We start from the raw sequence: 57,671 nt of genomic DNA on the forward strand, positions 1-57,671 counted from the left end.
CGCGTCGCCGGATCGATCTTGTCCTTGGGCGAGCGACCGACGACGCGGCCGATCACCTCGGCGAGGTCCAGCGTGCGCTCGAACGGCCGCTCGGCGCGCCGCCTGACGATCGCGCCGGCGATGCGCCCGGCCTGGCGCTCCTCGCCGTAGAAGCCGAGGACCCGCGCCAGATCGCCGTGCTTCAGGGTGTTGACCACGTCGGCGGCGCTGGCGCCGGCCCCGGGCCCTGCCCCCGCCATGCGCATGTCGAGCGGACCGTCCTTCTGGAAGGAGAAGCCGCGCTCGGCCGCGTCGATCTGCATGGAGGAGACGCCGATGTCGAGGACGACGCCGTCGACGCCGTCCGGATGGCGCGCCGCGGCGATGGCATCGAGCTCGGAGAAGCGGCCCGCCACGAGGGTCAGACGACCTGCCGCGGCCTCCACCATCGCCTGCCCGGCGGCGATCGCCGTCGGGTCGCGATCGATCGCCAGCACGTCCGCCCCCTGCCCCAGCAGCGCCGCCGTGTAGCCGCCGGCCCCGAAGGTGCCGTCGACGATCAGATCGGCTGTGGTCGGCGCCAGGGCGCCGACCACTTCACGCAGCAGCACCGGAACATGACGAACTGGTCCGCCAACGCCGGGATCCTCGGTCCCTTCGTCGCCCGCCATTATTCCGGTGTTTCGACGGAGGCCGAACCCCCTCGATCGCGCGTCAGCCTGTCCCTCAGCTTCTCCCGCAGCGCCCCGCGGAAAGCCTCGAAAGTGTCCGGCTCCCAGAGCTGGAACGAATTCTTCACGCCGACGAAGGTGACGCGGTCCGTGATCCCCGTATGGGACCGAATGAAATCGGTCATCAGGATACGCCCCTCCGTATCGAACTTCAGATAGGCGCCATCGCCATAGGCGTAGATCGCCAGCTCCTGATAGAGGTCGCTGAATGGATCCACGGCCTCCATCTGCTTCTCGTAGTGCTCCATCAGCTCCGGCCCGCCGACGTCGACCGCCGGTTGCGACAGCGAGCGCATCGCGAAGAGTTCGCGAATGCCGCGACTGGCGATGACCTGGCGAAACGACGAGGGAACCGAAACCCGCCCCTTGGCATCGACGTTGTGGACGAAGCTCGAAAGGAAGCGGTCCATCAACGGCTACTCGTTCCACCCTGCCACACACCGCAGCCCTCGCACCGCCCGGATCGACCCCCGCAACCAACCGACAGCAGGCACGACAAGAGACCCCGGCCAAAGCTTGCGTCGAAGCCGAGGCCGCCTCTTCCGCCCTGCGGAAGCACGTTATGCACTGCTTGATTTCGGGTCTGACACGACCCTCTCGATGTGGGTTTTGGGATATCATGGGCATCCGTGGGCGTCAATGGGAACAGGCCCTAACAGCCCTCCCGCAGCGCTTTCGCCCAGTCTATGACGGACGCCGTTAACGCCCGACTAACATTAAGAAAATCCTATCCGCTTATCGACAAATTCCGGTTTGGTCATGGAAGGGTGAGGAGAGCCGCGAGGCCTTGCGCGGGCGAGGCTGGGGCAAGGATTTGCCGGCTCCAGAAAAATAATGGTGCAATGCGAAAGCGGCCGGGAGATAGCGTCGACGCGGCGCCGCTCGCGACCGCCGGGACCGGCGCACCGCCCGCCGGGAGAACCGTCGGCGACGGCTGCGACTGCCCGCGACGGCAGAGCGCGCGAGCCCGGTCGCCAGCCGAGTCGCCGGCCCGGTCGGCCACCCCAGTCGCCGGCCCAGTCGCCGGCCCAGTCGCGAGCACCGGCCCGGTGCAGCGACGGCGTCGGTGCCCCGCGCGACGGGCCCGCCGCGCCACAGCCTGTGGTGCCAAGAGTGTCAGCCGGCCTGTAAGCCGGGTTCTGTAAGCGGCAGAGCCGCCTGGCGACCATTCCTCTGGGACGGCCCTTGCGGACCGCCTCTAGCAACCTACCCGAACGACTGGCCCGGAGAGAGGCTGGCGGTGGGACGAAATCCCACGCCGCGTCGTCCCTATTCGGTCTTGCTCCCGGTGGGGTTTACCATGCCGCCGCCGTTGCCGGCGCCGCGGTGGGCTCTTACCCCACCCTTTCACCCTTACCCCGCCGACACTGCGGCTCGCTGCCTCGTGACCCTCGTCACGACGAGCCGAACTGTAGGCGGGGCGGTCTGCTTTCTGTGGCACTTTCCCTAGGGTCGCCCCCGCCGGACGTTATCCGGCACCGTCTCTCCGTGGAGCCCGGACTTTCCTCCCCCGCCGTCTTTCGACGTCTGACGGGAGCGGTCGCCCGGCCGGCTGACGGTGCCTCAGTCGGACAGGCCGGCGCGCTTGTCAATCGCCGCGGCACGGCTGTGCACCGCTCATCGTGCGCCGAGGGCCGCCGTACCCGTCCGAGCGAGCCCAGACGCCGTCGTGCGCCGCCGCCCCGCAGCGCCCCTCACGCCGTCGCGGCCACGCGCCCCGAACCAGGCGCCGCCAGCCCTGCCAGCAGCGCGGTGAGCGTTTCGATGGTCGAGACGTCGGCGACGCCGTCGACGCGGCCGGGCCGGAAGTGACGCTGGAACGCGGCGGTGGCGAGCCGCGTCGCGGCGTCGAAGCCCCCCGTCGGCGCGACCTCGTAGCCGTAGGCGGCCAGGCTGCGCTGGAATGCCGCGACAGCGGCCCCCTCGTCACCCTCTCTCAGGCACGGCCCGTCTCGGATTGGGGCAGGCGGGAGGAAGTGGCCGATCCCCGCGGCGTGGAGCCGAGACCATGGGAACTTCTCCCCCGGGTCCTTCTTGCGCGCCGGCGCGACGTCGGAATGGCCGAGCACCCGCTCGGGCCGGATGCGATGGCGCGCGACGACGTCGGCGGCGAGCCGGATCACCGCCTCGACCTGCGGCTCGCAGAAGTCCGGGCAGCCGCCGGCATGGCCCGGATTGACGATCTCGATGCCGATAGACTGGGAGTTGAGGTCGCTGACGCCCTGCCAGCTGCCCTGCCCCGCATGCCAGGCGCGCTCCGCCTCCCGCACCATCTGGACGATGCGGCCGTCCTCATGGACGACGTAGTGGCAGGACACCTCGCTCGCCGGGTCCGCCAGCCAGCGCACCGCCGCCTCGCCGCTGCCCATGCCGGTATAGTGCAGGATCAGCATGGTCGGCACGGCCGGATCGCGGCGGGCGTTGAAGTTCGGCGACGGCCGGATCTCGCCCACCAGCCCGCAGTCCGGCGTCAAGCGGCATGCCTCTTGGCGATCTTCGAATAGGCGTCGTTGATCGCCTTCATGCGCTCCGAGGCGATGAACATGAATTCGTCGGGAACCCCCCTCGCCGCCAGCCGGTCGGGATGGTTCTCCTTGACCAGCGTGAGATACTGGCTGCGCGCCTCGGCCGCCGTCGCATCCGCATCGATGCCGAGCACGGCATAGGGGTTGTTCGGCCCGGCGATGTGGCGCTCGCGCAGCCGCTCGAAGGCGGCCGCGTCGAGGCCGAAGATCGTGGCGATCCCCTCGAGGAACTCGATCTCCCGCTCATGCACGATCCCGTCCGCCTTGGCGATGTGGAACAGCCCGTCGAGCACGTCGCCGAGCAGCTGGCAGTTGCCGGCCTCGTCCTCGCACAGCCCGCGCAGCCGGCCGGCATAGGCCTCGAAGCCGGCGATGTCCTCCTTGGCGATGTCGTAGAGCCGGAAGACGTTGCGCATCTCCTCGGGCGGGATCTCCAGGATCTGCCGGAAGGCGGCGACCTCGGCCGCGGAAACGATGCCGTCGGCCTTCGCCATCTTGGCCGACAGGGCGATGATCGCCACCGAGAACGCCACCTTGCGCCGCGTCTCCCGGTCGCCGGAGAACAGCGAGCGCACCGCCTCCAGAACCGCGTCGAGCGTCGCCCGGCCGCTTCCCTGGATCGACTGGAGCAGCGTATTGAGGGTTTGGAAGATCGCCATCGGCATTCACCGGTCCGCTTCGTAAAGACCCGCCGCTGGTCCGGGAGCCCCTGATCCGGCCACGGCGGTTGGCGCTGACAATACGCCTTTCTCGGCTTCAAAGAAGCGGGAATGGAGGTGGCGCACCTCTCAGCGAAATCCACCGCAGCGCAGAACAAGCTTTCGCTATCGCCCCTCCTCAAGCCCCGGTCAAGTTGCCCGTGTCAGGGTCCGGCGAATGCGGAAGGGGTGGTGCGGCCGGCGAACGAGACGCGCCTGTGGCCATTGAGCAATTGCGCGCGCGCCGACGCCGCACGAGAATCCCCTCCGCTCGAAAGCTTCAAATCGCGAAAGGTTCAATCGCCGATGACGGGTCGAAACGACGGACGCAGCGAGAAAAGCGCGGGCAGGACCCCGCACCGGATCGCCTCGCGTCGCGCCTTCCTCGCCGGTCTCGCGGCATCCGCGGCGCTCGCCGGATGCCGCTCGACGGGGCTCAGCGTCGAGGAACTCGGCCTGTCCGACTATGCGGCGGCGGAGGCTCGCCACTATCCCGTCCACGGCATCGACGTCGCGAAGTACCAGGGCGACATCGACTGGGCGGCCGCCCGCAATGGCGGCGTCGCCTTCGCCTGGCTGAAGGCGACCGAGGGCGGCGATCGGGTCGACGACCGCTTCGCCGACAACTGGCGGGGTGCCGCCGCCGCGCGCATTCCCCGCGGCGCCTATCATTTCTGGTATCACTGCCGGCCCGGCCATGAGCAGGCCGAGTGGTTCATCCGGAACGTGCCGAAGGAGCGCGGCGCCCTGCCGCCGGTGATCGACGTCGAGTGGACGCCGTTCTCGCCCACCTGCACCATCCGCCCGCCGCGCGAGACGATCGTGCGCGAGGTGATGGCGATGTCCGACCTTCTGGAGCGCCACTACGGCCAGCGCCCGCTTCTCTACATTCCGATCGACGTCCACCGCGAAAGGCTGGTCGGCGCGTTCCCCAACCACGAATTCTGGCTGCGCGCAGTCGCCGATCATCCCGACAACGTCTACGAGAACCGCAAATTCCGCTTCTGGCAGTACACAGCCACCGGAACCGTCCCGGGCATCAAGGGCGACGTCGACCGCAACGCCTTCGCCGGAACGCGCGACGACTGGGTGAAGTGGCTGAAGGCCAATCTTGCGCGATGAGGCTTCAAACGGCCGCCAAGACGCTATAACCGAAGACCTCACGTCCCCATCCGTTCGGAGTGCGAGTTCGATGCCCGTTGCGCCACGCTTTGCCGTCACCCTTGCCCTGCTCGCCGCCACCACCGCCGGCGCCTCCGCCCAGGAATGCGGCGGCGACTTCCAGACCTTCCTGCAGGGCGTCCGGCAGCAGGCGCTGGCCGAGGGTCGCTCGCAGTCGGCCGTCGACGCGGCCGTCGCCGACATGCGCATCAACCCGAAGGTGCTCGCCGCCGACCGGGCGCAGGGCGTCTTCGCCCAGGACTGGCGCCAGTTCGCCACCCGCATGGTCAGCGGCTACCGGCTGAAGTTCGGCCGCCAGAACATACAGAAATACGCCGGGGTCTTCGACCACGTCGAGGCCGAGACCGGCGTGCCGGCGGCGGTCATCGCCAGCTTCTGGGGCCTCGAGACCGACTACGGCGCCGTGCTCGGCGACTTCGAGACGCTGCCGGCGCTCGCCACCCTCGCCCATGACTGCCGCCGGCCGGAGCTGTTCCGCCCGCATCTGATGGCGGCGATCGAGATCGTCGACAAGGGCTACCTGACGCCGCAGGAGATGCGCGGCGCCTGGGCGGGCGAGATCGGCCAGACCCAGCTCCTGCCGGAGGAATACGTCAAGTTCGGCACCGACGAGGACGGCAACGGCCGCGTCGACCTGCGCAAGGACACGGCCGACGTCCTGATGACCACCGGCAAGTACATCGCCTCCCTCGGCTGGCGCCGCGGCGAGCCGTGGCTCGAGGCGGTCGACGTGCCGGCCGACTTCCCCTGGGACCGCGCCGCGCTGGTCAACAAGGAGCCGCGGTCGAACTTCGCAGAGCTCGGCGTCACCAAGGCCGACGGCTCGCCGCTCGAGACGGACGACGTGCCCTCGGCCCTGATCCTGCCGATGGGCCGCAACGGACCGGCCTTCCTGGCCTTCCCGAATTTCGAGATCTATCTCGCCTGGAACAAGTCGCTGGTCTATTCGCTGACGGCCGCCTATTTCGCCACCCGGCTCGCCGGGGCGGAGCCGGTCGACATGGGCGACCCCGCCCCCAGCCTCACCCTCGACGAGACCAAGGCGCTGCAGCAGAAGCTGGTGGACCGCGGCCACGACGTCGGCGGGATCGACGGCATCATCGGCGAGAACACCCGCGCCGCGGTCCGCCGGGAGCAGCTGCGGCTCGGCATGCCGGCCGACGGCTGGCCGACGGCCCAGCTCCTCTCGGCGCTCTGAGGCTTCCCGCCGGGCGTCACTTCGTTGAAGGGGTACCGGCGGAAACACGGGGGTCCGCGGCTGGCGCCGGCGCGCCCGAATCGCCCGGCGGCGGCCAGAAGCGGCGGTGCCGCAGGCCGCCCGCGGATCTGCGCCGCACGGGGTCCGCACCCCGCCCATGCTTCCCGGCCTCCGCCTCCCGCTCAGGGCTCGTCGCCGGTCATGACGGCCGGAGCGTGTCCCGGCGACGGCGCTGCTCAGCTGCCGGATCCGACCGCCCCCGCCGGCCCGGGCGGGACACCCGCAACACCTGTGTATCCACCCCATATGGGGGCATTCTCCGGCGAATCCGACGCTCGGAATCGGTATCGCACATCAACGATACCGTTGCGATTTCGACCACTTCCGCGAAAGCCGTGCCAGGCCCGCTGCGCACGTTGACGCACCAACGGATTCGTTGTTGTGATGGATTTCAAGACTTCGGAAAACAGCGGGCTATCATGGGCCACTCCATCACCGACGACATGTTCAGGTTCGTCGATTGCGTACGGCACCTGGAAGACCACGACGCGATCGCCAACGAGCTGTTCAAGACCGTCCGGAGCTTCGGCTTCTCCAGCTTCGGGATCTCGGGCCTGCCGCAACCGGGTGAATCCCTCGAGCCCTACTTCCTCCTGTCCGGCTGGCAGTCGGAATGGTTCGACCGCTATGTCGGCAACGACTACGTCCATCTGGATCCGGTCGTCGCCCACACCACCCGCACCGACACGCCGTTCACCTGGGACGAGGCCTGCAGCGCGCGCCGGCTCGGCGCGAAGGCCCGCCGGATCATGGACGAGGCGACCGAATTCGGCATGCGCCAGGGCTTCACCGTGCCGATCTACTCGCTCAACGGCCTGTCCGCCGTCGTCACCTTCGGCGGCGAGCGGATCGAGCTGTCGCCGCGCGAGCGGGGCGCCCTGCACATGATCGCGATCTACGCGCACAGTCAGATCAAGCGACTTCTGACCCGGCGCGACGACGAGGGGGATTCGGCGACGCCCTTCTCCCTGCGCGAGCGGGAATGCGTCCTGTGGTGCGCCGCCGGCAAGACCAACTGGGAGATCGGCCGCATCACCGGCCTCTCGGAGAAGACCGTCGAGGCCTATCTGCGCAATGCCAGCGCCAAGGTCGGCGCGATCAATCGGGCCCAGCTCGTCGCCGAAAGCCTCCGGCAACGGCGGATCAGCTGAGCGATTGACAGGGTTGCCCTGGCGGCGGCAGCGACTCATGGCCCTCTTCACGAAGATTTGACGACATCAGATGAGACCGACCGGGCGTCAAGATGAACGCCCCGGGACGCAAGGCTTGTGACAATTCTTCCCCAGAGATAGTCCGGAGATTTTCTTTTCCCGAAGGAACTCGTTTCCGCACAAGCACCTTTCGCTGCGACATATCATATATTTTCTCCCCGAACACCGCAAGCATCGAGATCTTTCGGGGCGACGCGCTTTCGGTTTGCTTGTCAATACGGGGAAACCCCTGAATGTAAAAATCTCCTTCCGGAGCGCAAAACCGCGCTGAACCGGAAGGAGACATCCGATGATGCGAATGGTGACAGCGGCCAATATGTCCGACCATGCAGAAATCATGGACGACGTGTGGGAGTTTCGGCATCGACATTTCGTCGAGCGGTTCGAATGGACCGCCCTGCGCAAGCCCGACGGTCGCGAGATCGATCAGTTCGACGGGGAGAACGCGGTCCACCTGCCCCTCGTCCTCGACGGCCGTGTCGCCGGCTATACGAGGCTCTTGCGCACCGACCAGCCGCACCTCCTGTCGGACGTCTATCCCGAGCTGATGAACGGCGGCCCCTGGCCACGCGGCGACGACATCTTCGAATGGACACGCTGCGTCGCCGAACCGGGGGTTGCGGACGCGCAAGGCGTCAGCGCCAACAACATGGTCTTTGCCGGCGTCGCCGAGGCCTTCGTCGCGCTCGGCCTGCGGGGCGTCATCGTCCAGACCCATCCGAAGCTGGTCACCCGGCTCCTCGAAACCGGCTGGGACGTTCAGCCCTTGAACATCCCGCAGCTCTACGACGGCAAGCCGCTCGCGGTGATCTTCGCCTCCGCGACGCCCGAGACGGTCAGGATCAGCCATTCGCTGTTCCGGCTGGAGGCCCCGGTTCTCGCGATCGACGCCCATCTCCCCCATCCGGCGCTGCCCGGCGTCACGCTGCCGGCGACGCCCGGCAGGGCTGCGGCAAATTCGCGCACGAGCGACACGGGCGGCGCGCGGCGTCAAGGGGAACGACGTGCAAATCCGGGGAGGAAATCATGATCTTTGAGGACGCCATGCCCTTGGCGCAAGCCAGAGAAGCTGCACATTTTCTCATCTCCAGCCTGTCGGCCGTAAGAGGTTTGTCCCCCGATGCGGCGCAAGCAATAGAGTTTGCCATCTCTAAGTGTGACGATAGGTTAATTATACCCAGGCGCGCCCTTCCCGTCGAAGTCATCAACCGAAATGCGCTGCTGCATGCTTTGAATTATGCAATTCCTGAGCTAGAGCATGGCCGTCCAGAAGCTGCCGCAGCGGTGAGTTTGGCCGTCAAGATCTTGGTCGACCATCCCTAGCGGCAAAACCAGTAAGATAGTCGAACTATGCGTAATTCAAAAGCAGCATCCGACATCGACCGGCAGATCGCCGCCCGGATCAGGCTCGCACGCCTGGAAACCGGGATGTCGCAAGAAAAGCTTGCCGAGGCCCTGGGTATTACCTTTCAGCAGGTCCAGAAGTACGAGAAGGGCTTGAACCGGATCTCGGCGGGTCGTCTGCGCGAGATCTCCGATACCCTTGGCAGGGAAGTAACGTGGTTCTTCGAGGAGATGCCCACCTTCGAGGCCTATCCGACGCTGTCCAAGGCCGACCTGCGCATGCTGAAGAATCTCAAGGCGCTTTCCCCCGACACCCGCCGGGCTCTCGACGCCCTGCTCGTGTCGCTCAACCCGGATGTTGCGACCGCCGAGTGACGCAGGCTGCCGGGTGCCGTCCGGATTTGATCCGGCGGACAGCGGCGCGGAAGCGTTGGTGCGACATCAAGCGATGCTGGACGGGCTTCGCCACCGCACGAGCGCCGACTGCCGGGGTTCCTCTCAGACGAAGGTCGCGACCGCAGCGTCGCTGATCCGGAAGCTGACCTCCTGCTCGCCGCGAAAGTGATCGGCCGAGACGCTGCCGGCGACATGCAGCGGCCTGCCCTGGCTGGACTGGAGAAGCTCTCCCAGTTCGCTCCCCGCGGCCTTGAAGGCGATCGCCCGCATGGTCGCGCCGTCTTCCCCCTTCAGCCGCGCGGCGACGTGACCGTTGCCGACGATGCGCGCGTCGAGGACCGTGTGCCGCGCGATGGCGAGCACCGGCGTCTCATGCGCCGAGCCGAACGGGCCGGCCCGCTCCAGCATCTCGTAGAGCGGCAGGGTCAGGCCGGCGGCACTGACGGCGCCATCGATCCTGAGGGCGTCGGACGCCCGCGCGGCGGCGAAATCCGCCCTCGCCGCGGCTTCGAGATGGGCTCGCAGATCGCCGAGCCTCTCGCGCCGCACCGTCAGCCCCGCCGCCATGGCGTGGCCGCCGCCCTTCTCGATCACCCCGTCTTCCACCGCCGCCCGCACGATCCGGCCGAGGTCGATGCCGCTCACCGAGCGCCCCGAGCCGGAGCCCTTGCCGCTCGCATCGAAGGCGATGGCGAAGGCCGGTCGGCGATAGCGCTCCTTCAGCCGTGCCGCGATCAGCCCGACGATGCCCGGATGCCAGTCCGAAGACGCCGCGACCAGAACCGGCGGCCCGTCGCCCGAGCCGATCTCGGCGCCGACCGCGGCGTCCGCCTCGGCCAGCATGCGGACCTCCATCGCCTGGCGCTCGGCGTTCAGCGCATCGAGCTGCACGGCGATGGCGTCGGCCGAAACGTCGTCGTCGAGGCATAGCAGCCGGCTGCCGAGGGCGGCGTCGCCGATCCGGCCGCCGGCATTGATCCGCGGACCCAAAAGGAAGCCCAGATGGCCGGAGCGTACCGGGCCGGAGAGCCGCGCCACGCGGCAGAGCGCCCGCAGCCCGGCATTGTCCTGGCGACGCATCACCGCCAGCCCCTGCACCACCAGGGCCCGGTTCAGCCCCTTCAGCGGAACCACGTCGCAGATCGTCGCCAGCGCCACGAGGTCGAGCAGCCGCATCAGGTCGAGCGGCGGCTGGCTCACCCCGGGCCGGCCACGCAGCACCCGCTGCGTGGCCACCAGCGTCATGAAGACGACCCCTGCGGCGGCCAGATAGCCGAGCCCGGAGAGATCGTCCTGGCGGTTCGGATTGACCAGCGCCGCGACCTCGGGAAGTTCGGTCCCCGACTGGTGATGGTCGAGCACGACGACGTCGAGGCCGAGGCGCCGCGCATGCTCGGCCGTATCGATGCTCGAGGTGCCGCAGTCGACGGTCACCAGCAGCCGCGCACCGCCGGCGGCCAGATCGTCGATCGCCTGGATGTTGGGCCCGTACCCCTCGGTGATACGATCCGGTATGTGAACCACCGGATCGAGCCCGTAATGGGCGAGGAAGCGCCACAGCAGCGCCGAGGAGGCCGCCCCGTCGACATCGTAGTCGCCGAAGATCGCCACCGTCTCGCGCCGTGTGACAGCATCGGCGAGACGCTGCGCGGCGGCGTCCATGTCGGTCAGGACGCTCGGGTCGGGCATCTCGTGGCGCAGCTTCGGATCGAGGAAGCGCTCGGCCGCCTGCGCCTCGACGCCGCGGGCCGCAAGCACGCGCGCCACGATGTCCGGCAGGCCGAGCTTCTGGGACATGGCGAGCGCCTGCCCCTCGCCGCGCAGGTCCAGCGCGCTCGTCCAGCGCCGGCCGGTGACGGATGTCTCGACGCCCAGGAATGTGGTGTTGCCGGCTGGTGGCATTCTGCTTCTCTGGCGGGATCGGCTTGGTTCACCGCTCGGTGGAACCGAACCCGCCTTATGTCAAACTGGCGGCGCTTCGCAAACCTTCCCGCCGGGCTCCGGTCAGGCCGATAGCCGGTCCGGCGGAGCCGTGCGATCAGACGGCCGGCGTGGCGGCGGGATGATCTGCCGGACCAGGCGGCCGACGCCTGCCGCCTGCGGGCCGTTCGTCGAGGCTCTCGCCCGGTCTCGCCGCCCGTCCCGCAGCGCCCTCAGGCGAAGTCGCCGACATGGTGGTGCGCCCGCACCTCGCGGATGGTGCGCGAGAAGGAGCGCATCAGGAGCGTGTGGGTGGTCACCCGGTCGCGGTAGAAGCGCACGCCGTCGAGGAGATTGCCGTCGGTGACGCCGGTCGCCGCGAAGATGACGTTGCCCGACGCCATCTCCTCGGCGGTGTAGATCTTGTTCGGATCGCCGACGCCCATGCGCTCGGCCCTGACCCGCTTGTCGATGGTGTTGAGCTGCAGGCGGCCCTGCATCTGGCCGCCGGTGCAGCGCAGCGCCGCCGCCGCCAGCACGCCCTCCGGCGCGCCGCCGATGCCCATGTAGATGTCGATGCCGGTCTCTTCGGGATCGGTGGTGTGGATGACGCCCGCCACGTCGCCGTCGCCGATGAGGCGGATCGCCGCGCCCGCCTCGCGCACAGCGGCGATCAGCTGGGCGTGGCGCGGCCGGTCGAGGATGCAGGCGGTCAGGTCCGCCACCTTGACGCCCTTGGCTTCCGCCAGCGCCTGCAGATTGGCCGCCGGCGAGCGGGACAGGTCGACGATGCCCTTCGGGTAGCCCGGGCCGACCGCGATCTTCTCCATGTAGACGTCGGGGGCGTTGAGGAGGCTGCCGCTGTCGGCCATGGCGACGACGGCGAGCGAGTTCGGCAGGTTCTTGGCACAGACCGTCGTGCCTTCCAGCGGGTCGAGGGCGATGTCCACCATGACGCCGCCGAGGCCGACCTTCTCGCCGATGAACAGCATCGGCGCCTCGTCGCGCTCGCCCTCGCCGATGACGACGGTGCCGTCCACCTCGATCTGGTTCAGCGCCTTGCGCATGGCGTCGACCGCCGCCTGGTCGGCGGCCTTCTCGTCGCCGCGGCCGCGCAGCCGCGCCGCCGCGATCGCCGCCTGCTCGGTGACGCGGGCCAGTTCCAGCGAGAGGACGCGGTTAAGGTTGTCACCCAGCTTTGCCATGGTCCCGATCATCTCAAATGCTCCCCCGCCACTCTGGTCCGTCCGCCGCTCGGCGGCGGGTGCCGACACCCCGTCGCCCCGTCCTTGTTTCGAACCATCCGTCGTGGCGGCGAGAGGATAGCCCGAAAATCGTCTCCACCGCCACGCGGCGGGTCTGCCGCGGGAGGCTATGCACCGGTCCCATGTCGCCCCGATGTCGCCCCGATGCCGGCGCCGCCCGGCGCCAAGTGCCCCATCGCCGCCGGCAGGACGACCCGCCCTGGCCGGCAGCCGCGCCCGGAGCCCTCGGGAGGCCCCGATACGAGAACCGCCGCGAACCATTCCTGGTTGCGGCGGGCGCCCGGATTTTTGCGCCGGGTCCCCGACGCCTGATCCCCCTGACGGGAATCAGTCGAGATCCTCGATCCGGATCATCTGCGGCTCGCCCGAAAGATGCCCGTCGTTGCGCAGCGCCTCAAGCGCGCTCCGGATCGCGGCCTCGGTCGTCTCGTGGGTGACGAGGATGACCGGAGCCGTCCCCTCGCCCTTGCGGTCGGCCTTGCGCTGGACGATCGATTCCAGCGAGATCGCGTTCTCCGCCATGCGGTTGGCGATCGAGGCGAAGGCCCCGACACGGTCGAGGACGGAGAGGCGGATGTAGTAGCCGCCCTCATGGGCGCGCATCCGCGCCCGGTGATAGGGCTGCAGCCGTGCTGCCGGCAGTCCGAGCGTCGGCGGCACGAAGCCGCCGGCGACGTCCATGATGTCGGAGAGGACCGCGGAGGCGGTCGCGGCGCCGCCGGCACCGGGCCCGGCGAGGAGGATCGAGCCGAGCAGATCGCTGTCCACCGCCACCGCATTGGTGACGCCGTCCACCTGGGCGAGAGAGGACCGCGCCGGAATCATCGCCGGATGCACCCGCTGCTCGATGCCGCTGTCGGTCTTCAGCGCGACTGCCAGCAGCTTGATCCGGTAGCCGAGTTCGGCGGCGGCGGCGATGTCCTCGATGGTGATCTTGGAGATGCCCTCGATGAAGATGCTCTCCAGCGAGATCTGCGAGCCGAAGGCCAGCGAGGTGAGGATCGCCAGCTTGTGCGCGGCGTCGAAGCCGCCGATGTCGAAGGTCGGATCGGCCTCCGCATAGCCGAGCATCTGGGCATCGGCGAGGCAGGCGTCGAAGGTCAGCCCCTCCTTCTCCATACGTGTCAGTATGTAATTGCAGGTGCCGTTCAGGATGCCGTAGACGCGGCTGACCTCGTTGCCGGACAGCGCCTCGCGCATCGTCTTGATGATCGGGATGCCGCCGGCGACCGCCGCCTCGAACAGGATCTCGATGCCGTTGTCCGCCGCCAGCGTCGCGAGTTCCAGCCCGTGATGGGCCAGCAGCGCCTTGTTGGCGGTGACGACCGGGATGCCGCGCTTCAGCGCCGCCTCGACCGCCTCGCGGGCGATCCCGTCCGAGCCGCCGATCAATTCGACGAAGGCGTCTATCTCGGCTTCCCGGGCCAGCGCCACGGGGTCGTCGAACCAGCGCATGCCGTCGGTGTCGAAACCGCGGTTGCGGCTGCGGTCGCGTGCCGAGATGGCGGTGATCCGGATCGAGCGGCCGACGCGCTCGGCGAGGAGATCGCTCTTGCGCTCGATCAGCTGCGCCACGTTGGCGCCGACGGTGCCGAGCCCGGCAATGCCCAGCCGCAATTCGGTTTTCATGACAAATCCGTCTCAGGGCACGATGCCGGAGGCCGAGGTCTCCGGTCCATCATGCGGCAATGAACAAATGACCGGCCTGCGCCGGGAGCCCTTCAGGCGAGGGCCGCCGGCGCTGCCGGTTTCGAAGCGCGTGCGCCCTCAGGAGCGCGCGCGCAGGGAGACGACGTTCTGCCCGTCTTCGGCGCCCGACGCAAGGAAGCGGCGGATGTTGCGGGCGGCCTGGCGGATCCGGTGCTCGTTCTCGACGAGCGCGATGCGGACGAAGTCGTCGCCATGCTCGCCGAAGCCGATGCCCGGCGCGACGGCGACCTGCGCCTCCTCGATCAGCAGCTTGGAAAACTCCAGCGAGCCGAGATGGCGATAGGCCGGCGGGATCGGCGCCCAGGCGAACATCGTCGAGGACGGCGGCGGCACGTCCCATCCGGCCCGGCCGAAGGATTCGACCAGCACGTCGCGGCGCTTGCGATAGACCCCGCGGACCTCCTCGATCGCCGCATCGCCGGCATTGAGGGCGGCGGTGGCTGCGACCTGGATCGGCGTGAAGGCGCCGTAGTCGAGATAGGACTTCACCCGCGCCAGCGCCGACAGCAGCCGCTCGTTGCCGACGGCGAAGCCGATCCGCCAGCCCGGCATCGAGAAGGTCTTCGACATCGAGGTGAATTCGACCGCGACATCCATCGCCCCGTCGACCTGAAGGATCGAGGGCGGCGGCACGTCGTCGAAATAGATCTCCGCATAGGCGAGATCGGACAGGACGATGATCTCGTTCTTCTTCGCGAAGGCGACGATCTCGCGATAGAAGTCGAGGTCGGCGACGTAGGCCGTCGGGTTCGACGGATAGTTCAGGATGATCGCGATCGGCTTGGGGATCGAGTGGCGCACGGCGCGGTCGATGGCGGTGAAGAAGTCCCGGTCGGGCTTGGCGGGAATCGCGCGGATGGTGCCGCCCGCCATCAGGAAGCCGAAGGCGTGGATCGGATAGGTCGGGTTCGGGCACAGCACCACGTCGCCGGGCGCGGTGATCGCCTGCGCCATGTTGGCGAAGCCCTCCTTCGAGCCGAGCGTCGCCACGACTTGCTTCGCCGGATCGAGCGTCACGCCGAAGCGCCGCTTGTAGTAGCCCGCCTGGGCGCGCCGCAGCCCGGCGATGCCCTTGGAGGCGGAGTAGCGGTGGGTGCGCTGGTCCTGGATGACCTCGCACAACTTGTCGACGATGAACTGCGGCGTCGGCAGGTCCGGATTGCCCATGCCGAGATCGATGATGTCGGCACCGCGCGCTCGGGCGGCCGCCTTCAGCCGGTTCACTTCCTCGAAGACGTAGGGCGGCAGGCGCCGGACCTTATGAAATTCTTCCATGTTTCTCGTCCTCCGGCCCCATGCCGGCAATTGCGTCTACGCCGTTAACGTGGCGCGAGCCTATTGGCCCGATTGGATCTGGCGAAGCACCTCTTCGGGCGTCCGGCTCGGCGCGGCGCCGGTGCCGGTGCCAGTGCTGGTGCCGGTGCGTGCGTCGACGCTGACGGCACTCCTGTCGGGCTTGGCGGCCAGCGCGGCCTCGACCTCTTCGGCCTGCTGGCGTCTCACGCGCTGCATCCGGGCGATGTCCGCCTCGTAGCCGCGGGCCGAGCCTGCGCCCCTGCCGCGGGTGGCGACGGCGGCGGTGCGGCGCTCCTGGGCACTGACGGTCGCATCGTCCACCTGCGGCGCGGCCACGTTCGGAAAGGCGCCGAGCAGCGGATAGCCGTCCGGCCCGAGACGCTGGCCGGACCGGCCGTCGGGTGCCACCCGCTGATAGCTGACGGCCTGCGGCATCGCCGGGTCGTCATAGGCGGACTGGCAACCGGCCAGAAGACCGCCCAAGACGACTGCCGCCAGCGCGCGCGGCGCGATCCCACCCATCATCCGAGTTGCCCTTCCCGTGCATGCGCGGCCGCAAGACCGCTTCTCATCCGCGATGCCTGTGTCATATCCTACGGATAAGCCAATTACAAAGAAGCGGGCGTGCGTTTCATGTCGCCATTGCAATAAAAACGCTTAAGACGGACACGCATTCGGCCAGCAGGAGAGCGGGCATAGAACACCGCCCCGCTGCCCGAAGCCTCGAGGGAGGACAGAAGCCATGGCCACCAAAGCCGGAAAGCCGGAAACCGAGCCGTTCAAAGCGGCGCAGGACGATTTTGTGGTCAAGGATCCGGAGGCCTTCGGCCTCAACATGGCGCGCATGCTCGAGCAGATCGGCAAGGCCGCCGCCGCCTGGGTCGCCCCGCGGGAAAAGGGCGAGATGGTCGACGACGGCCCGATGCGGATGTCGGAGGTGGTGCAGACCCTGTCGCGGGTTTCCGAATACTGGATGACCGATCCGGCCCGGGCGATGGAGGCCCAGACCAACCTCTTCGCCAGCTACATGGGCATCTGGAACAACTCGATCCGCCGGATGGCGGGCGAGGTGCCGGAGAGCCCGGTTGAGGCGCAGAAGGGCGACAAGCGCTTCGCGGCCGCCGACTGGAACGAGAACCTGTTCTTCGACTTCGTCAAGCAGACCTATCTGCTCACCACCCGCTGGGCCGACGACCTCGTCGAACGCGCCGAGGGGGTCGATCCGCATACGCGCCAGAAGGCCGCCTTCTACGTTCGGCAGATCTCCAATGCCCTGGCGCCCTCGAACTTCGTCATGACCAATCCCGAGCTGTACCGGGAGACCATCGCCTCGAATGGCGAAAACCTCGTCAAGGGCATGAAGATGTTCGCCGAGGACATGGTCGCCGGCCATGGCAATCTGAAGCTGCGCCAGGCCGACTACACGAAATACGAGGTCGGCCGCGACATGGCGGTGACCCCCGGCAAAGTCGTCGCCGAGAACGATCTCTGCCAGATCATCCAGTATGCGCCGAAGACCGAGACGGTGTTCAAGCGGCCGCTGATGATCGTCCCGCCCTGGATCAACAAGTTCTACATCCTCGACCTCAATCCGGAGAAGTCCTTCATCGGCTGGGCGGTGGAACAGGGGCTGACGGTGTTCGTCGTCTCCTGGGTCAATCCCGACGAGCGCCAGGCCGAGAAGGACTGGCAGGCCTATATCGAGGAGGGCATCGCCTTCGGCCTCGACACGGTGGAGAAGGCCACCGGCGAGACCGAGGTCAACGCCGTCGGCTATTGCGTCGGCGGCACGCTGCTCGGCGCCTCGCTCGCCTATCTCAAGGCGAAGGGCGACGAGCGCATCACCTCCACCACCTTCCTCACCACCCAGATCGACTTCACCCATGCCGGCGACCTGAAGGTCTTCGTCGACGAGGCGCAGCTGAAGCTGCTCGAACAGGCGATGTCGCAGAAGGGCTATCTCGAGGGCTCGCAGATGGCGACGGCCTTCAACCTCCTGCGCTCCGGCGACCTGATCTGGCCCTATTTCGTCAACAACTACCTGCGGGGCAAGGAGCCGCTGCCCTTCGACCTCCTCTACTGGAACGCCGATTCCACCCGCATGCCGAAGGCCAACCACCTGTTCTACCTGCGCAACTGCTATCACGAGAACCGGCTGTCGCGCGGCCGCATGGAGATCGGCGGGGTGCGGCTCGACCTCTCGAAAGTGACGATGCCGATCTACAACCTCGCCACCAAGGAAGACCACATCGCCCCGGCCCGCTCGGTCTTCACCGGCTGCCGCGCCTTCGGCTCGAAGGTGGAGTTCGTCCTCACCGGCTCCGGCCACATCGCCGGCGTCGTCAACCCGCCGGCCAAGAAGAAGTACCAGTTCTGGACCGGCCCGGCCCCGAAGGACGTCGGCGCCTACGAGGACTGGCTGCTGGCGGCGAAGGAGACACCCGGCTCCTGGTGGGGCCACTGGCTGGAGTGGCTGAAGCCGCTCGCCGGCGAACAGGTCAAGGCGAGAAAGCCCGGCGGCCGCAAGCTGAAGCCGATCGAGGACGCCCCGGGGCGCTATGTGAAGACGAAGGCGTGAGGGGGCGAGCGTTGCTCGCGGCACTCGCCGGCGCGGCTGCGCCACGTCTTCGGCTGGCGGCGCTGAACCCGCACCAACTCGGCCAGCGCCGCCTGCGTGAGACCGCGCGGCTGCATGAATTCTTCGGTCAGGAGCTCGCCGACAGTCGCCGGCTTGCGGTTCGTCATGACCATCGAAAACCTCATCGGTCAGGGTGATCGCCGGATTGTCGTCACCCTTCGATCGCGTTATAGCTCGCCGCAGGGTCCGGGCACCCGCCGTCCGCAGGCCGACGAGGCCTTGGTGAAGCTCCCGGGATCACACCACCGATCGCTCACTCAGGGCATCGCTGGCCGGTGGCAATGCGGACACCCACCTCTTGGCCGTCATGCGATGCCGGAAAGAGTGTTCGCCATGACAATCCCTTATACGCCTCTGCCATCGTTTCCCGTGCTGAAGGATCAGGCCCGGCGCCTGCGCGCGTCGCTGCAGGCCGAAGGACAGCCTGTCTCCCACTGCCGGGCGCTGGAGCTGATCGCGCACCAGCACGGCTTTCGCGACTGGAACACCCTGCATGCGCGGCTCGGCAACCGCCCGAGGCTGTCGCCCTATACGATCGGCGCGAGGGTCGCCGGCTGCTATCTCGGCCAGCGCTTTTCCGGCGAGGTGCTCTCGGCGGGCGTCTTCGAGAGCGACCCGACCCGCATCCGGCTGACGCTGAAATTCGACACGCCGGTCGACGTCGTCACCTTCGACAGCTTCTCGGCCTTCCGGCACCGGGTGAACTGCGTCGTCGACGACACCGGCCGCAGCCGGGAGAAAACCTCGAACGGGCGGCCGCAGGTGGAACTCGCCTGGTAGGCGTCCGACTGCCACGTTGACCCGGCGGGGGGGAGCCGCTACCCGCCGAGACCATCATGGTCCCGTTCCCCTCGCCCCTCATTCCCGGCCGCCTGATCCAGCGCTACAAGCGCTTCCTCGCAGACGTGGCGATCGACGGCGAGGACGCGCCCGTCACCGTCCACTGTCCCAATCCCGGCGCGATGCTGGGGCTGAAGGCGCCGGGCTCGCGGGTCTGGCTGTCGCGTTCAGTCAACCCCAAGCGCAAGCTGGCCCTGACGCTGGAGCTGATCGAGGCGGACGGCACCCTCGTCGGCCTCAACACCGGCCTTCCCAACCGCCTCGCCGAAGCGGCGGTCGCCGCCGGCCTCGTCCCCGCCCTCGCAGGGCTCGGGCCGGCGCGCCGGGAAGTCCGCTATCAGGAAAAGTCCCGCGTCGACCTTCTCTACGAGGATCGGGACGGCCGGCCGGTCTATGTCGAGGTCAAGAACGTCCATCTGATGCGCCAGCCCGGCCTTGCCGAATTTCCCGACTGCGTGACGACGAGGGGCGCCCGCCACCTCCTCGATCTCGCCGCCGAGGTCGAGGCGGGCGCCAGGGCCGTGATGCTCTACGTCGTGCAACGCGCCGACTGCGCCCGCCTCGCTTTCGCGGCCGATCTCGACCCCGCTTATGCGGCAGGCTTTGCCGAGGCGCGTCGCCGAGGGGTTGAAGCCTGCGCCGTTCGGTGCGACATCACGCTGTCCGGGATCGTGCCATCGATCCTTCTTCCGATCGTCGAAACCGAGCGACCATGACCACCTATCTCGAGGCCGAGGCGAACCCGATCCGCAACACCGGCGCCATCCGGATCTACGGACCGGAGGGTTTTGCCGGCATGCGCCGAGCCTGCCGGCTGACGGCCCAGTGCCTGGACGAACTGGCGGCCATCGTCGTTCCCGGCGTCACCACCCAGGCGATCGACGACTTCGTCGCAAAATTCGCCCGCGACCACGACACCGTCTCGGCGACGCTGAACTATCGCGGCTATCCGAAGAGCGTCTGCACCTCGATCAACCACGTCGTCTGCCACGGGATCCCCAACGACAAGCCGCTGAAGGAAGGCGACATCGTCAATATCGACGTCACCTTCGTCGTCGACGGCTGGCATGGCGATTCCTCGCGCATGTATCCGGTCGGCAAGCTGAAGCGGGCCGCCGAGCGGCTCTGCGAGGTGACCTATCGCTCGCTCCTGATCGGCATCGAGGCGGTGAAGCCGGGCGGCCATGTCGGCGACATCGGCGAGGCGATCCAGGCCTATGCGGAGAGCGAGCGCTGCTCGGTGGTGCGCGACTTCTGCGGCCATGGCGTCGGCAAGCTGTTCCACGATGCGCCGAACGTCCTGCATTACGGCCGGCGCGGCGACGGGCCGGAGCTGAAGCCCGGCATGATCTTCACCATCGAGCCGATGATCAATCTCGGCCGGCCGCATGTGAAGATCCTCAACGACGGCTGGACCGCCGTGACCCGGGACCGCACCCTGTCGGCCCAGTACGAGCACTCGCTCGGCGTGACCGAGACCGGCTGCGAGGTCTTCACCTTCTCGCCGGGCGGCCTCGATACGCCCGGCATCGCCTTCCAGCGCGATCCGGCCGCGGCCGAATAAGCGGGCCATGGCGTCTTCCGGAGGCCGAGACGAGGACGACAGCGAGGCGGACGCCGAGGACGGCCTCTTCGCCCCCGACCGACGCGCACAGACTCCCGGCCTCGAAGAGCGCTCCGAGCGCCCGCGGGCGGAGGCCGGCGCGAAGCTTCAGGCATCCGACGACGGCAAGGCGCCGCGCCATCACGACGGCCACCGCGACCGGCTGCGCGAGCGCTTCTCCACCGCCGGCGCCGACGCCCTTGCCGATTACGAGCTGCTCGAGCTGATCCTCTTCCGCACCATCCCGCGCCGCGACGTCAAGCCCGTCGCCAAGGATCTGATCGCAAGGTTCGGCTCCCTCGGCGAGGTGCTCGGCGCGCCGCAGCGGCGGCTGATGGAGGTGCCGGGGGTCAAGGAGGCGGTCGCCCTCGACCTGCAGGTGGTCGCGGCGATCAACCGGCGGGCGATGCGCTCGGCGGTCCGCCAGCGCGAGGTGCTGTCCTCCTGGACGGCGGTCATCGACTACTGCACCGCCCAGATGGCCCACGAGGCGCGCGAGCAGTTCCGCATCCTCTTCCTCGACAAGAAGAACGCCCTGATCTCCGACGAGGTGCAGGGCACCGGCACCGTCGACCACACCCCGGTCTATCCGCGCGAGGTGATGCGCCGGGCGCTGGAGCTGAACGCCACGGCGATCATCCTCGTCCACAACCATCCCTCGGGCGACCCGACGCCGTCCCGCGCCGACATCGACATGACGAAGACCATCGTCGAGACGGCAAAGCCCCTCGGCATCTCGGTCCACGACCACATCATCATCGGCAAGAACGGCCATGCCAGCCTCAAGGGCCTGCGGCTGATCTGAGCCGCTGCCATCGCAGTGCGCTCGCGACAGCCGGCAAAGGCACGCCTGCGGCAAGAAGCGCGCCGATGTGGCGCCGTCTCCGCCGGCCGACTGTCGGCCTATGCCGAGGCGGCGGCAGGGCAAGCCGCGACAAGGCAGCAGGCTGCCGCACCCAAAGCGGCCGGGCGTCCGCCGGCGGCTGCAGCTCTCAATGCAGCTGGCCGCCATCCTTCACGATGCGGATTTCCTTCGGGCTGATCAGCCCCTGATGCATGACGCGGACGGAGTGGATGATCGCCTCGATCTCGCGCTCCCAATGGTCGAGAAAGCGCTTCAGCCGCGGGTAGTCGGGCGCGAGGTCCTCGAACTGCCAGAAGAACGTCTGCAGCAATGTCGGATGATCCGGCATGCGGTAGAGAACTTCGGCAGACGTCAAGCTGTAACCCTGAAGCATCCGTTGGAAGGACGCGTCGACTTGTCTCGCAGTCATCGGCACACCTCTTCGAGCGGCGCCGGACTGTTGTTCACCGGCCCCGTGTTACGTCTCCAGTCACTTCCCGAAAGCCGGTTGAGCTGGAGCTTCGACAGGTTCGATGCTGCGCCGCTTTCCTTAACGAGCCATTAACTCCCGGCGTGGCAAAGACGCCGGTTCGATCATTAAAGGGCGAGCGGCCGGCCCTCGCAAGCGGCGAGTCGATGAATTCCTCGCCAGCCGTTGCCGGCGCACAACGAAAGTGCAGCCCTGCCTGACGATCCGCCTCGCACAGCAACAGCGTGCAGGGCGGGCGGGCCGGCTCGATGCGCCTGCCGGCCAGCCTGCCTCAGGATCGCCCCGAGCATGGCCGACTTCCGCTCCGTCTCGCCGCTCTCCATCGGCGTCGCATCCCTGGCGCGCGGCGCTTCGGGCGCCCCGGGTGCGGGACCGGCGGGATCGGCCGGAGGCGCTGCCACGCCGTCCTCCCCTGCCGCGCCCGGCCCTTCCGCCGCACCGCTGCCCGCGTCATTGCCCGCATCACCGGCGCCCGCATCCCCGGCCGCTTCGTCCCCGGCCGCGTTGTCTGTCGGCTCGCCAGCCGACGGGGGAGCCGCCGGCGGGGCGCTCGGCGCGGAGGCGGCGGCGCCTTCCCCTGTGCCTGAGCCTGTGCCAGGGCCGGAATCGCCACCGGCCGCGCCGGCCGGCCCGTTTTCGCCTGCGGCGGCGGCCCCTTCGTCACCGAGGATCCGCGCCCACAAATCGTCGGTCGCCTGGCGAGCCCTCTCGAGCGGCAGCACCAGCTTGCCGCTGCCGGCGGCCCGGGTCAGCTCGTCGCGCAGCTTCGCCGCGACCCGGTCGCCGCCCGCCGCCGCGATCGCCGCCCAGCCATAGGCGCGCATGATGTTGCGCGGCGTCTGCGAGCCCTCGTAATAGGCATAGGCGAGCCGGCGGATCGTCGCCCAGTCGCGGCTGCGGAACGCCTCGATCTCGGCGGCGCGCTGGCGCTGGCCGACGGGCGTCTCGCGCCAGGTGGCGACGGCCTCGTCCTCGGCCCCCACGATCTCCGCCGGGCTGAGCCGGCGGCCGATGGCCGCAAGGCTCTCGCCGGCACCGGGCAGCCCCTCGGCCAGCGCCAGATCGAGCGCGACATAGGTCGGAGCGAGCCTTTCCTGGGCGATCGGAACATAGGGGTCGATGGCGATGGCCCGGGCGAGCAGCGCCACCGCCGCGCGGTTTCCCTCCATCGCCGCCGGCATGATCAGCCCCAGCGCCCGGCCGGCGTCCTGCGGCGTGCCGCGGCCCTTTAGCAGCACGTCGGCAAGGGCGAGGACGTCCTCCAGCGGCGCGTCCGGGGCAAGCTCCAGCTGCTGCGAGGTCAAAAGCGGCTGGCGCGTCGCCGGCCCGTTGACGATCTCCGGCGCCAGATCCTCGACGTCCCGCGCGTCGACGGCGCCGTCGGTCAGCCGGGCGAGATCGAAGGGCTCGGCCGGCCGCAGGGCGACGAACAGCCGGTCCGGTGCCCTGAGGAAGGCCTGCACCGCTGCCGACCAGCCTTGCGCCCGCTGCCGCAGCTGCGGTGTCGCACCGCCGGGAAGCTTGTCGACGAGCCCCGCCGTCCCGGCGCCGGCGATCAGCGCCGCGGCCGCCGCCGCGGCATCCGGGCTCAGGCCCTGCTCCCGGCCGAGGACGTCGTAGAGCGCCGGGACGAGGCCCATGTCGACGAAGGCGAGGTCGCCCGAGGCCAGCCGGCCGCGGATCTCGGGCCTGTCGCCACCTGCCGCGGGTCCGCCGCCGATGTCGTCCAGCGGAGCGAGCAGGTGGAAGCCTCTCAGATCGGCGTCGAGATCGAAGGCGCCGATCCCGTCGAGACGGGCGCTCGCCTGGACCTGGTAGTCGGCGCGCGGGGCATCGAGGACGAGGCCGACGGTGACGTTGCCGGTCACGGTCTGCCGGTCGAGTGTGGTCAGGACCTCGCGGACCGTCGGATCGAGCGGCAGCGGCCGCGTGTCGACGGCGACGTCGTCGAGGATCAGCTGGTCGGCGCCGACGCGCATCTGCCCGATCCGGAAGTTGACCTTGTCCCGGCCGACCTCCAGCCCCGTCACCACCAGCGAGCGGGTGATCGGATCGTAGCGCCGGCCGTCATAGGTGATTGCGGCGAGGCTGCGCAGCGAGGTTACCGCGAAATCGAAGAGATAGGGCGTGTAGGGCAGGATCAGTCCGGAGAGCCCGCCCGCATCCTCGGCTGCCGGGCCCGCGGGCTGCGAGGTCTGGGCGGTCCCCGGGACCACCGCAGCGCAAGTCAGCACCGCCGCAACCAGCACGGCGAACCTTCGCGACATCGTCATCCTCCCCTTCGGCCGGCGGCGGCGGAGCCGCCCGGGCCGAACTCACGCCGGGCACCGGCCGGGCTCGATACCGGCGGCGCTTGAGCGGCAACCCCTTGGCGCCGGTCGAAGACCGGGGCCGGCGGCATGATAGCCCGCGTGACGAAAGAATCCCAATGCCGAAAATACCGATCAAGACATAAACAAATGTTTATATCCTCTTGTGGCACTGCGTTCTGCCTGCTAAAGCCAGCGCCAACGATCGGGTGCGGTTCGCGCCCCGGATCGACCAACCGCCTTCAGGAAGGGAATTCCCACGCCATGAGCGAACAGACCGACTACATCGTCAAGGACATCGCCCTCGCCGACTACGGCCGCAAGGAGCTCGACATCGCCGAGACCGAGATGCCCGGTCTGATGGCCTGCCGCGAGGAATTCGGCGCCGACAAGCCGCTGAAGGGCGCCCGGATCACCGGTTCGCTGCACATGACGATCCAGACCGGCGTCCTGATCGAGACGCTCGTGGCGCTCGGCGCCGAGGTCCGCTGGGCTTCCTGCAACATCTTCTCGACCCAGGACCATGCCGCTGCCGCGATCGCCGCCGCCGGCATCCCGGTCTTCGCCATCAAGGGCGAGACCCTCGAGGAATACTGGACCTACACCGACAAGATCTTCCAGTGGCCGGACGGCCAGCCGTCGAACATGATCCTCGACGACGGCGGCGACGCCACGATGTACATCCTGACCGGCGCCCGCGCCGAGGCCGGCGAGGACGTCCTGTCCAACCCCGGCAATGAGGAGGAGACCATCCTCTTCGCGCAGATCAAGAAGCGCATGGCCGAGACGCCGGGCTTCTTCACCAAGCAGCGCGAGGCCATCCGCGGCGTCACCGAAGAGACGACCACCGGCGTCAACCGTCTCTACCAGCTGCAGAAGAAGGGCCTCCTGCCCTTCCCGGCGATCAACGTCAACGACTCGGTCACCAAGTCGAAGTTCGACAACAAGTACGGCTGCAAGGAGTCGCTGGTCGACGGCATCCGCCGCGGCACCGACGTGATGATGGCCGGCAAGGTCGCGGTCGTCTGCGGCTATGGCGACGTCGGCAAGGGCTCGGCCGCTTCGCTCCAGGGCGCCGGCGCCCGCGTCAAGGTCACCGAGGTCGACCCGATCTGCGCCCTGCAGGCGGCGATGGACGGCTTCGAGGTGGTCCAGCTCGAGGACGTCGTCTCGACCGCCGACATCTTCATCACCACCACCGGCAACAAGGACGTCATCCGCATCGAGCACATGCGCGAGATGAAGGACATGGCGATCGTCGGCAACATCGGCCACTTCGACAACGAGATTCAGGTCGACGCCCTGAAGAACCTCAAGTGGACGAACATCAAGCCCCAGGTCGACATGATCGAGTTCGCCAAGGGCAACCGCATGCTGCTCCTCTCCGAGGGCCGCCTGCTCAACCTCGGCAACGCCACCGGTCACCCGAGCTTCGTGATGTCGGCGTCCTTCACCAACCAGACGCTGGCGCAGATCGAGCTGTTCACCAAGGGCGAGCAGTACGAGAACCAGGTCTACGTCCTGCCGAAGCACCTCGACGAGAAGGTCGCCCGCCTGCATCTCGGCAAGCTCGGCGCAAGGTTGTCGGAGCTCACCGAAGAACAGGCAGCCTATATCGGCGTCACCCAGCAGGGCCCTTACAAGCCCGAGCACTACCGCTACTGATTTGCGGCCGGCCCTTCGGCCGACTCACAGGGCCCGGCGAAGCGCAAGCCTCGCCGGGCAATTTCATTTCAGCTTTAGTTAAATATTACGGATTGCGCCCGACTCACCAGCCGCTAATATGTCCGAATCAAGGCTTTCCGATGCGGAAAAGAGAGCTTTGAACGAGATGCGTTGAGTTCAGTCTCGACAGCGGCGGCAAAGACGAGGGCAAACTCATATGTCGAGAGACATCGAACCCGGGCGCGGCGGCGCAGGCGGGTCGCGCATGGATTCCAAGCAAAATCTGGCGGCAACGGTCATCCTCCACGGGGCGTGGTGGGCGACGACGACAGCGACAGTTCTGGCGGCCTCCCTGGCGGCCTCGACCGGCCCGGCCGCGGCCCAGGGCGGCGGGCCGGATCTCGCCGTCAATGTCGACCGGATGCTGACCGACATCGATATCCTCTATCTCTCCGCCATCGCTTTCCTGATCGGCGCGGCGATGGTCGCGGCGACCTTTCTGGTCAGGCAGCGGGCCGCCCTCAGCGGCGAGAACGAGGCCTTGCGGAGCGATCTCCATCAGGCCCGGCTCGAGGCCGACGCCCGCACCGCGCTGCTCCTCTCCGGCGACGAGCGCATTCTGGTCTTTTCCGGCTCGCCGACCCCGGAAGTGGTGGGGCAGATCGCGGCGATCCGCCAGATCCCCACCGATCCGGGCCGCTTCCTGATCTTCGCCGACTGGATGCCCGCCGAGCAGGTGGCGCTTCTGGAGGCCGCCATCGCGGAGCTCCTGGAGACCGCCAAACCCTTCCGCATGGCCATCGATCTCGATGCCGAATGCGTCGTCGAGGCGACCGGCCGCACCTCGGGCGGCCTGGCGATGGTCCGGTTCAGCGTTCTCGAGGGGCTGCGCAAGCGCCTCGACGAGCTGTCGTCGTCCCAGTCCCGCACCAAGGCGACGGTGGAGGCGATGCAGCATCTCTTCGATCAGGCGCCGCTGGCGATCTGGCTGCGCGACCGGCACAACCGGCTCACCTGGGTCAACCGCGCCTATGCGACCGCCGTCGACGCCCCCTCCGTCGCCGACGCGCTCGAACGGCAGATCGAGTTCTTCAGCGCCCAGGACCGGCTGCGCATCGCCCGGGACCTCGAAAAGGCCCGCATCTTTACCGGCAAGCTGTCGACCGTCGTCGAGGCCGACCGGCGCAACTTCAACGTCGTCGAGACCATCGGCCCGGACGGATCGGCCGGCCTTGCCATCGACGTCTCCGAGACCGAGCAGGTGCGCATGGAGCTGCACCAGACGATCGTCAGCCAGTCCGAAACCCTCGACCAGCTCGCCACCGCCGTCGCCAGGTTCGACGAGCGCACGCGGCTCTGCTACTACAACGCCGCCTTCCAGCGCCTGTTCGACCTCTCCAACGCCTATCTGGAGACCGAGCCGGATCACGTGGCGCTGCTCGATCACCTGCGCACCCGCGGCACCCTGCCGATCGAGAAGTTGATGCGCTCGGAAATGCGCGAGCAGGATCTGGCCGCCTATCGCGCCACCGAGCCGACCGACACGATGTGGCACCTGGCCGACGGCCGCACGCTGCGGGTGATCGCCACGCCGCAGCCGCGCGGCGGCGCCACCTGGGTGTTCGAGGACATCACCGAGAAGCTGGAACTCGAAAGCCAGCTGAAGTCGACCTCCCAGCTGCAGCGCGAGACCATCGACTTCCTGAACGAGGCCGTTGCCGTGTTCGGCAGCGACGGCAGGCTGCGGCTGTCCAATCCCGCCTTCGCCGACATGTGGGGCTTTGCCGCCGAGATGCTGGAGGCGACGCCGCGCATCCAGACCCTCTCCGACATCGCCATGGCGAAGGTCGAGCCCGCGCAGGGCGGGTCCGAGCAGGATCTGTCCGAAGTCTCGCGCGGCTGGCAGCTCTTCTGCGAGCAGGTCACCTCCTTCGACGAGCATGGCCGCGACACCCTGCGCGGCGAGATGAGCCTCACCGACGGCCGCATCTTCAACTACGCCATCGTCCCCCTGCCCAACGGCCTGACGATGCTGACCTTCTCCAACATCTCCGAGGCGCGGGCCGCCGAGCTCGTGCTGCGCGAGCGCAACGACGCGCTGGAACAGGCCAACCGCATCAAGACCGACTTCGTCCAGCACGTGAACTACGAGCTGCGCTCGCCGCTCACCAACATCATCGGCTTCTCCGCGCTGCTGCGCTCGCCGGAGACCGGTCCGCTCAACGAGCGCCAGAGCGAATATCTCGACTACATCTCCTCCTCGACCTCGACGCTGCTCACCATCGTCAACGACATCCTCGACCTCGCCACCGTCGATGCCGGCATCATGGAGCTCGAACTGTCCGAGGTCGACATCGCCCGCACCGTCGAGCAGGCGGTCGACGGCGTCCGCGACCGCTTCGAGGCGGCCGACCTGCGGCTTTCGATCGACCTCGGCGACGCCGGCACGACGTTCCTCGCCGATGGCCACCGGCTGATCCAGATCCTCTTCAACCTCCTCTCCAACGCGGCGAACTTCGCCCCCGCCGGCTCGACCGTCGGCGTACGGGCCTGGCGCCACCAGGGGATGCTCTCCTTCGAGGTGTCCGACCGGGGGCCCGGCATCGCCAGCGAACAGGTCGAGAAGGTCTTCGAGCGCTTCGAAGCCAATCCGAGCGGCGGCCGCCAGTCCGGCGCCGGGCTCGGCCTCTCCATCGTCAAGAGCTTCGTCGAGCTGCATCAGGGCCATGTCGAGGTCCGCTCGACGCGCGGCTCCGGCACGGCGGTCACCTGCCATTTCCCCCTCGACGGCCTCCTGCCCGACGAGGAGGACGGTTCGTCGTCGCGGTTCCGGAGCGCCGCCGAATGAGCCAGGATGGCGATGCCCTCGCGCCGGTCGCGAGCCTGGCTCTGGCCGATGCCGCGGCCACGGAGCGGCTCGGTGCAGACCTCGCCATGGTGCTGCGGCCGGGCGACGTGGTCGCGCTCTCCGGCGATCTCGGGGCCGGCAAGTCGACGCTCGCGCGGGCGCTGATCCGGGCGCTCGCCGCCGATGACGGTCTCGAGGTCCCCTCGCCGACCTATACGCTCGTCCAGTCTTACGAGAGCGACCCGCCGGTCGCCCATTTCGATCTCTACCGGCTGTCCTCCGGCGAGGAACTCGACGAACTCGGCTTCACTGAGGCGATCGAGGCCGGCATCGTTCTCGTCGAATGGCCGGAGCGCGCCCCGGAGGTCGCACGCGCCGCGACCATCGCCATCGAGCTCTCGCTGCCCTCGGGCGGCGGACGCCTCGCAGCCATTGCCGCAACAGGGAGCGCCGCCGAACGCCTGCGCCGCACCCTCGCCGTGCGCGACTTCCTGGCCGCCGCCGGCCTGCCGGAGGCGCCGCGCCGGCGCTTCTTCGGCGACGCCTCGTCCCGGCGCTACGAGACCGTCCCCGGCGGCGATGCGACCCTCGTCCTGATGGACGCGCCGCGCCAGCCGGACGGCCCGCCGATCCGCGACGGCCTGCCCTACAGCCGGATCGCCCATCTCGCCGAGGACGTTTCGCCCTTCGTCGCCGTCGCGACGGCGCTGCGCACCGCCGGCTTTGCCGCGCCGGCGATCCTGAAGGCCGATCTCGATGCCGGCCTCCTCCTGATCGAACATCTCGGCGACGGCCAGATCATCGACGCCGAGCGCCGGCCGATCCCCGGGCGCTACCGCGAATGCGCCCTCTGCCTCGCCGATCTCCATGGTGTCGCCTGGCCCTCGCAGCTGCCGATCCCCGGCGGCCCGGTCCACCAGGTCCCGTCCTACGACCGCCGCGCGATGACCGCCGAGGTCGAGCTGCTGGTCGACTGGTACCTGCCCGATTTCTTGGGGCGGCCGGCCTCAGTCGACGAACGGGCGCTGTTTGCCGAATGCTGGAGCGCGCTGTTCGACGAACTGGAGGCCGCCGAGCGCAGCCTCGTCCTGCGCGACTTCCATTCGCCCAACGTCATCTGGCGGCCGGATGCCGTGGGCGTCCTCAGGATCGGCCTCATCGACTTCCAGGACGCGATGATGGGGCCTTCGGCCTACGACGTCGCCTCGCTCGCCCAGGATGCCCGCGTCGACGTCTCCGGCGAGCTGGAAGCGGCCCTCACATCCGCCTATGTCGCCCGCCGCCGAAGCGACGATCCGGGCTTCGACCCCTTCGGCTTCGAGCGCGACTACGCCATCATGGCGACCCAGCGCGCCACCAAGATCCTGGGAATTTTCGTCCGGCTTCTCAAAAGAGACGGCAAGCCGCAATATCTACGTCACATACCCCGGCTTAAGGGCTATCTCGCCCGTACGCTCGGCCACCCGTCGCTGTCGGCCCTTCGCCATCTCTATGGCGAGTGGGGCATCCTCGACGAAAAGGCCGCCGAGCGGCATCGCTCAAACGACTGAAGACACCATGACCATTCGCAGCCTCAATGCCCGTTTCAAGCCGAAGACCGCGATGATCCTCGCCGCCGGCCTCGGCAAGCGCATGCGCCCGATCACCTCGACCATGCCCAAGCCGCTGATCGAGATCCGCGGCCACGCGCTGATCGACTACGGCCTCGATGCGCTGGCCCGCAACGGCGTCGAGAAGGTGGTGGTGAACGTCCACTACATGGCCGACCTGATGCGCGCGCATCTGAGGAAGCGCAAGGACATGGAGATCGTCGTCTCCGACGAGACCGACGCGCTCCTCGATTCCGGCGGCGGCGTGGTGAAGGCGCTTCCCGAACTCGGCGCCGATCCCTTCTACCTGCTGAACGCCGACACCTTCTGGATCGACGGCTACCGGGACAATCTCGACCTTCTCGCCGAACTCTGGGCTCCCGAGAAGATGGACGTCTCCCTGCTGATCGCCGAGATGCGCCATGCCACCGGCTATGACGGCGACGGCGACTTCGTGATGGATCCGTCCGGCCGCCTCGCCCGCGTGCCGGAGCGGGTCGTCTCGCCCTACATCTATGCCGGCGGCGCGATCCTGAAGCCGGAGCTCTTCGCCGGCATGAAGCCGGAGAAGTTCTCGCTGAACCGGATCTTCGACCAGGCGATCGAGGCCGAGCGGCTGTTCGGCGTGCGGCTCGACGGCGTCTGGATCACCGTCGGCACCCCCGCCGCGATCCCGCTCGCCGAAGCCGCCTTCCTCGCCAGCGCGGCCGCCTGAGGGCTCATCGCCCGGACTTGGCCGGGCGCGAGCCCCGCAAAAGCCCGACAACGCGGGGCGGACAGCGCAAGGAAGCCGAGCCTGCCGGCTGCCGCGCGTCAGCCGGAGCCGCGTCCTCCCGTCGCCGGCCTCAGCGCCCCATGGCGTAGAATTCGTCGTTGGGCCGCATGCTCGTGACGTTGGCCAGCCGGTTCGACATGCCGAAGAAGGCCGAGATCGCCGCGATGTCCCAGATGTCCTCGTCGGTGAATCCGTGCCCGCGCAGGACTTCCATGTCCGCATCGTCGACCGCGTAGGCCTGCTGCGAGACCTTCATGGCAAAATCCAGCATCGCCGTCTGGCGCGGGGTGATGTCGGCCTTGCGGTAGTTGATCGCCACCTGGTCGGCGATCAGCCTGTCCTTCGCCCGGATCCGCAGGATCGCCCCATGGGCGACGACGCAGTACTGGCACTGGTTGGCGGCGCTGGTCGCCACCACGATCATCTCGCGCTCGGCATTGCTGATCGGCCCCGGCTTGTCCATCAGCGCGTCGTGATAGGCGAAGAACGCCCGGAATTCGTCGGGCCGGTGGGCGAGCGCCAGGAAGACGTTCGGCACGAAGCCCGACTTCTCCTGGACGGCGAGGATCCGGTCCCGGATGTCCTGCGGCATGTCCTCGAGATCGGGCACCGGAAAGCGGCTGACGGGCCGGTCGGTCATGACGGTCTCACTCCCTGTTGCGCGCCCTGTTGCGCGGGTTCTCGCGGCGCATGGCTCGGCCGCAGTCTGTCCGGCACCAGCCACCCTCGCCCGCCGCCATGCCGATCGTTGATGCGCCCCGGTGCCCGTGACGCGGAGGTGGGCGCTGGCGTCCCGCCCTGCCCATCCCGCGCCCCCGGGCCTCGCGACAGCCTTTAGATGACCGCCTCGATCAGGAACGGACCCTTGCGGGCGCAGGCCGATGCCAGGAGGTCGGCAAAGCCCTCCACCGTATCCGTACGGGCGGCCTCCACCCCCATCCCGGCGGCGATCTGCACCCAGTCGAGGTCGGGATTGTCGAGGTCGAGCATCCGCCGCGCGTTCTCGCCGGGCGCGCCGGCGCCGACATTCTCCAGCTCCTTGCGCAGGATCTGGTAGCGGCGATTGGCGAAGATGACCGTCACGATGTCCAGCTTCTCGCGGGCCTGCGTCCACAAGGCCTGCACCGTATACATGCCGCTGCCGTCCGCCTGCAGGCCGATCACCTTGCGGTCCGGACAGGCGATGCTCGCCCCCGTCGACATCGGCAGGCCGAGCCCGATGGCCCCGCCGGTCAGCTGCAGGAAGTCGTGCGGCTCGGCTCCGGAGGTCATCAGGAAGGAGCCGAAGCCGGAGCTGACGGATTCGTCGCAGACGATCGCCTCGGCCGGCATGTGGTGGGCGAGGACGGCGGCGATGGCATCCGCCGTCAGCCGGCCCGACGGCATGGCCGGACGCCGGCGCTCGGACAGTCGCGCCGCAAGATCCGGGCGAACGCCCACCGCATCCGCCAGCGCCTCGATCGCCGCGACCATGTCCTCGCCGTCCGCGACGAGGTCCATGACCTCGCAGGCCTCGGGCAGCATCGAGCTCGGCTTGCCGGGATAGCCGAAGAAGCCGACCGGCGCCTTGGCGCCGATCAGGATCACCTGCTCGGTCTCGGCGAAGGCCTCCAGCGCCTGGTCGACGCCATAGGGCACCCGGTCGACGACGGGCAGCCCGGCCCCGCGCCGGATGCGACCATTGGCCTGCTGCGCCATCAGCCGCGCCCCCGCCGTGTTGGCGATCCGGTCGAGGCGCTTCAGCGGCCCCTCCCGCAGGGCGGGACCGGTGGCGATTATGGTCGTCCGCCGGCCGGAGCGCAGCGCCTTGGCCGCCCTGTCGATCCGGCCCCTGTCGGGCTGCCGCAGGACCTGGCGCGGTGCGCGGCCGGCGGTCTTGACGGTGGTCGGGCTCCAGGCGGCGTCGGCATGCAGGATCAGCGTCGCGATCTGCCCGGGGCTCCGGGTCGCCGCGCTGATCGCCTCCTCGGTCCGCTGGCCGACGCTGTCGGCAAGGTCCGCCCGGCCGATCCAGTGCGACACCGGCCGCGCCAGGGACTCGATGTCCGAGGTCAGCGGCGCGTCATGGGGCAGGTGGAAGGTGGCATGGTCGCCGACGACGTTGACGATCGGCGTCGCGGCGCGGCGGGCGTTGTGCAGGTTGGCGATGCCGTTGGCAAAGCCCGGCCCCAGATGCAGCAGCGTCGCCGCCGGCTTGTCGGCCATGCGCGCATAGCCGTCCGCCGCGCCGGTGACGACGCCCTCGAACAGCCCGAGCACGCAGCGCATCCTCGGCTGCCGGTCGAGGGCGGCGACGAAATGCATCTCCGACGTCCCCGGATTGGCGAAGCATACGTCGATGTCGTTGGCGAGAAGCGTCTCGCAGAGAAGATCGGCGCCGTTCATGTGCAGTGTCCTCCATTCATTCTTGTCTCGGCGAACCCGCGGCGGCCCTCACCCTGCCGCCGCATCGCCGGAAAGTGCTCCCGGGCATGAAAGATATCGCGCCGAAACGCCGGCGGAACAGGTCGTCGCCGGTCTGTCCGGTCGCGGCGCGCCCGGGCTCGTCCGCGTATCCCTCCCCGCCCGGCCTCAGGCCCTGACGTCGATGATCACCCGGCCGCGGATCCTGCCGGCGACGATCTCCTCGGCGAGCCGCGGCAGGTCCGACAGGGGCTCGACATGGGCGATCGTCTCCAGATGCGCCTTGTCGAGATGCTCGGACAGGGTCGCCCAGGCCCGCTCGCGCTTCGCCCGCGGCGTCATCACGCTGTCGATGCCGATCAGCGTCACGCCGCGCAGGATGTGCGGCGCGACGGTCGCCGGCAGGTCCATGCCCCCCGCCAGGCCGCAGGCCGCCACCGCGCCGCCATAGGCGGTCTGGGCGAGGACATTGGCGAGCGTGGTGGAGCCCACCGTGTCGACGGCCCCGGACCAGCGCTCCCTGTCCAGCGGCTTGCCCTTCTCGGCGAGGCTGGAACGCTCGATGACGTCGCTCGCCCCGAGGCTTGCGAGATAGTCATGGGTCTCGGGCCGCCCGGTCGAGGCGGTGACGGCATAGCCCTTCGCCGCAAGGAGGCTGATCGCGGTGGAGCCGACGCCGCCGGCCGCCCCGGTCACCAGCACCGGAAGATCCTTCTTCGCGATCCTGCCCCAGTCCTCCAGCGCGTCGACGCAGAGCGCCGCCGTATAGCCCGCCGTCCCGATCGCCATGGCCTCCCGGAAGTCGAAGGCCTCAGGCAGCCGGATCAGCCATTCCGGCTTGACCCGCTGATAGAGCGAATAGGCGCCCCATTCGGTCTCCGACATGCCCCAGCCATTGGCGACCACCTTGTCGCCCGGCTGCCATTCCGGCGAACGGCTCTCCACCACCGTCCCGGCGAAATCGACGCCCGCCACCATCGGCAGCCGCCGGGCGATCCGGCCCTTGCCGCTGACGGCGAGCCCGTCCTTGTAGTTCAGCGTCGAGAAGGCGATCTCGACGAGGACGTCGTGGTCCGGCAGGTCGGCGAGCTGCAGCTCGCGGAACTCGGCTTTCGGCTTGCCCTCGTGATCGACGATCATCAGGGCGCGAAACGGCTCGGTCATCATTCTCCTCCCCTGCGGCGTCTCCGGCCGCGCGCGGTGCAGGCGGTACCGGCGTCCAGTCTCCCCACACGAACCGATGTCGGCGGCGAATCGGAGAGGCTGCCGCCGGACCATCGGCCGCTGCGCCGTCCATCCTGTTCGCCGATCCGGGGGATGGCAACCTCCCTGGCGCTGCCGGGATCTCGAATGGGCGGGTTTGCGTCCCCGCCGGACAGGACCGGTCGCATCCGTCCGCCTGCGCATCGTGCCGAGCTCGAACCCGGTGGCCGGGCGGAAGCGACAGCACCGCCCAAACGACTGCGGCGGGGGACATGTCCATGTTCCCCGCCGCCAGCATCAGTCGACGTCCCGAACCGCCGGGTCCAGGCTCGCGATCCTGCGTCAGTCGCCGCTCGTCTGGCCGGGGACAAGGCCGCCGGCCGGCGCGGTCGTGTCGGCGCCGTTGCCCTGATCGCCGCTCTTGGCGGTCGACGAACCGGATTCCTGCGAACCCGTCGCCTCGTCACCGCTCGACATCGTCGAACCGCTGGTCGTCGAGGAGGTGGAGCCGGTCGTGTCCGAAGAGCCCTCGGCGCACTGCGCGGCGGTCGGGTTGGCGGCGCAGTCGGTCACCGAGCCGGAGGTGGTCGGCGATTCTTCGGTCGAGCGCGCGCCTTCGGTGCTGCCGGATCCGCTCTGAGCGAAAGCGGGGGCAGCGACGAAGAGGCTGGCGGCGGCGGCTGCGACGAGGAGTTTCATGACATCACCTTTCGAGTGTCGTGGAGATGGACAGGAAACCGCTCAGCCGCGGCAACGGTTGCTGCGGCAAAAGCTGCATCTTACAGCGACCTGAACACCCTGTGGTGCTCCATGCCGGGCGCATCGGGCGGCGAACCGCGGATGGCCCCGCGCCCGACCTGCCGCCACCGGGCGGCTCAGAGCGTCGCCCCGATCTTCCACGGCACGAATTCGTGATCGCCATAGCCGAACTCCTCCGACCGGCTCTTCCTGCCGGAGGCGACGTCGAGGATCGTCTCGTAGATCGAAAGGCCGAGCGTCTCCAGATCGGCCTCGCCGGACAGCACCCGGCCGCAGTCGATGTCCATGTCTTCCGGCATCGCGTTGAACAGCGCCGTGGTGGAGGCGAGCTTGATGCTCGGCGTCGGCTTGGCGCCGAAGCAGGAGCCGCGCCCCGTGGTGAAGGCGATGACGTTGCCGCCGCTCGCCACCTGCCCCGTGGCCGAGACCGGATCGTAGCCGGGGCTGTCCATGTAGACGAAGCCCGGCCGGTCGATCCTCTCGGCATAGGCGAAGGCCCCCGAAACGGGCGCCCGCCCGCCCTTGGCGACGGCGCCGAGGGACTTCTCGAGGATCGTCGTCAGGCCGCCGCGCTTGTTGCCGGGGGACGGGTTGTTGTCGAGTTCGGCGCCGTTCTTGGCGGCATAGTCGCGCCACCAGTCGATCATCGCCGCGATCCGGCCGCCGGTCTCGGCGTTCGAGCGGGCGATCAGCAGATGCTCGGCGCCGAAGATCTCCGGCGTCTCGGACAGGATCGAGGTGCCGCCGGCCGCAACGAGGATGTCCGAGGCGACGCCGAGGGCGGGATTGGCGGAAATGCCGGAGAAGGCGTCGGACCCGCCGCACTGCATGGCGAGCGTCAGCTTTGCCACCGACTGCTCGGTCCGCCGGTCCTTGTCCGCCGCAGCGGCGATCGGCTCCAGGATCTCCAGCGCTCGGCGCACCGCCGAGGCCGAGCCGCCCACCTCCTGGATGTTGAAGGTGGCGAAGCGTTCCTTCGTCCATTCGGTCGGCTGATAGAGCGTCAGCTGGTTCACCTCGCAGCCGAGGCCGATGATCAGGATGCCGCCGAAATTGGGGTGGTCGCGATAGCCCTTGAGGGTGCGCACCAGCGTATCGAAGCCCTCGCCCGATCCGGCCATGCCGCAGCCCTGGTCGTGGACGATGGCGGCGAAACCGTCGATGCCGGGGAAGCGGGGCAGCAGCCGCTTCTCGGCCTCCGCCGCAATGGCGTGGCAGACCGTGGTCGAGCAGTTCACCGAGGCGAGGATGCCGATGTAGTTGCGGGTGCCCGCCCGCCCGTCGGGGCGCAGGAAGCCTTGGAACGTCGTGCGCGCCGGCAAGGCGCGCGCCGGCGCCGGCGTCGGCGCCGCCGCGTTGCGCAGGTCCGCCATGCCGCAATTGTGGCTGTGAACGTGCTGCCCGGCCGCGATCGGCGCCGTCGCCCGGCCGATGACCTGGCCGTATTTCACGATGGAATCGCCCTCGGCCCGGTCGACCAGTGCGAGCTTGTGCCCGACGGGAATCGGGTTCCTCAGTGTGATCCCCTCGATGGTTTCGCCGATCGCCAGCGGCCGCAGCGCCACCGCCACCGTGTCGGCCGGATCGAGCCTGAGAACGTTCGGGGTCCGCCCGGTCACCTTGGTCGTGTCGTCCATTGGTCAGTTCCTCCCATGGGTGGTCCTGCCCGATCGGGCATCGCGCGCGATCGGCACGGAACGCGCCCGCTCCACCGTGACGCCCACCATGCCTCTATATGCTGGACAAGCGCCCGCCACGCCAGCCTCGGGCAGCTCGCGAGCGTCTCGTTGCAAGGCGGTGGAATGGGGTGGAGGGGCGTGCATGGGCTGCAGCCAAGGCCGGACCGCGAGACCCGCAACCGGCCGCAGCGCTGCGCATCCGAGCGCCAGCGGCGCCGCTGGCGGCCGCGGGACGCATGATCCGGCCGGCCCCGTCGCTTCCTCGCGACAGGATCATGGAGGGCCGGACGGCTCGACGGAACCGGCAGCGATGCCGCATGGACGCGGGCAAAAGCCGGGCGGGCATCCCCGCCCGAGCCGGCTTCCATCTCGGTGCTTCCACCAGCCCCGTCCAGCTGATTGATCTGGCGCCGACAATAAGCTACCTAAGGGAAGCCTGGATACGGCTGTGAATGGAGATTCGCAGCGACGCTCGCCCACTTGTCCCGCCCGACGGGCCGTCGCCCGGAAGGACGACAGGATCGGAGCACTGCGGACGACGGTTGGGGCCGTGGGTCCCGGGTCGAAGGTCCCGGGTCGAAGGCGGGGCTCGAAGCTCGGGGTCGGGGGCCGTGTAACGCGGGACGCGAAGGGTCCAGCCCACCGCCCGCTGCGCCAGGCCGGATCCGCAGGTCGCCGTCGCTTACTTGTTGACGGCGTCCTTCAGGCCCTTGCCAGGGGCGAACTTCGGGACGTTGCGAGCCGGAATGTCAACTTCCGCGCCCGTCGAAGGATTGCGCCCCTTCGAAGCGGCACGGTGGGAGACGGAAAACGTGCCGAAGCCGACGAGACGGACGTCGTCGCCTTTCGACATGGCGGACTCGATGGCGTCGAAAACGGCGTCCACCGCAGCACCGGCCTGCTGCTTGGAAAGCTCCGCCTGTTCTGCAACGGCGGAGACGAGGTCGTTTTTGTTCATGTGTATCCTCCTGATCGGGCGTCTTCGCCCATCTGATTCCATGAAAAGAACCAGCATTCACTTTTGCGGAAAGCCACAATCTCGGCAATGTCCGCAACCGGGAATTCCAGGAATGCTCATGGAAATGCCGCCCCTGGGGGCGGCATTCCTTCACATAATCAGCGGAGTGAGGTCAGTGCGCAACAGCCGTCGCACCTTCATCCGCAGGGTCGGGCCCCTTCAGGGGCTCCTCGGTTTCCGACCATTCGACCCGGTGGAGCGGCTCGGTCAGCGCATGCTGCAGCACCTCTCCCATCCGGGAGACCGGGACGATCTCGAGCTGGTTCTTCACGTTGTCGGGGATGTCCGCCAGGTCCTTGGCGTTCTCCTCCGGGATCAGAACCTTCTTGATGCCGCCGCGAAGCGCCGCGAGCAGCTTCTCCTTGAGACCGCCGATCGGCAGAACGCGGCCGCGTAGCGTGATCTCGCCGGTCATGGCGATGTCGCGCCTGACGGGGATGCCCGTCATCACCGAGACGATGGCCGTGGCCATCGCGGTGCCGGCGGACGGACCGTCCTTGGGCGTCGCGCCTTCCGGCACGTGCACGTGGATGTCCCGCTTCTCGAACAGCGGCGGCTTGATCCCGTAGTCGAGGGCGCGCGAGCGGACATAGGAGGCCGCCGCGGAGATCGACTCCTTCATGACTTCCTTCAGGTTGCCCGTCACCGTCATCTTGCCCTTGCCGGGCATCATGACGCCTTCGATCGTCAGCAGTTCGCCGCCGACTTCCGTCCAGGCGAGACCGGTCACGACGCCGACCTGGTCGTCGAGCTCCGCCTCGCCGTAGCGATAGCGGGGCACGCCGAGATAGTCGCCGATGTTCGCGGCCGTCACCTCGACGGTCTTCGTCTCGCCCTTGAGGATCTTCGTCACCGCCTTGCGGGCGAGGGTCATCAACTCCCGCTCGTAATTTCGCACACCCGCCTCGCGGGTGTAGCGGCGCGCGATCTCCTGCAGGGCATCGGCCGAGACCGAGAACTCCCCATCCTTCAGGGCGTGGTCGCGGATCGCCTTGGGCAGAAGGTGCCGGCGGGCGATCTCGACCTTCTCGTCCTCGGTGTAGCCGGCGATCCGGATGATCTCCATCCGGTCCATCAGCGGCGCCGGGATGTTGAGCGTGTTCGCGGTCGTCACGAACATCGTCGCCGACAGGTCGTATTCCACCTCGAGATAGTGGTCCATGAAGGTCGAGTTCTGCTCCGGATCGAGCACCTCGAGCAGCGCCGAGGACGGATCGCCCCGGAAGTCCTGGCCCATCTTGTCGATCTCGTCGAGCAGGAACAGCGGGTTCGCCTTCTTCGCCTTCTTCATCGACTGGACGACCTTGCCGGGCATCGAGCCGATATAGGTGCGACGGTGACCGCGGATCTCGGCCTCGTCCCGCACGCCGCCCAGCGCCATGCGGACATACTCGCGCCCGGTCGCCTTGGCGATCGATTTCGCGAGCGAGGTCTTGCCGACGCCCGGAGGGCCGACGAGGCACAGGATCGGGCCCTTCAGCTTGTTCTGCCGGCTCTGCACGGCGAGATATTCGACGATCCGCTCCTTGACCTTGTCGAGGCCATAGTGGTCCGCGTCGAGGATCTCCTCGGCCTTCTTCAGGTCGATCTTGATCTTCGACTTGACGCCCCAGGGCAGCCCCAGCAGCCAGTCGAGATAGTTGCGCACCACCGTCGCCTCGGCGGACATCGGCGACATCTGCTTGAGCTTCTTGAACTCGGCATTGGCCTTTTCGCGGGCTTCCTTGGAGAGCTTCGTCTTCTTGATGCGCTCCTCGATCTCGGCCATCTCGTCGCGGCCGTCCTCGCCGTCGCCGAGCTCCTTCTGGATCGCCTTCATCTGCTCGTTGAGGTAGTACTCGCGCTGGGTCTTCTCCATCTGGCGCTTGACGCGCGAGCGGATGCGCTTCTCCACCTGCAGGACGGAAATCTCCGATTCCATGAAGCCGAGGGCCCGCTCGAGACGCTCGCGCACGGAGAACAGCGACAGCATCTCCTGCTTCTCGGGGATCTTGATCGCCAGATGCGAGGCCACCGTGTCGGCAAGCTTGGAATAGTCCTCGATCTGGCCGGCGGCGCCGACCACTTCGGGGGAGATCTTCTTGTTCAGCTTGACGTAGTTCTCGAACTCCGAGACGACCGAACGGGCCAGGGCCTCGACCTCGACCGGATCGTCCTCGCCGTCGCCGACGAGCTCGGCCTCCGCCTCGTGCCATTCGGTGCGACTGGTGAAGGACCGGATCTCGGCGCGCGAGACGCCTTCGACGAGAACCTTCACGGTTCCGTCGGGCAGCTTCAGGAGCTGCAGGACGTTCGCCACCGTGCCGACGGGATAGATGCCGTCGGGGGCCGGATCGGCGTCACCGGCGTTCTTCTGGGTCGCAAGCAGGATCTGCTTGTCGGCGCCCATCACTTCCTCGAGCGCCTTGATGGATTTTTCGCGACCGACGAAGAGCGGCACGATCATGTGAGGAAACACAACAATGTCGCGAAGCGGCAGCACCGGGAACAGTGCCGGTTCGTCCGCCTCCGGGCGTTCTGGCGTATGGGACATCATTTTTCCTTTCTACGGCCGAAGCCGTTTGCGGCCCTCAGGCGCAAACCTTGACGCAAGCGCTTGCACGAGAGGCCATTCGCCAAGACCAATCTGGCGTCGAAGGCCCTGAAATTCAAGCGCTCGCAACGCGCCTCGCCGTGCAGCGACAGATCCACGCAAGACAGATACATGACAGCAAAATGCCCGCTCCGGAGATCCGGAGCGGGCATTGTCAGTCGCCGGGGCGGGACGATCCGTCACGCCGAGACGTTTTCCTTCTCGTCCGCCCGATCTGCGTAGATGTAGAGCGGCCGGGCACTGCCCTCGATCACCTCCTCGGAGATGACGACCTCCTGCACGCCCTCGAGGGTCGGCAGGTCGAACATCGTGTCCAGCAGCATGGACTCCATGATGGAGCGCAGGCCACGGGCGCCGGTCTTGCGCTCGATCGCCTTGCGGGCGATCGCCTTCAGCGCGTCCTCGTGGAACGTCAGGTCGACGTTCTCCATCTCGAACAGCCGCTGGTACTGCTTGACCAGCGCATTCTTCGGCTGCTCCAGGATCTGCACCAGGGCGATCTCGTCGAGATCCTCCAGCGTCGCCAGGACCGGCAGGCGGCCGACGAATTCCGGGATGAGGCCGAACTTCAGGAGATCCTCCGGCTCGACGAGGCGGAACACCTCGCCGGACCGACGATCCTCGGGCGAGGAGACGTTGGCGGCAAAGCCGATCGAGGTCTTGCGGCCACGGTCGGAGATGATCTTGTCGAGGCCGGCGAAAGCGCCGCCGCAGATGAACAGGATGTTCGCCGTGTCCACCTGCAGGAATTCCTGCTGCGGGTGCTTGCGACCCCCCTGCGGCGGCACGGAGGCGACGGTGCCTTCCATGATCTTCAGGAGCGCCTGCTGCACGCCCTCGCCCGACACGTCGCGGGTGATCGAGGGATTGTCGGACTTGCGCGAGATCTTGTCGATCTCGTCGATGTAGACGATGCCGCGCTGGGCCCGCTCGACGTTGTAGTCGGCCGACTGCAGGAGCTTCAGGATGATGTTCTCCACGTCCTCGCCGACATAGCCCGCCTCGGTCAGCGTCGTCGCGTCGGCCATGGTGAACGGCACGTCGAGGATGCGGGCGAGCGTCTGGGCGAGCAGCGTCTTGCCGCAGCCGGTCGGGCCGATCAGGAGGATGTTCGACTTCGCCAGCTCGACGTCGTTGTTCTTCGCCGCGTGGGCCAGCCGCTTGTAGTGGTTGTGCACCGCGACCGACAGGACCTTCTTCGCGTAGGACTGGCCGATGACGTAGTCGTCCAGGACCGCGATGATCTCCTGCGGGGTCGGCACGCCCTCGCGGGACTTCACCATCGAGGATTTGTTCTCCTCGCGGATGATGTCCATGCAGAGTTCGACACACTCGTCGCAAATGAAGACCGTCGGCCCGGCGATCAGCTTACGGACTTCGTGCTGGCTCTTTCCGCAGAAAGAGCAATAGAGCGTGTTCTTCGAATCGCCGCCGCTCGTTTTGCTCATGCGTCTTTCCTTCCAATCGGGTATACGGCACCCGCTAGCGTCTCATCTGCGCACCCGCGCCCGGCAGAGCCGGAACGCCACCCGCGGCGGGAACGCCGATTCCCCCCGGATCTCACACTCGGATCTCACACAGCAACCCACATACTACGGCATAGCGCCAATTGCTTATGTGGCCCTTAACGGGCAATCCCACTATTATCGGCGTCCAACTGTGGCCGGCAAGTGACGAACCCGAAGGAATCGGCCTTATTTGGCCAATTCCTTCTCGAGCGCGTCGCGAGACGAATAGACTTTGTCGATCAGGCCGAAGGCCTGGGCTTCGCCGGCAGTCATGAAATGGTCGCGATCGAGGGTCCGGTCAATGGTCTCGTAGTCCTGACCGGTGTGTTCGACATAGATCTCGTTCAGCCGGCGCTTCAGCTTGATGATGTCCTGGGCGTGGCGCTCGATGTCCGAGGCCTGGCCCGAGAAGCCGCCCGAGGGCTGGTGCACCATGATGCGGGCGTTCGGCGTCGCGAACCGCATGTCCTTGTGGCCGGCGCACAGGAGCAGCGAGCCCATCGAGGCCGCCTGGCCGATGCACAGGGTCGACACCGCCGGCTTGATGAACTGCATGGTGTCGTAGATCGCCATGCCGGAGGTCACGATGCCGCCCGGCGAGTTGATGTAGAGGGCGATTTCCTTCTTGGGGTTCTCGGCCTCGAGAAACAGCAGCTGGGCGCAGACCAGCGTCGCCATCGAATCCTCGATCGGACCGGTGATGAAGATCACCCGCTCCTTGAGGAGGCGCGAAAAGATGTCATAGGCGCGCTCGCCGCGGTTGGTCTGTTCGACCACCATCGGAACGAGGTTCATCGCGGTCGTCATCGGGTGATTCATGTTCTTGTCTCAAAGGTCACGAATGAAGGAATGGACGGGCCGGCCATCGCAGAGAATCAGCGACGCCAGCGTTCGTCCTAGATAGGGCGTTGCGCCGGGGCTCCGCAACCCGTCCGAGGATTGCGGCGGCCGCTGCGTCGTTTCTGAGTAAATACGAAGGCTGCCGACCGATCGCCGCCGGGCGGCTGGCGCTGCGAGGCCCATGCCCCTTCGATCGGGGTCGGAACGGTTAACGGTCGCCGGCTCGGCGGGCCGGGGCGGGACGCTCGAGCGCCCCTCCCCTTCGGTCTGGGCGGCGCGGTTACCCGCGTCCCCCGCCGGCGCTGTCGATGTCGGTCGCATCCGGCGGGATCGGCTTGCCGTCGGCCTCGCTGGTGCCGTGCTGGGTCATGTCCCGGTCCTTGGCCGGGCTCTGAGGCTCCGCCGGCTCGGCCTCGACGATCTTCGGCTTCGGCGATGGCTCGTTGCGCAGCCGGATCGGCGGCGCCTTGCCGCCCCGGTCCTCGCCGAACCAGACCGTCATGTGCGGGAACGGGATCTCGATGCCGCGCTCGTCTGACATCCGCTTCACGATCTCGCGATAGGCGCGGCCGACGCCCCACTGGGTCCCTGGCTTGGTCATCACCCGCCCGCGCACCACCACGGCCGAATCGGCGAGCTCGTTGACACCCCACATGTCGAAGCCGGAGATCAGGTTCTCGCCGACATTGGTCGTCTTCAGCTCCTCGAAGGCGTCGATCATCATCGCCTTCACGTCCTCGACGTTCTCGCGGTAGGCGACGCCGACATCGGCGACGTAATAGGCGAAGTCCTTGGAGAAGTTCGCCACCTGGTCCACCGAGGAGAACGGAATCAGGTACCAGGTGCCGTCGACGGTGCGCAGGCCGACCGAGCGCACGGTCAGCTGCTCGACGACGCCGGAGACGCCGTTCAGCTCCACCACGTCACCCTCGTTCATGGCATTCTGGATCTGGATGAAGGCGCCGGTGATGATGTCCTGCACGAACTTCTGGGCGCCGAAACCGATGGCGAGGCCGACCACACCGGCACCGGCGAGGAGCGGCGCGATGTCGATTCCGATCTGCGAGAGCACCAGCATCGAGATGACGACGACGAGAGTGATCGTGAAGGCGTTGCGGAACAGCGACAGCAGCGTGCGCTCGCGGGCCGTCGGCACGCTGCCGTAGTTCGGGTTGAGCCGGTATTCGATCCAGGACGAGACGCCGAGATAGATGGCGACCGCGATCACGACGATCAGCAGCGCGCCGATCAGGCTGGCCGCATAGCGCTGGCCGATCGCCGAGGCGAACCAGCTGCTAAAGTCCGACAGGGCCCAGGCGTCCATGATGTAGGTGACGACCACGAAGACGACGACGAAGCTCAGCACCGTCAGGAGCTTTGGCACGAAGCCGTTGAGCCGCCGCTCCAGGAGCGGCAGGCGGTATTTCAGCTCCTGCGGCACCTTCACGCCATGGGCGATCATCCGCGCCAGGACCGAGAAGACGAGGCCGCCCAGCGCCATCGCGGCGACCGACTTGCCCGTCGCCGTGGCGACGAAGGTCAGCCCATCATCCGGGCTCTGCAGCCAGACGACGAACAGCGCGATGGCCGCCATGATCGCCAGCACCCACCAGATCTGGCCGATGACCGCATGGACGAAGGCCCTGAAGCCGGTGTCGCCCTGCTCGCGGGCGCGCTTCAGCCGCTCGCGCACGACGCCGCGATTCTTGAGGATCAGCCCGATGGCGAGGCACAGCGAGCCGAAGGCGACGATGAACTCGGTCGCCGCGGCGGCCGCCTGGGTCGAGGCCCACTGGACGATCGGCGCCACGAAGAGGAACGTGTAGCCGAGGATCGAGATCAGCCGCGACAGCCAGAAATACCAGTAGCTCGCCTGCCGGTTGGAGAAGGGCGTCAGGCGCAGGGAGGGATAGTTCGGGGCGACGAAGGCCGACAGCCCGACCTTGATCATCTCGATCAAAAGGAAGGCGTTGAGGAAAAGCGCCTGGCTGAACACCGGCCGGGTGCCGCTGTAGAGCGTCGCCACCAGGTAGCCGCAGGCCCAGCTGGCCACCACGACGAAGGCCTCGATGGCCCCCGAGGCGGTCAGATAGCCGAGCTTGCCCAGCGGGCCGGCATGTTCGGCCCGGTCCGACAGCCGCCGGAAGATGCCACGCTCGGCATAGCGGGCACCGAACAGGATCGCGAAGACCACGACGGCGACGAGGGCCACCGGCAGGATCGCCTGGAGGATGTTCGGCAGGTCGATCGACCCGGCGCCGGACAGCATGTCGAGCGACAGATCGACATATTGCGGCACCTGCTGGACCGTCTCGGCGATCGCGCCGATGAACATGCGGGTGTATTCCGCGACGCGGCCGGGCAGCGAGCGGACGATCTCGCCCGGCTCGTCGGCATTTCCGGCGGTGGCCCCTGCGCCATCCGCGGAGGGAGCCTTGTAGGCCGCCGCCTTCAGCGATTCGACGAGCTTCTTGCGGGTCGCGTCGTTCTCGAGGATCCTGATCAGCTCGTCCATCGACGGCTCTGCCGCATTGGCATTCGCCTGGCCTTCGGCAGCCGTTTCCGATCCGCCGGTCAGCCCCGGGATGCTCTGCGCCATGGCGGTTTGCGGCATCGCCGCCAGCAGGATGACGAAAGCGGCGAGACCGCCCGTCAGAAAGCGGGCGAGATGCGAACGCAGGCAACGAAACGTCATGGCGGGGAAGGATCTCTCGTCGATGTCCGGTCGGACGGCGTTGCGTCGGCCGGAGCGCCGGGTTCGCCGGAAAGTGGGGTGGATGCAGCCGCCTATCGCCGATCGCTTTGACCAGAGTGCGGCAGGCAAAGAAAAAGGGCCGGTGGTGGCCGGCCCTTCTCGTCATTCCGTGAAATTGGCCCAAGAGCGGGGCCGACGGTCTCAGGCGGCGGTCGTCTCGTCCGCCTCGTCCTCGGCCATCAGCTCTTCCTTGGTCACCGTCTTGTCGGTGACGTCGACCTGGGCGAGCAGATGGTCGACGACCTTCTCCTCGTAGAGCGGCGCGCGGATGCTCTGGATCGCCTCGGGATTCTCCTGGAACATCTTGAGGATTTCCTGCTCCTGGCCCGGGAAGCGGCGCATCTGCTCGAACAGGGCGCGCTGCAGCTCCTCCTCGCCGACCTGGACACCGGCCTTCTCGCCGATCTCCGACAGGACGAGGCCGAGACGGACGCGGCGCTCGGCCAGGCGCCGATACTCGGCGCGGGCCTTCTCCTCGGTCGTGTCCTCGTCCTCGAAGCTCTTGCCGCTCTCGGTCAGCTCGCGCTGCACCTGGTTCCAGATGTTGTCGAACTCGGCCAGGACCAGCTTCTCCGGCAGGTCGAAGTCGTAGTCCTTGTCGAGCGCGTCGAGGAGCTGGCGCTTGACCTTCTGGCGCGTCGCCATGCCGTACTGGCTCTGGATCTGATCGCGGACGATCTCCTTGAGCTTGTCGAGGGATTCGAGGCCGAGCTTCTTGGCCATCTCGTCGTCGATCGCCGTCTCGGTCGGGCTCTGCACCTGCTTGACGGTGACGTCGAAGGTGGCGAGCTTGCCGGCGAGATGGGCGGCGCCGTAATCTTCCGGGAAGGTGACCTCGACGAGCTTCTCGCCGCCCTTCACGGCGCCGATCAGCTGGTCCTCGAAGCCGGGGATGAAGCGGTTCGAGCCGATGACCAGATCGGCGTCCTCGGCCGCGCCGCCCTCGAAGGGCTCGCCGTCGATCTTGCCGACGAAGTCGATGGTGACCTTGTCGCCCGTCTCGGCGGCGCCGTCCTTTTCCTCATAGGTGCGGGCGTTCTCGGCGAGCCGCTCGACCTGCTCGTCGACTTCCGCGTCCGACACCTCGACGATCGGCCGCTCGATCTTGATGCCGCTCGTCTCCTTGACGTCGAACTGCGGCAGCGTCTCGTAGGACAGCGTGAACTTGAAGTCGCTCTGGCCGTTCAGGACCTTCTCGGCCTCGCCCTCGTCCTCGCTCATGGCGATCTCGGGACGCATGGCGGCGCGTTCCTTGCGCTCGGCCATCACCGAACCCGGCGTCTCGTTCAGGATCTCGTTGACGATCTCGGCCATCAGCGACTTGCCGTACATCTTGCGCAGATGGGCGACAGGCACCTTGCCGGGACGGAAACCCTTCAGCTGCACCTTGTCCTTCGCCTCGAAAAGGCGGGTCTGAAGGCGCGCCTCAAGGTCCGAGGCGGGCACGACAATCTCGATCTCGCGCTTGAGGCCCTCGGCCTTGGTTTCCGTAACCTGCATACTTTAATACCTTCTCGATCCTGTTTGCTGCGCGGGCCGGCGACGATCCGGAGGCCTGGCCGTGCGCACTCTCGTTGAATTCGGCCGTTGAATTCGGCAGTGGTGCGGGTGGAGGGACTTGAACCCCCAAGCCTCTCGGCGCTTGGACCTAAACCAAGTGCGTCTGCCAATTCCGCCACACCCGCGAGGCGCATCGGCCACGGACGTTTGCGAAGCGCGCGCCTCTATATCACCGCGAATCCGACCATGAAAGGGCAAAACCGAGGGTTTGGGAAGGGGCTTGCCGGCGCGACCGGGCGCCCGCGCCTCGGCCGGCCCCGCAATTTTCTCCGCATCTGGCCCCGCGAATTCCGCACACTAGTTGATCAATGGCCAGGTCAGGCCTGCGCAAGGAAGCGGCATTTCGCAGACAAGGCCCTGTCTTTGCTGACGAATTGTTAACTCATGTTGCGTTGCACAATTCGCATTGCTGCCATGCAGACGAGCCGCTAGCACGCAATGCCCGCCGGACTTACTTTGCAATCAACACGACGGACGAAGCGACGCGCTTCTCCGACGAATTCGAAATGACGATTGAAAGGAGGTTCTGAAATGAACCTTGTCCGTTCCTACCAGTCCTGGCGCCGCTACCGCGAGACCGTCAACGAGCTGAACCGCCTGTCCCAGCGCGAGCTCGCCGATCTGGGCATCGCCCGCACCGACATCCCCTCGGTCGCCCGTCGCACGGTCGTCTGAGGACATAAGTTTCACGGTTTCGCCGGAGCCCACCTCCTCCCGGGCAAAGGCGAAAGACGGTCTGCCGATCTCCTCCCGATAGGGCAGACCACTCCCATGTCGCCCGCCGGTCCTCCCCCGGCGGGCGCATTCGGGAGCCAGAAGAGTTTTAGAGTTTCGCCAAAGCCCACCTCCTCCCGGGCAAAGGCGAAAGATGGTCTGCCTATCTCCTCCCGATAGGGCAGACCACTCCCATGTCGCCCGCCGGTCCTCCCCCGGCGGGCGCATTCGGGGGAAAGAAAAGTTTCAGAGTTTCGCCGGAGCCCACCTCCTCCCGGGCCGAGGCGGAAGACGGTCTGCCGATCTCCTCCCGATAGGGCAGACCACTCCCATGTCGCCCGCCGGTCCTCCCCCGGCGGGCGCATTCGGGAACCAGAAGAGTTTTAGAGTTTCGCCGGAGCCCACCTCCTCCCGGGCAAAGGTGAAAGACGGTCTGCCGACCTCCTCCCAATAAAGGCAGACCACTCCTATGTCGCCCGCCGGTCCTCCCCCGGCGGGCGCATTCGGGAACCAGAGAGTTTTAGAGTTTCGCCGGAGCCCACCTCCTCCCGGGCAAAGGTGAAAGACGGTCTGCCGATCTCCTCCCGATAGGGCAGACCACTCCCATGTCGCCCGCCGGTCCTCCCCCGGCGGGCGCATTCGGGAACCGAAGAACGAGTTTCAAAGTTTCGCCGGAGCCCACCTCCTCCCGGGCAAAAGCGAAAGTCGGTCTGCCGATGTCCTCCCGATAGGGCAGACCATTCGATGTTGCCCGCCGGTCCTCCCCCGGCGGGCTTCGTCGTTTCTGGGGCCTTGAAACGTGAGGCTCGCCGGCGTCCTCGCCAAAAAGTGCCCGCCTGCGCCACGATCCCGGTTTCGCATCGCCGCCGCTTCGCCTAGATAGCAGGCATGTCGAACACACCCATTCATGTCGTCGGTGGCGGTCTCGCCGGTTCCGAAGCCGCCTGGCAGATCGCCGAGGCCGGCATCCCGGTCGTCCTCCACGAAATGCGCCGGGTGCGCGGCACCGAGGCCCACAAGACCGACGGTCTCGCCGAACTCGTCTGCTCCAATTCCTTCCGCTCGGACGATGCGACGGCCAATGCCGTCGGCGTCATCCATGCCGAGATGCGGCTCGCCGGCTCGCTGATCATGGCGATGGCCGACAAGCACCAGGTGCCGGCGGGAGGCGCCCTCGCCGTCGACCGCGAGGGCTTCTCCGCCGCGGTGACGCGGACGCTGGCCGAGCATCCGCTGGTCACCCTCGAGCGCGGCGAGGTCGAGGGTCTGCCTCCGGAAGAATGGGGCACCAGCATCGTCGCCACCGGGCCGCTGACGGCGCCCTCGCTCGCCGAATCGATTCGGGCAGCGACGGGCGAGGATGCGCTCGCCTTCTTCGACGCCATCGCGCCCATCGTCCACTTCGATTCGATCGACATGGACAAGGCCTGGTTCCAGTCGCGCTACGACAAGGTCGGCCCCGGCGGCACCGGCAAGGACTACATCAACTGCCCCCTCGACAAGGAAACCTACGAGCGCTTCGTCGCCGCCCTCGTCGAGGGTGACCGGGCCGCCTTCAAGGAGTGGGAGGGCACGCCCTATTTCGACGGCTGCCTGCCCATCGAGGTGATGGCCGAGCGCGGGCCGGAGACGCTGCGCCACGGGCCGATGAAGCCGATGGGCCTGACCAACGCCCACGATCCCGAGACCAAGGCCTATGCCGTCGTCCAGCTGCGCCAGGACAATGCGCTCGGCACGCTCTACAACATGGTCGGCTTCCAGACGAAGCTGAAATACGGCGCTCAGGCCGAGATCTTCCGGATGATCCCGGGGCTGGAAAACGCCGAATTCGCCCGCCTCGGCGGCCTCCACCGCAACACCTACCTGAACTCGCCGGTCCTGCTGGACGAGACGCTCCGGCTGAAGGCGCGCCCGCATGTGCGCTTCGCCGGCCAGATCACCGGCTGCGAGGGCTATGTGGAATCGGCTGCCGTCGGCCTGATGACCGGCCGCTTCACCGCCGCCGAAAGGCGCGGCGAGACGCTGTCCGCGCCGCCCCAGACGACCGCGATGGGCGCTCTCCTCGCCCACATCACCGGCGGCCACCTCGCCCATCAGGAAGAAGGCGGCAAGCGGTCCTTCCAGCCGATGAACGTCAATTTCGGCCTGTTCGCGCCCCTCGATCCCGGCGCCATCCAGAAGCCGGAAGGCCAGAAGCGGTTCCGCGGCAAGGAAAAGAGCGTCGCCAAGAAGGCCGCCCTCTCCCGCCGCGCGCTCGCCGACTTCGCCGCCTGGCTCGCCGGCGCCGAAACCCGGCAGGCGGCCGAATAGACACGGCGGCCGCAACAGGGTTCCCTAGCCCGGCTTTACGGGCGCGGGCTTCCTACGGGGCCGATCGATGCGATGCGCACCGACCGTTCTGAGCCGGCGCGCCGGGCGCCGGCATGCCTTCGACTGAAGCTCTGCCGACCATCTCCATCCTGCGTCAGCGCCACTCCGCCGCGCGGTAGAAGGCGTCGAAATCCATTGCGTTGATCCGGTCCTCGTCGCGGCTTATGTAAAGCCAGCGGATGGCGAGCCGAAGGTGCCGGCCGGACCGGCTTTGCAGATCCACCACCGGGACGGTCTTGACGGTGTCCCCGGCTTCGAAGAGCGTCGCCGTCAACCCGTCGATCGCCTCGGCCATGGGAAAACGGTCTGTCGTCGCACCGACTTGCACCACTAGATCACTCCCCTCGATGCGGAAACTGATACCGTCTGGCGCCAAACCGTCATGCACAAGGATCGAGCTCAGCCGCCAGCCCGGAGCCGCGCGGTCGTATCCGGCGATGTCGATGCTACCGTTCCGCCGCAAGGCAGAGCTGCGGCCCTCGGCACGCGCAACGCTCGCCACATCAATGCCGAGACCCTGGTTGACGACGTTCAGCGCCTGCCACGCCGTCTGGCTGCGCAGCGCCACCGCCAGCCGCTCGCCGAGTTCGGGATCGAGATAGGGCGAAAGATCGCCCAGCCGGTCGGCGTCGGACAGCGCCGCGAGGCGCGAGCGCAGCTCCTGCAGTCGCTTCTCGTCCTGCCCCTGAATGCGGATCGCGATGGTCTCGTCGCCCGGCACCCGCGCCCCGAATTCGGCGACGATCCGCCCCAGCTGGCTGGCGCCGACGACGCTCGCCGCCCCCCATGGCCCGAAGGCGGAGAGGGCAAGCAGGAGGACGGGCACGGCCGCCATCGTCCGGATGTCGCGTCGCAGCCGCGGCACGAGTTGAAACGCCAGCACGATCGCCGAGGCGAAGATCCCGAGGACGACGTAGTAGCGCTGCAGCGTTACGCCCTCCGCGTCGATCCGCAGGCCGATGCCGACGGCCGCGAGAGCCAGCGGCACGACCAGCATGAAGGCCCAGGCCCGCGAGAACAGCCGCGCGAAGACGTTGCCGTCCTTCAGGAACGGATCGGCGGCGATGCGCAGCGCCAAAACGAAGAGCGCGTCGAACGTCACGATCCAGCCGATCTCGTTCTTCGGCAGCGATCCGGTCAGGGCGATCTTGGCGGCGTAGAGATGCAGGATGACCGCCGTCGCCAGCGCCAGCGGCGCCGCCACCCAGTCGACCAGCAGCCGCACGCCGCTCACCATCCGGTCGGTGCCGATGGCCGGCCGCTCCTCGAAGTCGCGCGGCAGGCGGCCGAGCGCGAACAGCGGCCCGACCAGCGTCAGGGCAGTGGTGTAGATGTATTCGTAGGTGTCGGGGCTCAGGCCGATCTCGAAGAGGAAGCGGATCATCTCGAGGATCGCCGACAGGCCGAGGACGAAGAGCAGCACCGACAGGAAGGCCAGCGTCACGCCGACCAGCGACCAGAGCGCGAAGTTCCAGAAGCGGGACGGCCCGCCGCGCCCGAGAAACGGCGCCAGCGGCACGAGCAGCGTCAGCGCCGCGGTGATCGCCGGCAGATGGTTGTCGGCCCGACCGTTCCAGTGGACGGCGACGCCGACGACGACGGCCGCAACGGCGGCGACGAGTTGCGAGGCGCCGCGGGACCAGCCCCGCGCCTCCGCCGCAAGCGTCGCCGAGACCGCCGCGGCGGCCGCCGCATAGAGGGCGCCGAGCAGCCAGACGAGGCCGCGATCGTCGGGAATCTCATAGCCTGCGACGGCGAGGTTGCTCAGCAGCGAAAAGGCCAGGATGGCGAGGCAGGCGGCGGGAAAGCGCAGCAGCGCCGTCTCCGCCCCGCGCGCCAGCGACGTGGCGATGCGGCCGGCCCGGTTTGCCGCGCGCGGCGATCCGTCTTCGTCGGTCATTGGCTGCATGGGGCGGGCTCTGCGCGTTGGAGAAAGGTCCGGCCGGCTGCCGGCCATGGGCCGGAACGTCCCGAGGGCGCTCCGTCGTTCAGCCTGCGGCGGCGTCGTCCGCTGACGCCGGCGCCTGGTGGCCAGGCGGGGCTACCATGCCTCAGCCCCGCATCCACCGCCAGAACAGGAAGGCCTTGCGCGGCGCCGAGAGGTCCGGCGGCTGGCGCAGCGCGCCGGCTCCCGCGCGCTCGATCCGGTCGAGATAGGGCGCCGCGAGCAGCGCCGGCAGGAACGCCGCCCGCACGTCCCTCGGGACGTCGGCAAACAGCGCGCGGGCCCTGGCGGCGTGCTCGCGGCCATAGGCGACCATGGCGGCGATGGCACGGCCGGACGGTTCGGCCTCGCCCGCCAGCAACTGCGGGGCGGAGCAGCCGGCGGCGGCGAGGATGTCCGCCGGCAGATAGACCTGCCCCCTCGCCCGGTGGATCGGCAGCAGCCGCAGGACGCCGGCCGCCGTCTGGGCGACGCCGGCATGTCCCGCCGCGTCGGCGATCTTGTCGGCGCCGCCGGGCGACAGGATGGTTGCGGCCAGCACGATTAGTGTCGAGGCGGTCTCCCCCGCATAGGCCTCGAAATGCTCAGCCGACGGCATCGGGTCGTCATAGACGTCGAAGATCCGCGCCTCCAGCATCCGGTCGAAGGCCTGGAGGGGAAGCCGGTGCCGGGCGATGGCCTCGACCAGCCGGCTCGCCACCGGATGCCCGGCCTCGCCGCCACCGGCGACGTCCTCCGCCTCGCCCGCCATTCCCCCGATCACGTCCCGCCACCATTGCAGCCGGATCTCGCCGGGCAGCGGCTGGCTGATCTGGTCGCGCACCCGCGCCACCTCGACATTGAAGGCGTAAAGCGCGGCGAGATCGGCGTGGCTCGCCTCCGGCGCGAAGACGAGGGAGAGCGCGCGGTCGCGGTCGTCGGTCTCGACGAGGTCGTGGCAGGGGTCACGCTCGTTGCCGGCCATTCGCATTCCTCGCAAGGCTGTCGGTCATGCGGCGACGGCCGCGCCCGCATGTCGGCCGGGCCGATGCGCCCGCCGGAGAGCGGGAGCGAACGCGCCCCCGGCGTGGCTCAGTCGACGGCGACGAGCGCCGCCCCGACGGGCCGGCCCTCGGACAGCATGATGTTGAAGGTCCGCACGGCGGCCCCCGTCGACATCGGATCGCAGGAGATCCCGGCCCGCTTCATCCGCTCGGCAAGGCCGGGCGGCAGGCGGCGGATGTCCTTGCCGGTCCCGAACAGGAGAAACCGGATCTCCTCCTTGAAGACGAGCTCGAGCCGGTCGCCGGCAAACGGCTGCTCCGGCGTCGCCGACCAGCCGTAGATCCCCGACGGCAGGCAGAGGATCGAGCCGCGATGCGACATCTCGGCAAAGCGGAACCCGCCATTGCCATAGGCTTCGATCGGCGCGCGGCCCGGGAAATGGGCCTCGCGGATCTCGATTCCCTTCGCCATCGCTCAGGCCCGCCCCGGCGTCACCTGCGTGCGCTCGGTCGGATCCTCCGCCTCGGCCTTGGCCTGCGCCTCGGCGGCCTCCGCCGCTTCCTTGGCGTCGCTCGACCGCAGCTTGAAGAAGATCAGCACTGGCGCTGCGACGAAGATCGACGAGAAGGTACCGATGGCGACGCCGAACAGCATCGAGGCCACGAAGGAGCGGATGACCTCGCCGCCGAAGACGAACAGCGCCGTCAAGGCAAGGAGCGTCGTCAGCGACGTCATCAGCGTGCGCGACAGCATCTCGTTGTCGGACAGGTCGAGCAGCTGGCCGAGCGGCATCTTCTTGAACCGCCGCAAGTTTTCCCGCACGCGGTCGTAGATGACGACGGTGTCGTTGAGGGAATAGCCGACGATCGTCAGGATCGCGGCCACCGTCGACAGGCCGACGTCGAGCTGGGTCACCGTGATGAAGCCGAGCGTCAGGATGACGTCGTTGACCGTCGCGACGATCGCCCCGATGGCGAACTGCCATTCGAAGCGCAGCCAGACATAGATGAGGATGGCGACGAGCGAGGCGAGGACGCCGAGGATCGCGGCCCAGGCGAGTTCGCCCGAGACGGTCGGCCCGACGACTTCCGTCCGGCGGATGTCGTAGTCGGCGGAGATCGCCGCGGTGGCGCTGTCGACCAGCTGCTGCTGGGCGTTGTCGGACGTCTCGGTGGCCGTTCCGATGCGGATCAGCGCCTCCCGGTCGGTGCCGAACTCCTGGACCTGCGGGTCCCGGATTCCGGCCGCGCCGAGCCGCTCGCGCAGGTCGCCGATGTCGGCATTGCCCTGCTTCGCCTGCACCTCGATCAGCGTGCCGCCGGTGAAGTCGATGCCGAAATTCGGCCCGATGGCGAACAGCGACACGATGGAGGCGACGCAGAGCGCCATCGACAGGCCGAAGATCTGCAGCCGCACCTTCATGAAGGGGATGCGGGTGACGTCGGGCACCAGCCTCAGCCAGCCCCTCGGCAGCTCGCGCGGCCGGCGGCTGCGGACCCAGGCGGCGACCAGCCAGCGGGTCAGCGTGAAGGCCGTGAACACCGTCGTGACGATGCCGACGGCGAGCGTCACGGCGAAGCCGCGCACCGGGCCGGAGCCGAGGAAGAACAGGACGATGGCGGCGATCAGCGTGGTGATGTTGGCGTCGAGGATCGTCGCCAGCGCCTTCTGGAAGCCGACGTCGATGGCCTGGACGACCGAGCGCCCCTGCCGCCGCTCGTCGCGGATGCGCTCGTAGATGAGGACGTTCGAATCCACCGCCATGCCGACGGTCAGCACGATGCCGGCGATGCCCGGCAATGTCAGTGTCGCGCCGATCGCGGTGAGGATGGCGAACAGCAGGACGACGTTCACCACCAGCGCGATATTGGCGATGATACCGAGGAAGCCGTAGGCCGCCAGCATGAACAGGACGACGGCGACCGCGCCGATGATGCCGGCGATCTCGCCGGCGGCGATCGAATCGGCGCCGAGGCCCGGTCCGACGGTGCGCTCCTCGATGATGTCGAGGGTCGCCGGCAGGGCGCCGGCGCGCAGCAGCACCGCAAGATTGTTGGCCGATTCCGCCGTGAAGGAGCCGCTGATCTGCGCCTGGCCGCCGAGGATGGCGGTGCGGATCACCGGGGCGGACAGCACCTTGTCGTCGAGGACGATGGCGAAGGGCTTGTTGACGTTGGCCTGGGTGACGCGGCCGAAGCGCTGGGCACCCTGGCTGTCGAAGCGGATGTTGACCACCGGCTCGTTGGTCTGCGGGTCGAAGCCGACCTGCGCGTCGGTGAGGTTCTCGCCGGAGACCATCACCTGGTTGCGCACCAGGATCGGCTGGGGCGTCGTGTCGGTGGTGTAGAGGAGCTGCGAGCCGGCCGGGGCGCGCGAGCCGCGCGCCACCTGTTCGGCATTTTCGCTCTGGTCGACCAGCTGGAAGGTCAGCTTGGCGGTCTGGTTGAGCAGTTCCTTCAGGCGCTGCGGGTCGCCGAGGCCCGGCACCTGCACCATGATGCGGTCGGCGCCCTGGCGCTGGATCACCGGCTCGGTCGTGCCGAGCTCGTCGACGCGGCGGCGCACCACCTCGATCGACTGGGTAACGGCCGTCGAGATCCGGTAGGCGATGCCGTCGTCGGTCAGGCTGGCGGTCAGCACCCCCGGCTGCGGCTGGTCGAGCGCCACTTCGGCCACCGAGCCGGCCGCCATCAGCCCGCTGGAGATCGGCTGCGTCAGCGGCTCCAGGGCCTCCTGCGCGGCGTCGGCCTGGGCCGGGTCGCGCAGCCGCACCGTGATGGTGCGGCCGTTCGCCGAGATCCCCGAATAGCCGATCCGCTCGTTGCGCAGGAGCTGGCGCGTCTCGTCCTGGATCGCCTGGAGGCGGTCCGCCTCCAGCGAGTCGCGGTCGATCTGCAACAGGATGTAGGAGCCGCCCTGCAGGTCGAGGCCGAGCGTGACGGTATTCTTCGGCCAGAACTCCGGCAGGCTGTCGGTGACGCTGCGCGGAAGCACGTTCGGCGCGGCATAGACGAGCCCGACGAGAACCGTCAGCCAGATGAGGATCGTCTTCCAGCGCGAGAAGTAAAGCATGGCGGTCTCGCAAGTGTCGAACCAAGGCCCCTGCCCCGGTTCGGTTTCAGCGCCTTCGCCGTCCTGCCGCAGCTACGGCAGGCCAGACGAGGTTACGACAGAACGTGCCGTTGGTCCAAGACCTTGGCTATTTGTTGTTGGCTGCCGCCGGTTCGCCCTTGACGCGGACGTCGGTCACCGTCCCCTGCAGGACGCGGACGCGGACCTGCTCGGAGATCTGGACCTCGAGCTCGCCATTGTCGAGGACCTTGGTCACCTTGGCGACGATGCCGCCGCCGGTGACGATCGTGTCGCCGCGCCGGATGTTCTTCAGCATCTCCTCCCGCTTCTTCATCTGCGTCCGCTGCGGGCGGATGATGAGGAAGTACATGATCGCGAAGACCGCGACGAAGGGAAGAATACTGATCAACAATTCGCTTCCACCACCGGTCATACCACCGGTCTGGGCGAAAGCCTCGGACACGAACATCATCAACCTCGCTAAAAGAGTTTCGGCAGACGGCCGATGCGTCGGCCGCCGGACAAGCCCGGATTTCCGTCTGGAAGCCCGCCCGAGCGTGGCCGGAATATACGAACGGCCGGGTCCAATGCAACAAGCCAGCGCATTTGCAGCCCGCCCGATCCGCGCCTATGGAGACGGGACGGCGTCCCGCCTCTCCTTCCGGCGACGCCGCCAGCCACCCTCCAGCCCCGACCGACGGACCACGACATGCCGCAGGACAGCGACCTTTCCCGCATCGCCGCAAGCCTCGAAGCCATCGCGGCGAGCCTCTCCCGCCTTGCGCCGCCGAGCCCCCGCGAGCCGGACTTTGCCGCCGCCGACTGCTTCGTCTTCGACCCCGATCTCGGCCTCAAGCCGGTGCAGCGGGTCAACCGGGTGCCGATCCTGCTCCTGAAGGGGATCGAGCGCTCGCGCGACATCCTCTTCGAGAACACCCTGCGCTTCGCCAAGGGCCTGCCGGCGAACAACGCGCTTCTGTGGGGCGCGCGCGGGATGGGCAAGTCGTCGCTGGTCAAGGCGGTTCACGCTGCCGTGAACGCCGAGATCGCCGGGGGCGACGGGACCGGAACCGCCGGGGGCAAGCTGCCGCCGCTGAAACTCGTGGAGATCCCGCGCGAGGACATCGCCCATCTGCCGGGGCTGATGAACCT

The 57,671-nt window shown here is 68.1% G+C and carries 45 protein-coding genes, 1 tRNA gene, 1 other RNA gene and 1 pseudogene (2 of these 48 only partly in view); 18 read left to right on the forward strand and 30 right to left on the reverse strand.

What is annotated here, in order from left to right; all coding sequences use genetic code 11:
- The 5 genes from rsmH to ATO4_RS04845 form a co-directional block, all read right to left on the reverse strand.
- Positions 1-650, reverse strand: partial view of a 16S rRNA (cytosine(1402)-N(4))-methyltransferase RsmH gene (rsmH, locus tag ATO4_RS04825; protein ID WP_083590283.1) — the 5' portion only. The gene continues 397 nt to the left of window position 1, outside the view; the window shows 650 of its 1,047 coding nt (coding positions 1-650); its start codon is at positions 648-650; its stop codon lies off the left edge, out of view.
- Positions 650-1,120 carry a division/cell wall cluster transcriptional repressor MraZ gene (mraZ, locus tag ATO4_RS04830; protein WP_083590284.1) on the reverse strand — a complete coding sequence of 157 codons (471 nt, stop codon included), beginning with the start codon at positions 1,118-1,120 and terminating at the stop codon, positions 650-652. Before mraZ ends, rsmH begins: the two co-directional genes overlap by 1 nt.
- Before the next feature lie 702 nt (positions 1,121-1,822).
- Positions 1,823-2,266, reverse strand: an RNA gene (gene rnpB / locus ATO4_RS04835) — RNase P RNA component class A.
- A gap of 138 nt (positions 2,267-2,404) precedes the next feature.
- Complete coding sequence (locus tag ATO4_RS04840; RefSeq protein WP_245308575.1) at positions 2,405-3,184, reverse strand: N-acetylmuramoyl-L-alanine amidase; 780 nt, start codon at positions 3,182-3,184, stop codon at positions 2,405-2,407.
- Complete coding sequence (locus ATO4_RS04845; protein ID WP_083590378.1) at positions 3,181-3,894, reverse strand: DnaJ family molecular chaperone; 714 nt, start codon at positions 3,892-3,894, stop codon at positions 3,181-3,183. The genes ATO4_RS04840 and ATO4_RS04845 overlap by 4 nt, the downstream gene beginning before the upstream one ends.
- A gap of 345 nt (positions 3,895-4,239) precedes the next feature.
- Here ATO4_RS04845 and ATO4_RS04850 point away from each other — a divergent pair, with 345 nt between their 5' ends.
- The 6 genes from ATO4_RS04850 (at position 4,240) to ATO4_RS04870 (ending at position 9,303) form a co-directional block, all read left to right on the forward strand.
- Complete coding sequence (locus ATO4_RS04850) at positions 4,240-5,055, forward strand: GH25 family lysozyme (protein ID WP_083590285.1); 816 nt, start codon at positions 4,240-4,242, stop codon at positions 5,053-5,055.
- 70 nt (positions 5,056-5,125) lie between these two features.
- Positions 5,126-6,313, forward strand: a complete 1,188-nt coding sequence (locus ATO4_RS04855; RefSeq protein WP_083590286.1) for a lytic murein transglycosylase — start codon at positions 5,126-5,128, stop codon at positions 6,311-6,313.
- 479 nt (positions 6,314-6,792) lie between these two features.
- Positions 6,793-7,524 carry a LuxR family transcriptional regulator gene (locus tag ATO4_RS04860; protein ID WP_083590287.1) on the forward strand — a complete coding sequence of 244 codons (732 nt, stop codon included), beginning with the start codon at positions 6,793-6,795 and terminating at the stop codon, positions 7,522-7,524.
- Between the two features lie 352 nt (positions 7,525-7,876).
- Positions 7,877-8,614 carry an acyl-homoserine-lactone synthase gene (locus ATO4_RS04865; RefSeq protein ID WP_210191023.1) on the forward strand — a complete coding sequence of 246 codons (738 nt, stop codon included), beginning with the start codon at positions 7,877-7,879 and terminating at the stop codon, positions 8,612-8,614.
- Positions 8,611-8,907, forward strand: a complete 297-nt coding sequence (locus tag ATO4_RS26900) for a hypothetical protein (RefSeq protein ID WP_139802259.1) — start codon at positions 8,611-8,613, stop codon at positions 8,905-8,907. Before ATO4_RS04865 ends, ATO4_RS26900 begins: the two co-directional genes overlap by 4 nt.
- A gap of 27 nt (positions 8,908-8,934) precedes the next feature.
- Positions 8,935-9,303: a helix-turn-helix transcriptional regulator gene (locus ATO4_RS04870; protein WP_083590289.1), complete on the forward strand. Its 369-nt coding sequence runs from the start codon at positions 8,935-8,937 to the stop codon at positions 9,301-9,303.
- Positions 9,304-9,426: 123 nt separating this feature from the next.
- Here the strand turns inward: ATO4_RS04870 and recJ are convergent, their stop codons facing one another.
- The 5 genes from recJ to ATO4_RS04895 all read right to left on the reverse strand — a co-directional run bounded on the left by recJ (position 9,427) and on the right by ATO4_RS04895 (position 16,040).
- Entirely contained in the window at positions 9,427-11,226 is a 1,800-nt protein-coding gene (recJ, locus tag ATO4_RS04875) for a single-stranded-DNA-specific exonuclease RecJ (protein ID WP_083590290.1), read from the reverse strand.
- A gap of 251 nt (positions 11,227-11,477) precedes the next feature.
- A complete protein-coding gene (glpX, locus tag ATO4_RS04880; protein WP_245308576.1) occupies positions 11,478-12,461 on the reverse strand; it encodes a class II fructose-bisphosphatase in 984 nt (327 codons plus the stop codon).
- A gap of 375 nt (positions 12,462-12,836) precedes the next feature.
- Positions 12,837-14,138: a homoserine dehydrogenase gene (locus tag ATO4_RS04885; protein WP_083590291.1), complete on the reverse strand. Its 1,302-nt coding sequence runs from the start codon at positions 14,136-14,138 to the stop codon at positions 12,837-12,839.
- A 138-nt stretch (positions 14,139-14,276) separates the two neighbouring features.
- The gene (locus ATO4_RS04890; protein WP_083590292.1) at positions 14,277-15,494 is read right to left on the reverse strand and encodes an LL-diaminopimelate aminotransferase; all 1,218 of its coding nucleotides are present in this window, start codon (positions 15,492-15,494) and stop codon (positions 14,277-14,279) included.
- 60 nt (positions 15,495-15,554) lie between these two features.
- A complete protein-coding gene (locus ATO4_RS04895; RefSeq protein WP_083590293.1) occupies positions 15,555-16,040 on the reverse strand; it encodes a hypothetical protein in 486 nt (161 codons plus the stop codon).
- 217 nt (positions 16,041-16,257) lie between these two features.
- On the opposite strand from ATO4_RS04895, the gene phaC reads away from it, so the two are divergent.
- Positions 16,258-18,093, forward strand: coding sequence for a class I poly(R)-hydroxyalkanoic acid synthase (gene phaC, locus ATO4_RS04900; protein WP_083590294.1), 1,836 nt, complete (start codon positions 16,258-16,260; stop codon positions 18,091-18,093).
- 56 nt (positions 18,094-18,149) lie between these two features.
- Here phaC and ATO4_RS04905 read toward each other — a convergent pair.
- A pseudogene (locus ATO4_RS04905) lies at positions 18,150-18,266 on the reverse strand (addiction module antidote protein, HigA family); the annotation flags it as partial.
- 220 nt (positions 18,267-18,486) lie between these two features.
- Here ATO4_RS04905 and ATO4_RS04910 point away from each other — a divergent pair.
- Genes ATO4_RS04910 through radC form a run of 4 tightly spaced genes read left to right on the forward strand, consistent with a single transcriptional unit; the run spans position 18,487 to position 21,401 of the window.
- Positions 18,487-18,933 (forward strand): glyoxalase superfamily protein, encoded by a 447-nt coding sequence (locus ATO4_RS04910; RefSeq protein ID WP_083590295.1) that lies wholly within the window; start codon positions 18,487-18,489, stop codon positions 18,931-18,933.
- A 56-nt stretch (positions 18,934-18,989) separates the two neighbouring features.
- Positions 18,990-19,709: a DNA/RNA nuclease SfsA gene (sfsA, locus tag ATO4_RS04915; RefSeq protein ID WP_083590296.1), complete on the forward strand. Its 720-nt coding sequence runs from the start codon at positions 18,990-18,992 to the stop codon at positions 19,707-19,709.
- Positions 19,706-20,557, forward strand: a complete 852-nt coding sequence (gene map / locus ATO4_RS04920) for a type I methionyl aminopeptidase (protein WP_083590297.1) — start codon at positions 19,706-19,708, stop codon at positions 20,555-20,557. Before sfsA ends, map begins: the two co-directional genes overlap by 4 nt.
- A 7-nt stretch (positions 20,558-20,564) precedes the next feature.
- Positions 20,565-21,401, forward strand: a complete 837-nt coding sequence (gene radC, locus ATO4_RS04925) for a DNA repair protein RadC (protein ID WP_083590298.1) — start codon at positions 20,565-20,567, stop codon at positions 21,399-21,401.
- Between the two features lie 187 nt (positions 21,402-21,588).
- Here the strand turns inward: radC and ATO4_RS04930 are convergent, their stop codons facing one another.
- Together ATO4_RS04930 and ATO4_RS04935 are read right to left on the reverse strand one after the other, a co-directional pair.
- A complete protein-coding gene (locus ATO4_RS04930; protein ID WP_083590299.1) occupies positions 21,589-21,870 on the reverse strand; it encodes a hypothetical protein in 282 nt (93 codons plus the stop codon).
- A 167-nt stretch (positions 21,871-22,037) separates the two neighbouring features.
- Positions 22,038-24,197, reverse strand: a complete 2,160-nt coding sequence (locus tag ATO4_RS04935; protein WP_139802260.1) for a hypothetical protein — start codon at positions 24,195-24,197, stop codon at positions 22,038-22,040.
- A gap of 306 nt (positions 24,198-24,503) precedes the next feature.
- Between ATO4_RS04935 and ahcY the strand changes: the two genes are divergently transcribed.
- From ahcY to ATO4_RS04955, 4 genes are all read left to right on the forward strand, one after another.
- The gene (gene ahcY / locus ATO4_RS04940; RefSeq protein WP_083590301.1) at positions 24,504-25,904 is read left to right on the forward strand and encodes an adenosylhomocysteinase; all 1,401 of its coding nucleotides are present in this window, start codon (positions 24,504-24,506) and stop codon (positions 25,902-25,904) included.
- Between the two features lie 265 nt (positions 25,905-26,169).
- Positions 26,170-28,752 carry a PAS domain-containing sensor histidine kinase gene (locus ATO4_RS04945; protein WP_245308577.1) on the forward strand — a complete coding sequence of 861 codons (2,583 nt, stop codon included), beginning with the start codon at positions 26,170-26,172 and terminating at the stop codon, positions 28,750-28,752.
- Positions 28,749-30,302, forward strand: coding sequence for a tRNA (adenosine(37)-N6)-threonylcarbamoyltransferase complex ATPase subunit type 1 TsaE (gene tsaE, locus ATO4_RS04950; protein ID WP_083590302.1), 1,554 nt, complete (start codon positions 28,749-28,751; stop codon positions 30,300-30,302). The genes ATO4_RS04945 and tsaE overlap by 4 nt, the downstream gene beginning before the upstream one ends.
- A gap of 7 nt (positions 30,303-30,309) precedes the next feature.
- A complete protein-coding gene (locus ATO4_RS04955; RefSeq protein ID WP_083590303.1) occupies positions 30,310-31,056 on the forward strand; it encodes a nucleotidyltransferase family protein in 747 nt (248 codons plus the stop codon).
- Positions 31,057-31,186: 130 nt separating this feature from the next.
- Here ATO4_RS04955 and ATO4_RS04960 read toward each other — a convergent pair whose 3' ends face one another.
- From ATO4_RS04960 to ATO4_RS05015, 12 genes are all read right to left on the reverse strand, one after another.
- On the reverse strand, positions 31,187-31,756 hold the full coding sequence (locus ATO4_RS04960; protein WP_083590304.1) for a peroxidase-related enzyme: 570 nt from the start codon (positions 31,754-31,756) through the stop codon (positions 31,187-31,189).
- A gap of 194 nt (positions 31,757-31,950) precedes the next feature.
- The gene (locus ATO4_RS04965) at positions 31,951-33,501 is read right to left on the reverse strand and encodes an acetolactate synthase large subunit (RefSeq protein WP_083590305.1); all 1,551 of its coding nucleotides are present in this window, start codon (positions 33,499-33,501) and stop codon (positions 31,951-31,953) included.
- 186 nt (positions 33,502-33,687) lie between these two features.
- Complete coding sequence (locus tag ATO4_RS04970) at positions 33,688-34,683, reverse strand: MDR family oxidoreductase (RefSeq protein WP_083590381.1); 996 nt, start codon at positions 34,681-34,683, stop codon at positions 33,688-33,690.
- Positions 34,684-35,064: 381 nt separating this feature from the next.
- Positions 35,065-35,421, reverse strand: a complete 357-nt coding sequence (locus tag ATO4_RS04975) for a hypothetical protein (protein WP_083590306.1) — start codon at positions 35,419-35,421, stop codon at positions 35,065-35,067.
- A gap of 176 nt (positions 35,422-35,597) precedes the next feature.
- A complete protein-coding gene (locus ATO4_RS04980; RefSeq protein ID WP_083590307.1) occupies positions 35,598-37,118 on the reverse strand; it encodes an altronate dehydratase family protein in 1,521 nt (506 codons plus the stop codon).
- A gap of 724 nt (positions 37,119-37,842) precedes the next feature.
- On the reverse strand, positions 37,843-38,160 hold the full coding sequence (locus tag ATO4_RS04985) for an HU family DNA-binding protein (protein ID WP_280940479.1): 318 nt from the start codon (positions 38,158-38,160) through the stop codon (positions 37,843-37,845).
- A 130-nt stretch (positions 38,161-38,290) separates the two neighbouring features.
- Positions 38,291-40,711: an endopeptidase La gene (lon, locus tag ATO4_RS04990; protein ID WP_083590382.1), complete on the reverse strand. Its 2,421-nt coding sequence runs from the start codon at positions 40,709-40,711 to the stop codon at positions 38,291-38,293.
- Positions 40,712-40,950: 239 nt separating this feature from the next.
- A complete protein-coding gene (gene clpX, locus ATO4_RS04995; RefSeq protein ID WP_083590309.1) occupies positions 40,951-42,219 on the reverse strand; it encodes an ATP-dependent Clp protease ATP-binding subunit ClpX in 1,269 nt (422 codons plus the stop codon).
- Positions 42,220-42,465: 246 nt separating this feature from the next.
- On the reverse strand, positions 42,466-43,098 hold the full coding sequence (locus tag ATO4_RS05000) for an ATP-dependent Clp protease proteolytic subunit (RefSeq protein ID WP_083590310.1): 633 nt from the start codon (positions 43,096-43,098) through the stop codon (positions 42,466-42,468).
- Between the two features lie 301 nt (positions 43,099-43,399).
- Positions 43,400-45,814, reverse strand: a complete 2,415-nt coding sequence (locus ATO4_RS05005; protein ID WP_083590311.1) for a mechanosensitive ion channel domain-containing protein — start codon at positions 45,812-45,814, stop codon at positions 43,400-43,402.
- A gap of 201 nt (positions 45,815-46,015) precedes the next feature.
- The gene (gene tig, locus ATO4_RS05010) at positions 46,016-47,374 is read right to left on the reverse strand and encodes a trigger factor (protein ID WP_083590312.1); all 1,359 of its coding nucleotides are present in this window, start codon (positions 47,372-47,374) and stop codon (positions 46,016-46,018) included.
- Positions 47,375-47,474: 100 nt separating this feature from the next.
- Positions 47,475-47,559 (reverse strand) — tRNA-Leu (locus ATO4_RS05015).
- 406 nt (positions 47,560-47,965) lie between these two features.
- Here ATO4_RS05015 and ATO4_RS05020 point away from each other — a divergent pair.
- Positions 47,966-48,109, forward strand: coding sequence for a DUF1127 domain-containing protein (locus ATO4_RS05020; RefSeq protein WP_083590313.1), 144 nt, complete (start codon positions 47,966-47,968; stop codon positions 48,107-48,109).
- 927 nt (positions 48,110-49,036) lie between these two features.
- Positions 49,037-50,458: a methylenetetrahydrofolate--tRNA-(uracil(54)-C(5))-methyltransferase (FADH(2)-oxidizing) TrmFO gene (gene trmFO, locus ATO4_RS05025; protein ID WP_083590314.1), complete on the forward strand. Its 1,422-nt coding sequence runs from the start codon at positions 49,037-49,039 to the stop codon at positions 50,456-50,458.
- A 154-nt stretch (positions 50,459-50,612) separates the two neighbouring features.
- Here the strand turns inward: trmFO and ATO4_RS05030 are convergent, their stop codons facing one another.
- From ATO4_RS05030 to yajC, 5 genes are all read right to left on the reverse strand, one after another.
- Positions 50,613-52,427, reverse strand: coding sequence for a DUF4153 domain-containing protein (locus tag ATO4_RS05030; RefSeq protein WP_176222862.1), 1,815 nt, complete (start codon positions 52,425-52,427; stop codon positions 50,613-50,615).
- Positions 52,428-52,569: 142 nt separating this feature from the next.
- Complete coding sequence (locus tag ATO4_RS05035) at positions 52,570-53,427, reverse strand: phytoene/squalene synthase family protein (RefSeq protein WP_083590316.1); 858 nt, start codon at positions 53,425-53,427, stop codon at positions 52,570-52,572.
- Between the two features lie 107 nt (positions 53,428-53,534).
- Positions 53,535-53,918 carry an Mth938-like domain-containing protein gene (locus ATO4_RS05040; protein ID WP_083590317.1) on the reverse strand — a complete coding sequence of 128 codons (384 nt, stop codon included), beginning with the start codon at positions 53,916-53,918 and terminating at the stop codon, positions 53,535-53,537.
- A 3-nt stretch (positions 53,919-53,921) separates the two neighbouring features.
- Entirely contained in the window at positions 53,922-56,519 is a 2,598-nt protein-coding gene (gene secDF, locus ATO4_RS05045; protein WP_083590318.1) for a protein translocase subunit SecDF, read from the reverse strand.
- 127 nt (positions 56,520-56,646) lie between these two features.
- Positions 56,647-56,988 (reverse strand): preprotein translocase subunit YajC, encoded by a 342-nt coding sequence (gene yajC, locus ATO4_RS05050; protein ID WP_083590383.1) that lies wholly within the window; start codon positions 56,986-56,988, stop codon positions 56,647-56,649.
- Between the two features lie 240 nt (positions 56,989-57,228).
- On the opposite strand from yajC, the gene ATO4_RS05055 reads away from it, so the two are divergent.
- On the forward strand, positions 57,229-57,671 hold the start of the coding sequence (locus tag ATO4_RS05055) for an ATP-binding protein (protein WP_083590319.1). Its footprint extends 490 nt past the window's final position; the window shows 443 of its 933 coding nt (coding positions 1-443); it begins with the start codon at positions 57,229-57,231; its stop codon lies off the right edge, out of view.

The sequence above is a fragment of the Aurantimonas sp. 22II-16-19i genome, from assembly GCF_002088275.1.
Classification (GTDB): Bacteria; Pseudomonadota; Alphaproteobacteria; order Rhizobiales; family Rhizobiaceae; genus Jiella.

Bases quoted from the DNA above. Each gene is read 5' to 3' on its own strand.
- mraZ (WP_083590284.1), bottom strand. From the start codon at position 1,120: ATGGACCGCTTCCTTTCGAGCTTCGTCCACAACGTCGATGCCAAGGGG.
- ATO4_RS04845 (WP_083590378.1), bottom strand. From the start codon at position 3,894: ATGGCGATCTTCCAAACCCTCAATACGCTGCTCCAGTCGATCCAGGGA.
- ATO4_RS04850 (WP_083590285.1), top strand. From the start codon at position 4,240: ATGACGGGTCGAAACGACGGACGCAGCGAGAAAAGCGCGGGCAGGACC.
- ATO4_RS04855 (WP_083590286.1), top strand. From the start codon at position 5,126: ATGCCCGTTGCGCCACGCTTTGCCGTCACCCTTGCCCTGCTCGCCGCC.
- ATO4_RS04860 (WP_083590287.1), top strand. From the start codon at position 6,793: ATGGGCCACTCCATCACCGACGACATGTTCAGGTTCGTCGATTGCGTA.
- ATO4_RS04865 (WP_210191023.1), top strand. From the start codon at position 7,877: ATGCGAATGGTGACAGCGGCCAATATGTCCGACCATGCAGAAATCATG.
- ATO4_RS26900 (WP_139802259.1), top strand. From the start codon at position 8,611: ATGATCTTTGAGGACGCCATGCCCTTGGCGCAAGCCAGAGAAGCTGCA.
- ATO4_RS04870 (WP_083590289.1), top strand. From the start codon at position 8,935: ATGCGTAATTCAAAAGCAGCATCCGACATCGACCGGCAGATCGCCGCC.
- recJ (WP_083590290.1), bottom strand. From the start codon at position 11,226: ATGCCACCAGCCGGCAACACCACATTCCTGGGCGTCGAGACATCCGTC.
- glpX (WP_245308576.1), bottom strand. From the start codon at position 12,461: ATGATCGGGACCATGGCAAAGCTGGGTGACAACCTTAACCGCGTCCTC.
- ATO4_RS04885 (WP_083590291.1), bottom strand. From the start codon at position 14,138: ATGAAAACCGAATTGCGGCTGGGCATTGCCGGGCTCGGCACCGTCGGC.
- ATO4_RS04890 (WP_083590292.1), bottom strand. From the start codon at position 15,494: ATGGAAGAATTTCATAAGGTCCGGCGCCTGCCGCCCTACGTCTTCGAG.
- ATO4_RS04895 (WP_083590293.1), bottom strand. From the start codon at position 16,040: ATGATGGGTGGGATCGCGCCGCGCGCGCTGGCGGCAGTCGTCTTGGGC.
- phaC (WP_083590294.1), top strand. From the start codon at position 16,258: ATGGCCACCAAAGCCGGAAAGCCGGAAACCGAGCCGTTCAAAGCGGCG.
- ATO4_RS04910 (WP_083590295.1), top strand. From the start codon at position 18,487: ATGACAATCCCTTATACGCCTCTGCCATCGTTTCCCGTGCTGAAGGAT.
- sfsA (WP_083590296.1), top strand. From the start codon at position 18,990: ATGGTCCCGTTCCCCTCGCCCCTCATTCCCGGCCGCCTGATCCAGCGC.
- map (WP_083590297.1), top strand. From the start codon at position 19,706: ATGACCACCTATCTCGAGGCCGAGGCGAACCCGATCCGCAACACCGGC.
- radC (WP_083590298.1), top strand. From the start codon at position 20,565: ATGGCGTCTTCCGGAGGCCGAGACGAGGACGACAGCGAGGCGGACGCC.
- ATO4_RS04930 (WP_083590299.1), bottom strand. From the start codon at position 21,870: ATGACTGCGAGACAAGTCGACGCGTCCTTCCAACGGATGCTTCAGGGT.
- ATO4_RS04935 (WP_139802260.1), bottom strand. From the start codon at position 24,197: ATGTCGCGAAGGTTCGCCGTGCTGGTTGCGGCGGTGCTGACTTGCGCT.
- ahcY (WP_083590301.1), top strand. From the start codon at position 24,504: ATGAGCGAACAGACCGACTACATCGTCAAGGACATCGCCCTCGCCGAC.
- ATO4_RS04945 (WP_245308577.1), top strand. From the start codon at position 26,170: ATGGATTCCAAGCAAAATCTGGCGGCAACGGTCATCCTCCACGGGGCG.
- tsaE (WP_083590302.1), top strand. From the start codon at position 28,749: ATGAGCCAGGATGGCGATGCCCTCGCGCCGGTCGCGAGCCTGGCTCTG.
- ATO4_RS04955 (WP_083590303.1), top strand. From the start codon at position 30,310: ATGACCATTCGCAGCCTCAATGCCCGTTTCAAGCCGAAGACCGCGATG.
- ATO4_RS04960 (WP_083590304.1), bottom strand. From the start codon at position 31,756: ATGACCGACCGGCCCGTCAGCCGCTTTCCGGTGCCCGATCTCGAGGAC.
- ATO4_RS04965 (WP_083590305.1), bottom strand. From the start codon at position 33,501: ATGAACGGCGCCGATCTTCTCTGCGAGACGCTTCTCGCCAACGACATC.
- ATO4_RS04970 (WP_083590381.1), bottom strand. From the start codon at position 34,683: ATGACCGAGCCGTTTCGCGCCCTGATGATCGTCGATCACGAGGGCAAG.
- ATO4_RS04975 (WP_083590306.1), bottom strand. From the start codon at position 35,421: ATGAAACTCCTCGTCGCAGCCGCCGCCGCCAGCCTCTTCGTCGCTGCC.
- ATO4_RS04980 (WP_083590307.1), bottom strand. From the start codon at position 37,118: ATGGACGACACGACCAAGGTGACCGGGCGGACCCCGAACGTTCTCAGG.
- ATO4_RS04985 (WP_280940479.1), bottom strand. From the start codon at position 38,160: ATGGAATCAGATGGGCGAAGACGCCCGATCAGGAGGATACACATGAAC.
- lon (WP_083590382.1), bottom strand. From the start codon at position 40,711: ATGTCCCATACGCCAGAACGCCCGGAGGCGGACGAACCGGCACTGTTC.
- clpX (WP_083590309.1), bottom strand. From the start codon at position 42,219: ATGAGCAAAACGAGCGGCGGCGATTCGAAGAACACGCTCTATTGCTCT.
- ATO4_RS05000 (WP_083590310.1), bottom strand. From the start codon at position 43,098: ATGAATCACCCGATGACGACCGCGATGAACCTCGTTCCGATGGTGGTC.
- ATO4_RS05005 (WP_083590311.1), bottom strand. From the start codon at position 45,814: ATGACGTTTCGTTGCCTGCGTTCGCATCTCGCCCGCTTTCTGACGGGC.
- tig (WP_083590312.1), bottom strand. From the start codon at position 47,374: ATGCAGGTTACGGAAACCAAGGCCGAGGGCCTCAAGCGCGAGATCGAG.
- ATO4_RS05020 (WP_083590313.1), top strand. From the start codon at position 47,966: ATGAACCTTGTCCGTTCCTACCAGTCCTGGCGCCGCTACCGCGAGACC.
- trmFO (WP_083590314.1), top strand. From the start codon at position 49,037: ATGTCGAACACACCCATTCATGTCGTCGGTGGCGGTCTCGCCGGTTCC.
- ATO4_RS05030 (WP_176222862.1), bottom strand. From the start codon at position 52,427: ATGCAGCCAATGACCGACGAAGACGGATCGCCGCGCGCGGCAAACCGG.
- ATO4_RS05035 (WP_083590316.1), bottom strand. From the start codon at position 53,427: ATGGCCGGCAACGAGCGTGACCCCTGCCACGACCTCGTCGAGACCGAC.
- ATO4_RS05040 (WP_083590317.1), bottom strand. From the start codon at position 53,918: ATGGCGAAGGGAATCGAGATCCGCGAGGCCCATTTCCCGGGCCGCGCG.
- secDF (WP_083590318.1), bottom strand. From the start codon at position 56,519: ATGCTTTACTTCTCGCGCTGGAAGACGATCCTCATCTGGCTGACGGTT.
- yajC (WP_083590383.1), bottom strand. From the start codon at position 56,988: ATGTTCGTGTCCGAGGCTTTCGCCCAGACCGGTGGTATGACCGGTGGT.